The organism is Streptomyces sp. NBC_00996 (assembly GCF_045162675.1).
Taxonomy (GTDB): Bacteria; Actinomycetota; Actinomycetes; order Streptomycetales; family Streptomycetaceae; genus Streptomyces.
This window is the reverse complement of record NZ_CP108723.1, coordinates 8,882,502-8,940,172: the sequence shown is the minus strand read 5'-3', so window position 1 is coordinate 8,940,172 and position 57,671 is coordinate 8,882,502. Positions and strand designations below refer to the sequence as shown.

Here is a 57,671-nt window from a genome sequence, read left to right as displayed (position 1 = left end):
TGCCACCTGTGGATGGAATCCCGGGGAACCGACTGGTAGGATACTTTTCACTATGCAGTGAATTACCCGCTCACGGAACCCCCGAAGTGCAGTGATCCCATGACATCCACGCGTGCAGACGGTTCGCCCACTCCCGCCCGAAAGTCCGGCTCTCCTCGGCGGGCCGCCTCCCCCGCGGCAAAGAAACCGCGTCCGGTGCGTGCGCGCAGCGGACGTCGGCCCGGGGACAGCGGCACCAGAGAACAGATCCTGGAGTCGGCACTCCACCTCTTCGCCGAGCGCGGCTACGCCAGGACGACCATCCGCGCGATCGCGGAGGACGCCCAGGTGGACCCGGCGCTGGTGCACCACTTCTTCGACAACAAGGAGGGGGTGTTCGACGCCGCGGTCAACTCGCCGCTCAGCGTCGCCTCCATCTTCGACCAGCTGCCTCCGTCCATGGTCGGCGACGGCACGTCGGAGGCCTCCTGGCTCGCCCGCACCTATCTGGAGTTCTGGGAGAGCGAGGAGACCCGTTACGGCATGACCGCCATCTACCGGGCCGGCCTCGCGGACAGCGCCACTTCCGAGACGCTCCGCGCCCGTGTGGCGGAAAGCACCAAGAAGTGGGCGGCGACCTCTGGCTACAAGGACCGCCCGGACGCCGAGACCCGCGCCACCCTGGCGTCGAGCCATCTGATCGGTCTCGCTCTCATGCGCTATGTGCTCAGGGTGCACCCACTGGCCGAGATGGACTTCGAGGAGTTCCTCGCCTGGGTCGTCCCGTCACTGGAGATGCGCCTGTCGACCGACCTGGAACCCCGCAGGACGCAGGCGAAGGACTGACCCCGTCCGTCCGGCGGTCGCCGGGCGAGCGGGAGCGATGTGCCGGGCGGACCGCCGGGCATGCGAAAGCCGGTGGCTCCGGACCGGAGCCGCCGGCTCAATCATCATGCGGGCGTGGCCATTTCACCGCGCCGCACAGCTTCCTCCATCGCGCGAGCGTGGCCACTCCACCGCGCCGCACAGCTTCCTCCATCGCGCGAGCGTGGCCACTCCACCGCGCCGCACAGCTTCCTCATCAGTCCCACGGACACCAGACGGCTCGCACGGCGATCAGGGACACACCCGGACCCGCCGAGAACAGCAGGCCGTGATCGCCGTCGGCGGGCGACTTGGCGAAGGTCCGTTCCAGGACGTCGAGGACCGAGACCGACCCCACGTTGCCGACCTCCCGCAGCGAGTCCCGGGCGAGGTCCACCATCTCGGGAGCGCAGCCGAGGCCGCTGACTACGGCGTCCAGGATCCTGGGACCTCCGGTGTGCGAGACCACGAAGCGCGGCGCGGGATCCGTACCGGGCGGCGCGATGCCCTTCAGCCACTCCAGCAGACGCGACATCCCGCCCTCGATCGTGTGCCGCAGCCCCGGCGAGTTGTGGGCGTGCAGTCCGTCGCCGTCCAGATGAGTGCCCACCAAGTGACGGCTGTTGGGAAGGACGTACTCCCAGGAGTCGGTGAGCTCCATGTGGGGCCCGTGCGCTCCGGCGCGCACCACGCAGGCGCCGGCCGCGTCGCCGAACAGCCCCTTCAGGATCATGCCGTCCAGGGCGGCGTCACCCCGGTGCATGTAGTGGCTGAACACGTCGGAGCAGACCACGAGGATCGTGGAATCCGGGCGGGCCGCGGCCATCTCCATGGCACGGGCGAGGGCGAACACCCCGCCGGCGCAGCCCACTTGGCTGACCGGCACGCGGCGGACCGAGGGAGGCAGGCCGAGCCTCTCCATCAGGACCACGTCCAGCCCCGGCATCGTGTGCCCGGTCGCGCTGAGGACGACCAGACCGTCGATGTCGGCGGCGGCCAGCCCCGCTTCGAAGAGCGCCCCGAGTGCGGCTTTCTCCGCCAGTTCCAGGCTGTCCAGCAGATGCGTACGCGTCCGCTCCGCCAACGAGGGGGCGGGGAGGAACTGCTGCTCCAGCGGGCGGGTGTACCAACGCGTGCGCACGGTGGTGGACCGGATGACACGCAGAGCGTCGGGAAGACCAGGGTGATCCGGGTACAACTCCGTGATCCAGTCGAGCAGTTCATCGGTGGTCACCTGATGGCGAGGCAAGGCGACGACAGGGGCACTGACGACGGACATGGGACCTCCAAGAGCTCTCGGACAGGTGCGAACTGAGAACGAGCCCGCTTCGAACGGCGAAGCACCACCGCGGATCACCGGAGTCCGGTGACGACCGCCGGTACGTTCGACAGCCCTCGCCAAGGAAGTCTGCGCACGCGAAACACCCTCCAGGTGTCTGATCGTGCTCCCCCCGTTGGGAGCGCCGTACAGCGCGGAAGAAAGTACGTCGAGCTCGATGGCGCGTGACGATCAAGAGCGTGGTTCCTGGGCTCATCGCCGTGCGGGCGCGCCGCGAACGGTGGGGGTGTCCGGGCAGGGCCCTGGGCACGTCCGTCTGCGCTGCCCGAGGCCCCGTGCGGTGGGCCCGGCGGGTGAAGCCAACGTGACCGTACGCCAGCGGAGTTGGTGCCAGCAAGCCCCTATTTCAACAAGCGTGGAATCCACCGGAAGACCGTCGCACCTTCAACTTTTGCCCACATCCAGAGCCCTGGTGTGCACCCTTCGGGCGCGGATATCAACAGGCATTGAAATCATTACCTGTTGAGTTTATTCTCGGTCTGTGCGAACCGTCCACGCCCACACCGAGGAAAGGGCCGACCGCCATGCACGCACCGGCGCACCACCGTGCGGACACCGACCCCTGGGTGGAGCGCGCGGCCTGCCGTGATGCCGATCCCGAGACCTTCTTTCCGCCCTCCGGAGGCACGGACGACGAACGGGAGGCGGCCGCCAAGCGGTTGTGTGCCGGCTGCCCCGTGGTCGAGGACTGCCTGCGCGAAGCCCTGTTCAACGGGGAGAGCACCGGGATCTGGGGCGGTCTCAACGTCCGCGAACGCCGGGATCTGCTGCGGGTCGCCGCCACCCTCGGCGCGATCAGCCCCGAGCTCGCCGCGTTCTTGGCGAACGGAGGCCGGCGGATCGATCCGCACCCACGCCAGCGCCCGGCGTACGTGTGGTTCCTGCGCAGGCGCGGCTGGAGTCCGCAGCGGATCGCCGGCGCGCTGGGACTGACCTCCGGCCAGGTCCAACAGGCCTGGCGCACCGCCCAGTCGGCATACGCGTACGTCCGCACCCCCGAGCCGCGCGTTCAAAGGCCTCGTGTCCGAAGGCCCCGTACCCGCAGGACGGGAACACTCGCCGCCGACCGTGGCCGGGTGTCATGACCGCCCTCGCCCTCGCCGAACCCCGCCGCCTGGTGCGTTCGGTGGCCACGGACGACGGTGCCGAGATCGCCGTCTACGCCCATGGCGATCCCGACGCTCCGACCACCGTCCTGTTCTGCCACGGCTGGACGATGTCCGCCCAGGACTGGCGGCCGCACATCGACGCGCTCACCCGTCCGCGCCAGGGTTTCCCCGCGGTCCGCGCGGTCAGCTACGACCAGCGGGGCCACGGCCGCTCCACCCGGGGCGGCGCCCCGCTCGACATGGCGCTGCTCGGCCGTGACCTCGCCCGGGTACTCGCCGAGGCGACCCGGGACGACGCGCCCGTGGTCGTCCTCGGCCACTCCATGGGCGGCATGGCCATCCAGCAGCTGGCAGCCCGTCAACCCGCCCTGTTCGGGGCCCGGGTGATGGGCGTGGGCCTGATCTCGACCTGTCTGAACGAGGTGGCCGAAGGCCTGACCGTACCTGTCGCCCGGCCCGGCGCGGCCGTACGACGGCTCACCCGCGCCCGCGAGCGGATCGCCGACGGACTGCTGCGCTCGCCCCGTTCGGCCAGGACCGTGCACCGGCTGCTCACCGGGCCGCTGTCGCACCCGAACACCGCACCGCTGTGGCGCGCGGTGTTCGGGGCGGGACCCCACACCGATTCGGTCCGCGAGGGCGCCCGCGCCTTCCGGGACATTCCCGCGATGGCCATCGCCGAGTTCTACGCCGCCCTGACCACGCACGACTGCGCGGGCCGACTCGGTGCGCTGGGTCGGGTGCCCACACGAATCCTGGTCGGCGCGCTGGACTGCGTCACCCCGCCCGCGCAAGCCCGGCGGCTGGCCGACGACATACCCGGCGCGGTGCTGCAGACCGTGCCCGGCCAAGGCCACGACCTGCCTTCCGAACGCCCCGTCCTCGTCGTGGAAACCGTCCACGCGTTGCTGCGCGAGATGTCCCGGACTCCGCCGTCCGCAGACCTCGCCCTGTCCACCGCCGCAGCGCGGTGAACGGCACCGCGAGCACCGGCTCGACCGGTGAACAGCCCCTGCGCACCGATGTCCTGAATGCCCGTCGCATCGTGGTGAAGGTGGGCTCCTCGTCCCTCACCACGGCCGCCGGGGGCCTCGACTCGGACCGGGTGGACGCCCTCGTGGACGTCCTCGCGCGAACCCGGGCGGCGGGCACCGAGGTCGTGCTCGTCTCCTCGGGAGCCATCGCCGCCGGGCTCGCTCCGCTGGGCCTGACCGAGCGGCCGCGGGACCTGGCCAGGCAACAGGCGGCGGCCTGTGTGGGCCAGGGACTCCTGGTGGCCCGCTACACCGCCTCCTTCGCCCGCTACGGACTGCGGGTCGGCCAAGTCCTGCTCACCGCGGACGACATCAGCCGCCGCACCCACTACCGAAACGCCTATCGCGCTCTCGCCCAGGTCCTCACCATGGGCGCGGTGCCGGTGGTCAACGAGAACGACACCGTGGCCACCGCGGAGATCAAGTTCGGCGACAACGACCGGCTCGCCGCCCTGGTCGCGCATCTTGTCCGGGCCGACCTGCTGGTCCTGCTCTCGGACGTCGACGGCCTCTACGACGGCGACCCCGGCAGGCCGGAATCGCAGCGGCTGCGGGAGGTCCGCGGTCGCCAGGACCTGGCGGGCGTGCAGATCGGCAGCGCCGGCCGCTCGGGGGTCGGTACCGGAGGCATGGTCACCAAGGTGGAGGCGGCGCGCATCGCCACCGACGCCGGGATCCCCGTCGTGCTCACCGCCGCGCGGCACGCCACGGATGCCCTGGCCGGGCGCGAGACGGGTACGTTCTTCCACCGTACCGGGGAGCGGGCCGCCGACCATCTGCTCTGGCTGGAGCACGCCAGCAGCCCGCGCGGCGCGGTCCGGCTCACCGCGCACGCGGTCTCGACCGTCGCGCAGCGCCGGGGGCCGCTGCTCGCGGACGGGGTGACCCGCGTCGACGGGGACTTCGTCGCCGGTGACCCAGTGGAGCTGCAGGACGAGAGCGGGCGGGTGGTCGCGCGCGGGCTCGTCGGCCTCGATGCGCGCGAACTCCTCCGGCTGCAGGGCCATTCCACCCGGGAGGTGGTCCATCAGGACGACCTGGTGCCGCTGGTGACCACCGCGCTTCCCCCGGCCCCCGCCTCGCCGCCCCCGACCCGCGTCAGGATCCGCGTCCACTCCGCGGAGGAGTACGCCCGCTCATCACCGCAGGCCCAGGCCACGGCCCGGGGAGCGCGTGCCCAGGCACGGCCGTGACCGGAGCCGGGGCCGACGCGGGGGTGCGACGGCGAAGCCGCAGCGCTCCCCCGCCCCCGGGGAGCCTGTACCCAGGCACGCCCCCGACCGGCATCGGAGGCCGGTGCCCTGAGACGGCGAACCCGCGCCTAACGGTGTGCCGCTCTCCTAGGGGGTGGCGCCGCCCCAGCGGCACGACTACCCGCAGCCAAGTCGACTGCGCCGGTACGGCGGCACACCCCCACACAGCCGCACTCGCCCACACGCGAAAGAGGCCGTCCCCGTACACCGAACGTCCGGCGGCACACCCCCACACAGCCGCACTCGCCCACACGCGGAAGGGTCCGTGCCGGTGCATCGAATGCCCGTCGCTCACAGGAGGCAGGTTCAGCGGCCCAGCGGACTCCCACGTGGCGACGGGCGGATGCACCGGCACGGACCCGATCCCACCGCCACCGGTGGGCGAACCGCGGCCAGCGAACGTACCCCCGCGTGTCCGAGTGGGCGCTGCTGGAAGCTGGCCGCGGCCGTACAGGGCCGCGCCCCGAAGTGGCTGCTCGACAGCTATCACGACGAACGCCACCCGATCGGCGCGGAGGTGCTGCGCCGCACAGACCTGATGCTGCGGGCCATGTCCCTGCGGGCCGCCCGGCCCGCGTTCTGCGCAAGGTGGGCATGTCGGTCGCGCTCACCCTGCCCCTGCTGCACCGCAGGATCCGCGAGGGCATGGCCATGACCTCACTCGCCTATCCAGCCGTCACGCAGAACGCGCACCCCTGGACCGGCCGCCCGGTGCCCGACGACACGCTCACCCGGCCGCAGGCACGACCCACGCGTACGAACTGCTGCGTGACGGCCGCTTCCTGCTGCTCGCCACGGCCGCGCCGACCGCCGGGAGCGAACTCGCCGACGCCGTGCGCGGATGGCGGGACCAGGTGCGCGCGGTCCCGGTGACCGTGGCGCCGGGCGGCGCGCGGTGGCCGGCGGCCGTACTGGTCAGGCCGGACGGCTACGTCGCGGCCGCGGCGGACCGCGTCGACGACCGGACCATGACCGAACTGCCGGAGCCCTGGTGCGGCACGCCGAAGGCGACGGCCGCCACTCGGGGCTGACCGCCGCCTTCCACCGATGAGGGGTCCCGCCGAACGCGGGACCCCTCATCATCCAGTGGATCAATCGATCAGTCGATGCCACGGACGATGTGGAACTCGGCCGGGTCTTCGTCGACTCCGGCCAGCCCCGGCCAGTGTCGGGGCGCGACCGCGGTGTGCCGTTCCCGGCGCGGCTCCTCCTCGTACAGCAGCCGGCCGGACGGATCCGTCGCGGTGATGATGCGTACGTACATGACCGGACCTCCGATCTAAGGCAGCGGGGCGGCGGCTCCGCCCCGGATGTGCCCGTCGCCCACGAGGACGTACTTGGTGGTCGTCAGCGCGGTCAGCCCCATCGGACCGCGCGCGTGCAGCTTCTGGGTGGAGATACCGAGCTCGGTGCCGAGCCCGATCTCCCCGCCGTCGGCGAAACGGGTGGAGGCATTGACGGCGACGACCGCGGTGTCCAGGGCCGCGACGAACCGGCGCGCGGCGCTCTGCGAGTCGGTGACGATCGCCTCGGTGTGCCCGCTGCCGTACCGGCGGATGTGATCGACTGCCGACTCCAGCGAGCCGACGACGGCGCCGGCGAGGTCGAGGGAGAGGTACTCGCGTCCCCAGTCCTCCTCGGTGGCGGGCAGCACCGCGGGGTGGAAGGAGCGCACCCGCTCGTCCCCGTGCACGGTGACGCCGTGGGCCACCAGCGCGGCCAGGGCGCGGGGCAGGAAGGAGGGCGCGACGCTTTCGTGGACGAGCAGCGACTCGGCGGCGTTGCAGACGGACGGGCGCTGCGTTTTGGCGTTGAGCAGGATCGCCAACGCCTTCTCCAGGTCGGCGTGTTCGTCGACGTAGACATGGCAGTTGCCGACGCCGGTCTCGATGACGGGGATCGCGGAGTCGCGGACCGTGGCCTGGATGAGCTCGCGGCCGCCCCGCGGGACGAGAACGTCCACCAGGCCCCGCAGCGACATCAGTTCGTGGACGGAGGAGCGGGTCGTGCCGGGAGCGAGTTGCACGGCGTCGACCGGAACGGCGGTGTCCGCGAGGGCCTTGCGCATGACCGCGACGAGGGCGGCGTTGGTGTGCCGGGCGGTCGAAGAGCCGCGCAGGAGGGCCGCGTTGCCGCTCTTGAGGCAGAGCGCGGCGGCGTCGACGGTCACGTTCGGGCGTCCCTCGTAGATCAGGCCGACGACGCCGAGGGGCACCCTGATCCGGCGTACCTCCAGGCCGTTGGGCATGACGGAGCCGCTCGCGACCTCACCGACCGGATCGGCCTCGTCCGCCAGGGCGCGCGCCGTGCCCGCGAGCGCTTCGAGTTGCTGCTCGGAGACCGTGAGGCGGTCCAGCACGGTCGCCGACCGCCCGGTCTCCCGGGCCGCCTCCAGGTCCTGCCGGTTCGCCGCGAGGACCTCCCCCGAACTCCCGCTCAGCCGACGGGCCATGGCGATCAGCGCGGCATTCCGCTCACCACCGGTCGTGGTCGACAGCCGCGTGGCCGCGGCACGAGCGGCCAGCGCCGCGTCGCGCACGGTGCCGGCGCCGGTGGCTGCGACAGAACCAAGACCGGTACCAGTACTCGTGCCCGAACCGGAGCCCGGACCCGAACCCGACACAGAGCCCGAACCCGAACCCGACCCAAAGCCCGAACCCGAGCCCGAGCCCGACCCAGGACCAGAACCAGACCCAGACCCAGACCCGGTACGAGTACCCACAACCCGTGACGCCGCGCCGCTCACTGCTCGCCCCCGTCCGCCACGGAGTCCACGCCGTCCACCCCGTCCCCCGGCGCCGGTCCCCCCAGCGCCCAGATCACGTCCGCGCAGCCGGTCAGCTCCGCGAGCATGGCCCAGCCAAGAGCATCGGCGGAGGCGATTCGCTCGGAGTTCGTGCTCGTCATCTGCTTCCTCCTTGAGTCGGACGATCAGCCGTACACCCGGAATCCGGCGCCGGACTTGCGTCCCGCCCGGCCCGCGGCCACGAGGTGTCCCAGCAGAGGTGCGGGGACGGTACGGGGATGACGGTCCGCGTCGTGCAGCACACGCTGGATGCTCAGCGAGATGTCCAGGCCGATGATGTCGAGCAGCTCGAACGGGCCGAGCGGGTAGCCGCAGCCCAGCTTCATCACGTCGTCGATCTCGTCGGCGGTGGCGTAGTGACTCTCCGTCAGACGTACGGCGCCGTTCAGGTACGGGAAGAGCAGCGCGTTGACGATGAAGCCCGGCCGGTCCATGCACTGCACCGGATGCTTGCCGAGCCGTAGGCACAACTCACGTGCCACATCCACGTGTTGGGGCGCGGTCTCCAGCGAGGGGATCACCTCGACGAGCCGCATGAGCGGGGCCGGGTTGAAGAAGTGCAGCCCGATCACGTCCTCGGGGCGCCCGGAGGCCAGACCGCATTCGATCACCGGCAGGCTGGAGGTGGTGGTGGCCAGCAGAGCGCCCGGTCGGCAGAGCTCGCCCAGCGTGCGAAAGAGCCGCTTCTTCACGTCCAGGTCTTCCGCGATGGCCTCGATCACCAGGTCGCAGTCGGTGAGTTGAGCCAGCTCCCCGCTCGGAGTCAATCGCTCCAGGGTGGCGTCGCGCTCCGCCTCGGCCAGCTTGCCGCGGCGTACCGCCCGTGCCGTCGACGCGGCGACGGCCTCCCACGCGGCCTTGGCGCGTTCGTCGGTGCGGCCGACCAGCACGGTGGCGACGCCGCCCTTGGCGAAGACCTCCGCGATGCCGGTGGCCATGGTGCCGGTCCCGACGACGCCGACCGTACGGAACGGCGTTTGTGCGGGTGACCGCCGTTCGGTGGTGGGTGCGGTGCCGTCGGGCTCCCGGTGGTCGTAGAAGCCGCGCCCGGACTTGCGGCCGAGGAGGCCCGCGAGCGCCATGTGCCTCAGCCGGCGTGCGGGTTGGAGCGTCGGTTCGGCCCAGCGGGCGGCGAGGACGTCGAGGATGTCGCAGGCGGTGTCCGTGCCGATCAGGTCGAGGAGTTCTAGCGGCCCCAGGGGCAGTCCGCAGCCGTAGCGCATCGCGGCGTCGATGTCGTCGCGCCCGGCGAGCCGCTGGTCGTACATGGTGACGGCCTGGTTGAGGAAGCCGAAGAGGAGCGAGGTGGAGATCAGTCCCGCCCGGTCGCCCACGGTCACATGTCCGAGTCCGATGGCTTCGGCGAGGTCGCGGACCTGCGCCACCGCCGACTCCTCGGTCATCACCGTACGGCCGATCTCCGCGAGGCCTGCCGTCGGCAGGGGCAGGTGGAGGCCGACGAGCCGGCCCGGTCGCCCGGAGGCGGCCGCGAGGTCGGTGAGCGAGAGGGCTGCGGCGCTGCTGGCCAGGACGGTCTCGGGCGGGCAGGCCCGGTCGAGGGCGCGCAGCACCTCGACCTTGGTGTCACGGCGCTCGGGCACCGCCTCCAGCACGGTGGCGGCCGGGGCGAGTTCCTCGAAGCGCCGCACGAGACGGATGCGTCCCTGAGCCTCGGGTGTCCGCTCGAGGAGCTGCCGCAGCCGCTCCTCGACCCGCGCGTCGGGATCCAGTACGAGGACCGGGTGCCCGGCGGCCGCCGCCCGGCCGGCGAGTGCGCCGCCGTTGGTCCCGAGGCCGACGACGCCGACCGTGCCGTACCGGGCGCTCATGCCGCGACCTCGCTCAGGACGGGCGCCGCGTTCTCGGGCCGCGGGGTGCGGAAGCGGTTGATGGCGCTCTCGTGGAGGGCGCGGAACTCGGGGGCCGTGATGCCCAGTCCCTCGGTGGGTGCGAGGCAGCGCACCCCGACCTTGCCGTGGTGTTCGTTGCGGTGGATGGACTGGACGGCCTGGGCCACCTCGTCGAGAGCGTATGTCCGCGAGAGCGTCGGGTGAATGCGTCCCTTGGCGATCAGACGGTTGGCCTCCCAGGCCTCGCGGTAGTTGGCGCAGTGGGAGCCGACGATCCGCTTGAGGCTCATCCAGAGGTAGCGGTTGTCGTACTCGTGGGTGTAGCCGGCCGTGGAGGCGCAGGTCACGATGGTGCCGCCCTTGCGGGTGACGTACACGGAGGCGCCGAAGGTCTCGCGGCCCGGGTGCTCGAAGACGATGTCGACGTCCTCTCCTCCGGTCAACTCCCGTATGCGTGCGCCGAACCGGCGCCACTCCTTGGGGTCCTGGGTGTGCGGGTCCCGCCAGAAGCGGTAGCCCTCCTCCTTGCGGTCGATGATCAGCTCGGCGCCCAACTCACGGGCCAGCGCCGCCTTTTCGGGCGAGGAGACCACACAGATGGGGTTCGCTCCGCCGGCCAGCGCGAGCTGGGTGGCGTACGATCCGAGGCCGCCGACGGCGCCCCAGACGAGAACGTTGTCGCCCTGCTTCATTCCGGCGCCGTTACGGGTGACCAGCTGGCGGTACGCGGTGGAGTTGACCAGACCGGGCGAGGCGGCCTCCTCCCAGGTGAGGTGTTCGGCCTTGGGCAGCAGCTGGGTCGACTTGACGAGGGCGAGTTGGGCGAGTCCGCCGTAGTTGGTCTCGTATCCCCAGATGCGCTGCTCGGGGTCGAGCATCGGGTCGCCGTGGCCCTCCGCGTGCTCCAGTTCGACGGAGACGCAGTGTGCCACCACACGGTCGCCGATTCCCCAACGCCGCACGCCGGGCCCGCACCTGAGGACCACGCCCGCCAGGTCGGAGCCGATGACGTGGTACGGCTGATCGTGCCGGGCGGCGAGACCGCCGAGGCGGGCGTAGCGCTCCAGGGCCGCGAAGGTGGGAACGGGCGAGAACAGCGCGCTCCAGACGGTGTTGTAGTTCACCGCGCTCGCCATGACCGCCACCAGCACTTCGCCGGGTCCCGGGGTGGGGGTCGGCACCTCCTCGATGTGGAGGGAGTCGGCGGGCCGCCGGTCGCGCGGCTCCACCCCCTCGAACATCCCCGCATCCTCCTTGTGGAGGACGGCCGCCCGGAAGGACTCGGGGACTCCCAGGGCCGCCACATCGGCCGGCACCGAGTCCGGGGACTCGATCACCTCCACCAGTTCGCGCATGGTCAGGCACCACCTTCCGCGGTTCACACTCGACAAGAACTCAACAACCAGTGAACTCAACAAGGAAGGAGTTTTGCATGAACCCGAAACCCCGGCAAGCCCCGACCGCCTGTCCCGGCAAGCCCCTTGACGCCGGGGCGGACACCCCGCCGACGCCCCTTGTGTGCGCACCACCCCGCATGCAAAACTCATCATCAGTTGAGTTCAACGTGTAGTGAATTAAGTTCAACGTCCGACGAGTTTCGATGCCGGAGGAGATGCCGTGACGCATCCGCACGCAGCCGAAGCACTGCAGGCCACCGCCATCGCCGGCATCGCCGGCATCCTGATCGCGGGTACGGTCCTCGCGCAGCTCGCCCGACGCATACGCCAGCCCGCTGTCATCGGCGAGATCACGGCGGGAATCCTGCTGGGCCCCAGTCTGCTGGGACTGCTTCCCGGAAACCCGACACAGCGTCTGTTTCCGGACGAGGTGCGCCCCTTACTTTCCATGGTCGCCCAACTCGGCCTGCTGCTCTTCATGTTCACCGTGGGGTGGGAGCTCGATTGGACGACCATGCGGCGCAGGAAGAGCTCCGTCGCCGGAGTCACGGCGGGCAGCATCCTGGCCCCGATGGTGCTCGGCTTCGGGGTCGCCGCGGTGATCTACCACAGCCACTCGCACGTCAACGGGGAGAAGGTGCCGTTCAGTTCGTTCGGCCTGTATCTGGGCGTCAGCATGTCGATCACCGCGTTCCCGGTGCTGGCCCGGATCCTCAAGGACAACAACCTCAGCCGTACCAAGATCGGCGCGCTCGCGCTGACCAGCGCGGCCTTCGGCGACGTACTGGCCTGGTGTCTGCTGGCCGGAGTGGTGGCGATCGTGACCGCGTCCGGTCCCTCCGGTTTCACCGACACCCTGTGGATGTCGGCCGGTTACGGCGCCGCGGTGATCGTCGTCGTCCGCCCGCTGCTGGCCCGGGGTGTCGGCTGGATCTCCAAGCGCGGCACCGGCGTCCATCTGGCCACGCTGGTCACGGCCGGACTGCTGCTCTCCGCGTACACCACGTCGAAGATCGGCATCCACCCCATCTTCGGCGCCTTCGCCTTCGGCCTGGTCATGCCCCGCAAGCCGCAGGCCCTGCTGGAGGAGAAGATGCTGCGCCCGCTGCAGCACGCCGGTGAACTCATGCTGCCCGTCTACTTCATCGTCACCGGACTCTCGGTCGACGTCGCGGCCATGTCGCTCACCGCCTGGGGCGAGCTGGGCCTGATCCTCGCCGCGGCCATCCTCGGCAAGCTGCTCGGCGCCGGGCTGCCGGCCAAGTCCTTCGGGCTCGGCTGGCGGGAGTCGACGGGCGTCGGCGTCCTGATGAACACGCGGGGCCTGACCGAGCTGATCATCCTCGGCGTCGGCCTCAGTCTCGGGGTGCTCGACCAGACCCTGTTCACCGAGATGGTCCTCATGGCGCTGATCACCACGGCCATGACCGGCCCGCTCCTCCCGTTCCTCTTCCCCCGTTCCCGGATGGATCTGATCGCCACGCCCACGCGGTCCGACTCGGCCGCGTCGCTGGTCCGGATGCCCGAGCCGGCCGGCGGGCAGGCCTCGGACCTGGCCGGGTAGCCGGCTCCGGCCACACACGTGGTGCTTCGCTCAGTCGGTCAGGGCCACCACCCGGATCCGGCCGCGCCGACGGAACCGCCCGCACACGGGGACCGCGACGCCACACATCACCCCCCTTCGTCGCTCGGCACCCGCAGGAGAAGCGACGCTCAGACAAGGAGATGGCCCAGGTGCACCCCGTCATCAGCACTCTTTCCCGCGTCTTCGACATGCCGTCGGAGTTCATCGGCGACGAGATGCAGCTTCGCGCCGTGGCCAGCTGGGACAACCTCACCGCTGTGGAACTCCAGGTCCATCTGGAGCACGAGTTGGGCACCACCCTCGACGACCGTCTCATCGAACACATCGATTCGGTAGGGCAGTTGCGCGCCTTCTACGACGAACGGCTCGCCGAACTGTCCCACATCAAGGCTCCGCCGGACGCGTCGTCCATCGCCCCCGCGCTGCCCGGCCCGGTGCCGTCCGCCGTCGAGCAGGAGCTGACCGACATCTCGGAGGTGGTGGTCGGCGAGACGGGGATCTCCGAGGTGGACCCCGTGCGCGGACGGCTGGCCTACCGGGGTTATCCCCTCGAGGAGTTGATCGGCCGGGTGACCTTCGAGGAGGTCGTCCATCTGCTGATCCGCGGCTGGCTGCCGGACACCGAGGAGCTCAGCGCCTTCAAGGCCCGCCTCGTCGCGGCCCGTGAACTGCCACCCATGGTCGCGACGAACCTGGTGCTCAACGCCAACTCCAGCACCTCGTCCGTGCTGCGCACCGCGGTTCCCGCGCTCGGCGTCGCCGCGGAGGCGAACGCCGACCCGGCCGCCCACATCGACCTGCGTGAGCGCCTGGTCGCGCGGATCCCGACGATCTTCGCGACCCAGCAGGCGGCCCGCGCCGGGCGGCGGCTGCCGAGCCCGGCGCCCGAACTGTCGCACGCCGAGAACATCCTCTACATGCTGGGCCTGCCCCGCGATCCGGAGCGGGTACGCCTGGTCGACCTCTGCCTGGTCCTGCAGGCCGAACACGGCTGCAACGCTTCCGCGTTCGCGGCCCGGGTCGCGGCCGGCACCGGCGCCGACACCTTCGCCACCATCACCGTCGCGCTCGCCACGTTCACCGGGCCGCTGCACGGCGGCGCCGCCCACCAGGTGATCGACCTGGCACGCGAGGACGGCAACCCCGACACCACCGCCGCCTATCTGCGCGGACGGGCCGACCAGGCCTCCACCACCCGGGTCAGGCCCGGCTCGCACGCCGAGGAGGACCCCCGGGTCAGGCCGCTGCGCGAGGCGGCCCGCCGGTTCAACGCGGGCCCCGGCAGCGACCGCATCCTGCAGGTCCTGGACGCCGTACGGGCCGCGGCCCACCCGTCGAAGGGCCCCCGCCCCTATCTGACCGTGGACTGCTACGCCGCCGCGATCTACCACCTGCTCGGCATGCCCTCCGACCTCTTCGTCCCGATGTTCGCGGCAGCCCGGGTCCCCGGCTGGCTCGCCCACGTCGAGGAGCAGCGGGCCCAGCAGGGGCGCATCCATCCACGGCTGCGCTACGTCGGCCCGCGGAACCTGCGCCACTTCCCCGAGCACAACTGACCAGCGATCCGATGAGAGGCGGACTTCGAACGCGGGCGGCACGCCCGGCCGGGGTTCGAAGACCGCCTCTCGGGGAGGGCGCGCCCCCTTCCCCGTACCCCAGGAGCAGATGTGGAGTTCGGCTGGAACGAGGGCCAACAGGCCCGCTACGACGAGGTACTCGAGGCGACCCGGGCCGCCTTCCCCGCTCCGCCCGGCGCGGGCCACGGGTTCTACACCCGTAAGGAATGGCTGCGGCTCGGTGAGATCGGCATGCTCGGCTCCTGCCTTCCCCAGGAGTACGGCGGACAGGGACTCGGCGCGCTCGACACCGCGCGCGTCGTGGAGGCCGTGGGCCGCGGCTGCGCCGACACCGGGCTGGTGTTCGGCGCGGCCGCGCACACCTTCGCCTGCGCCGTGCCCGTCGCGCGGTTCGGCACCGATGCCGTACGCCGGAGGCTGCTGCCCGAACTGGCCTCGGGCCGGCTGATCGCGGGCAACGCGATGACGGAGCCGGAGGCCGGCTCGGACTCCTCACGGCTCGGCACGATCGCGACGCCCACCGACGGCGGGTTCGTGCTCAACGGCACGAAGAGCTTCGTCTCCAACGGACCGGCCGCCGATGTATACGTGACGTACGCGACCGTCAATCCCAAGATGGGCTTCCTCGGTGTCACCGGCCTGGTCGTCGACCGGGAGACGCCCGGCGTCGTCGTGGGCAAGCCCTACGAGAAGATGGGCATGCACTCCTGCCCGGCCGGCTCGGTCACCTTCGAGGACTGCTTCGTGCCCGAGGAGCAGGTGCTCGGCGGTGTCGGCGCGGGCGCGGCGATCTTCCAGCACTCCATGGGCTGGGAGCGCGCCTGCCTCTTCGCGCTCTACGTCGGGCTGCTCGACCGGCTCCTGGAACAGTGCGTGACGCACGCCCGGGAGCGGCGTCAATTCGGGCGCAGGATCGGCGAGTTCCAGTCGGTGTCCAACCGGATCGCCGACATGAAGCTGCGCCTGGAGAGCGCCCGGCTGCTGCTGTACCGCGCCTGCTGGTCGATGGACCAGGGCGATCCTTCCGTGCTCGAGATCGCCCTGTCGAAGCTGGCCGTGTCCGAGGGCGTGCTGGCGTCCGCCGCCGACGCGGTCCGGATCTTCGGCGGCCGCGGCTATCTGCGCGAGGACGGCATCGAGGCCGCGCTGCGCGATGCCGTGCCCAGCACGATCTTCTCGGGAACCTCGGACATCCAGCGTCAGTTGATAGTGAAGGAGATAGGCCTGTGAGGCTCCACCAGCTCGTCATCGACTCCGCCCGGCGCGCCCCGGACGCCCCGGCCGTGCGCTCGTCCCAGGGGGTGTTCAGCTACCGGGAGCTGGACGACCTCGCCGACCGGTACGCGGCCGCGCTGCACCGGCGCGGGGTGCGCCCCGGCGACCGGGTCGTGCTGTGGACCCACAAGACCCTGGACGCCATCGCCCTCATGCAGGGCGCGCTGCGCATCGGCGCGATCTACGCACCGGTCAGCGCCAACAACCCGGCCGCCCGGGTGCAGCGGATCGCCGCCAGCTGCACGCCCGCCCTGGTGGTCGCCGACGCCGACGGCATCCGGCGGGCCGCGGACGTCGACTGGGACGACGCCCTGCCGCTCGCCTCCTTCGCCGAGGTGCGCGAGGAGGCCCCGGCCACGGACGCCCCGGCGCCGTACGAGAACGAGCCGGACGAGCCGGCGTACATCCTCTACACCTCCGGCTCCACCGGCGAGCCCAAGGGCGTCTGCATCAGCCACCGGAACGCGCTGTCCTTCATCCGCTGGGCCGCCGAAGAAGTGGGTGTCACCGCGGACGACCGGCTGTCCAACCACGCGCCGTTCAACTTCGACCTCTCCGTCTTCGACCTGTACGCCACCTTCCTGGCCGGCGCCTCGGTCGTCCTGGTGCCCGAGGGCCTGGCGTACGACCCGGCGCAGCTGGGCGCGCTGCTGCTGCGCGAGCGGATCACCGTCTGGTATTCGGTGCCGTCCGCGCTGGTCCTGATGATGCAGCGCGGCGAACTGCTGACCGGCGAGCCGCCGGCCGATCTGCGGGTGTGCGTCTTCGCCGGGGAGCCGTTCCCCGTCCAGCAGGTCCACGAGCTGCGCAAGGCGTGGCCGGACGTGCGGATGCTCAACTGGTACGGGCCGACCGAGACCAATGTGTGCACCAGTTACGAGGTCACCGACCGCGATCTGGGCAGTACCCGTCCGCTGCCGATCGGCAGCGCCGTCAGCGGCGACCGGATCCGGATACACCCGCCGCGCGAGCGCGAGGGCGAGATCGTCGTCAGCGGTCCCACGGTGATGCTCGGCTACTGGGGCCAGGAGCCGCAGAAGGGCGCGTACTTCACCGGTGACATCGGCCGGATGGGGCCCGACGGAATGCTGGAGTACGTGGGCCGGCGCGACCACATGGTCAAGGTGCGCGGGCATCGCATCGAGCTCGGCGACATCGAGGCGGTGGTCGCCGCCAACCCCAAGGTGGCCGCCGCCGCGTGTGTCGTGGTGGGCAGCGGTCTGGACGCGAAGATCCACGCCGTGGTGGTCCCGGAAGGCGCCAAGGGGCCCGGGCTGCTCGAACTCAAGCGCGAGTGTGCCGACCGGCTGCCCCTCTACATGGTGGTCGACGCGGTCCATGTCGTCCCCGAACTGCCGCTGACCGGCAATGGGAAGACGGACCGTCAGGCCCTGCTGAACCAGATCACCGCCGTCGACGCGCGGTGAGCGCCGGTGCCAGACAGCCGGCGCATCCCCGTGACAGCCACCCGGTGAACCCCGATGACCTCCGCGGCCCTGATCCGCCTCGGCCTCAGAGACGAGGACCTGCCCATGCCTGAACGACTCAGCACCGCCGACGCCCTGTTGGACCAGGTGGACCTCCACACCTTCCGTTCGGTGATGGGCTCCCTGCCGACCGGGGTGAGCGTCGTCACCAGCCTCACGGCCGACGGCGAACCGCGCGGCCTCACCTGCAGCGCCGTGTGCAGCGTGTCGGCCTCACCGCCGCTGCTCCTGGTCTGTGTCAAGCAGCCCAGCGCGACACTCGAAGCCATCCACCAGAGCTCGGTCTTCGCGGTGAACTTCCTCTCCGCCGGCATGACCGAAACGGCGCGCACCTTCGCGTCGCCGGTGCCCGAGCGGTTCGAGGGCGTGCCCTGGTCCGCGGGCAAGCGCACCTCCGCGCCGCTGCTCGACAACACCGTGGCATTCGCGGAGTGCATCCTGACGAGCAGCCACCTGGCGGGCGACCACCAGGTGCTGATCGGCCGCCTGGTGCACGGCGACGTCGCGACCGGCCTTACGCCGCTTGCCTATTGGCGGGCGCAGTTCTCGGAGGTGCACGCACACCCTGCCGCCTGAGACAGTCCGTTGCGCCGTCGGCCCTCGCCCCTGTTCGACAGGGTGAGGGCCGACGGCTCCGACGACCAGTGTGTCTCGGCGTAGGCGAACACGTCAGCACCTCAACAACCTGCTCGGATACCAGCACGTCGCTGCCTGCCAACTGACACCGTCAGGCGGGCTGCCACAGCTCGAGCCGATTGCCCTCAGGATCGGTGACCCAGCCGAACCGACCGACACCCTCCATGTCCTGAGTCTCTTGGGCCACGTCCGCTGCCTTGGCGCGCAATTGCGCGAGCATCGCATCCAGGTCGCGGACTCGGAAGTTGAGCATGGTCTGCTGGGCGCGGGACCCGAAGTAGTCGGTCCCGGACTCGAACGTCGCGAACACCGTCGCCCCGGTCTCCTGACGCCACAGGCCGTTCTCATCGGCGTCCAGGCCCAGGCAGTCGCGATACCACGCACTCAGGGCCCCCGGGTCGGTGGCCCGCACGAAGTATCCGCCGATTCCAAGCACACGTTCCATGCCGCCATCTTGCCAGGACGGCGATCGGGCGGGTTGGCACCACACCACCGCCCGCTTCACACCGTTCCTGGGGACTGAGCGAAAGTGAGTCCTGTTTTCACCCTCTGATGCTCCGTCACATACTTCTGGGTGCCTGGGCGTCTGTCTCAGACGTTCGCCGTCCACGTACGGAGTTTCTCCGGATTGCGGACCGCCCAGATGCGCGTGATGCGGCCGGCGGTGAGGCTGAACGCCGCCACGGTCACGGTGACGCCGACGTGCTGGGCGACGAGGCCGGGCCGGCCGTTGACCGTCCGCTCCAGGAGTGTCAGCCCAGGGAGGCGAGGTACTGCACAGCGCCGGAGCGCGCGTGATGTACGGCGCATCGATGTTGTACGTGCTCGCCGCGATCCTGGCGTGGCGGCCGGGCGGCGGGGCGCCCCGTCCCATCCTGTACGCGTCGGGCTTCCTCGTACTCGCATCGGTGCAGGTGGTGCTGGGCATCGCGCACGTGCCGTCGCTCCATGTTCCCCTGGGCATCATGATGTTCGGTCTGAGCGTGCTGGCGTTGGGCCAGGTGCTGTCCGCCCGCTTGTCGGAGCGCTCCGGCACCCGGTCGTGACCGCCGCGCGAACTGGTGTCGCCACCGCCACCGCCACCGCCACCGCCACCGCCACCGCCACCGCCACCGCCACCGCCACCGCCACTACAGTCAACCATCCACAGAAAACGGACCGGAAGTTGCCGTGGTCGACCTCGTGGTCGGCCCAGACCACAGGCTCGACGGGTTCAGGCCGTGGTCCCGGGCTCGGGCAACGTCCGCAGCACCCCCGCCACGTATGCATGGAAGGCCGGGTCGTCGAGCAGGAAGTGGCCGCCCGGCAGCCACTCGATGGCGACGTCGCCGGCGCCGTGGTTCTCCCAGTCGCGCAGGCCCGGATCGTCCACCATGGGGTCCTCCACGCCCGCGCACACCCACAGGGGACAGGCCAGCGGCGGCCCGGGCAGCGGGGTGTACGTCTCGGAGATGGTGAAGTCGGCGCGCAGGACGGGGGTGAACAGCTTGACCAGTTCCGGGTGTTCGAAGAGCTGCGGCGGGGTGCCGCCGAGGCGGCGCACGGACTCCAGGAAGGCCGGGGCGGACAGGGTGTGCAGGTCCGGCAGGGTGCGCCGCGCGGTCGGGCCGTTGCGGCCGACCACGACGACACCGGCCGGTGGGCGGCCCAGGGCGCTCCAGTAGCGGCCTGTCTCGTACGCGAACGCCGCTCCCATGCTGTGCCCGAGCAGGACGTACTGCCCCGTGGTGTGCGGGGCGGAACCGCGGATCAGGTCCTCCATGACCGTGCCGAAGTCCTCGCGCAGCGGCTCGGCCATCCTGGTGCCGTGTCCCGGCAGTTCCAGCAGGGTCATGCGCGCGGCATCGGGCAACGCCGCCTCCAGGCTCGCGAAGGCCCGTGCGGCCCCGCCCGCGTGCGGCAGGCACAGCAGCGTGGGGCGGCCCTGCAGGGCGCGGCCGGGCGTGGACGTGGCGGTGGTCGGTCCGGGGGTGCTCAACTGCTGCATGACGGGTTCTCCTTCGTGAGGTGTCAGCTTGCGGTCGACGGCTCCGATGCGGCGGGGGTGCGGGGCGACGGCGGTGCGGGCCGCTCGCCGGGTTCGAGGGCGAAGACACGTACGACGTCGCCGCCGCCGGCGACCGCCACGGCAGCCCTGAACTCCGGTCCTACGTCGACGAGTCGGAGGTTCCACGTCCGCGCCGCCGAGCCGGGAGCCGACTGCACCCGTACCGGCCCCGAGCGTCGCGCACCGGGAGTGACCCTGACCGCGGTGAGATCGCCGGCCAGTCCGCTGCCGAGGGCCTTGAGGACCGCCTCCTTGCACGCCCAGTGGGTGAACAGCCCACTGTTCAGGGGTCCTTCGCGGTCCGTGGGCCAGTGCTCCGCCTCGATGTCGGAGAGCACCTGGCGGCGCAGCCCCACGGGATCGCTGAGCGGCCTGATCCGTTCGACGTCGACGCCGGTGGGTCCGTCGCGGCTCACGGCGACCAGGGACATCCCTTCGGTGTGCGCGAGGCTGACCCTGAGCCCGGGGTCACCGCACACATACGGCTTCCCCAACTTGCCTGCCGTGAAGGTAACTTGGGATGCCATCAGACCGGCGTACGCGGCCGTCACCGCTCGTAGTGCCGCATGCGCCGAGGCGTAGAGCGCGCGCTGCGAGGGCACCATGTGCCGCCACCGTCGCAGCTCGCCCGGCGAGAGCAGTTCCAGACAGCGCCACAGCGCCTGCCCGGAACCGGGGCCGGGCTCCCGCACCGCCCAGACATGCACTTCTCCGGCGGGCGGCCCGAGCCGGGCCGCGGTCACCGGTCGAGCCCTCGCTCGGGACACCGTCGGAGTCATCACGTGAGCCATCGCTTGGGGCATCGCATCTCCAACCACTCGGCCATCACTGCCCGTTGGCCTCTTGACGATGAACTCAACACTAGTAGAGTTCATCAGGAAATGACATCATCAGGTGTTGAAATCAACGGGCGTTGAACTCCATTGGGCCCCCCGTTGAACCCCGGCGGGAACACCCGCCCCTCAACGCATCTCCAGGAGGTACGGCGTGGCCAGTGACCGCGACGAACTGATCACCCAGCTCACCGAGTTCATCCAGGAACGGCTGCTCGCGGAGCCCGACGCCCAGGGCATCGCCCCGGACACCCCGTTGCTCGAGTGGGGGATCCTCACCTCGATCAACACCGCGCAGCTGCTCACCTTCATCCGGGACGAGCTGGGGACCAACATCCCGCCGACCGAGCTGACCGGCACCAACTTCCAGAACCTGGACAGCATCACCGACCTGCTGCTGTCCCTGCGTACGCCCGCTCACTGACCAGGGCCTGCGACCTGACCTGCCGCACCGGCCTCGCGGCCACGGCACAGCGCATCCACCCGAATTCGCGACAGGAGATCACGTTGTCCGAGACATCGGCGAACTACGACTACGACATCGGCATCATCGGCGGCGGGCCGGCCGGCTCCACCGCCGCCTCCTACCTCGCCAAGGAGGGGCTGTCCGTGGTGGTCTTCGAATCGGAGACCTTTCCGCGCGAGCACGTCGGCGAGTCGCTGGTCCCGGCCACGACGCCGGTGCTCATCGAGACCGGCGCCATGGAGAAGGTCGAGGCCGCGGGCTTCCCCAAGAAGTACGGCGCCGCCTGGACCTCCGCGGAGGACCGGGACATCGACCACATGGGCTTCCAGGGCCTGGACCATGACTTCCGCGCCGCCGAGGTGCTGTTCAGCGAGCGGGACCAGGCCGGCGTCGACCGGGACCACACCTTCCACGTCGACCGCGGCAAGTTCGACCAGATCCTGTTGCAGCACGCGGAGAGCCTGGGCGCGAAGGTCTACCACGGAGTCCGCGTCAACCGCGTCGACTTCACCGACCGGGACCGCCCGGTCATCCAGGCCAAGGTCGGCAACCAGTCGGTCGGCGTCCCCGTCCGCATGGTCATCGACGCGAGCGGCCGCCGCACCATGATGGGCAGCCAGCTCAAGGTCAAGGAGCCGGACCCGGTCTTCAACCAGTACGCGGTACACACCTGGTTCGACGACTTCGACCGCAAGGCGCTCGCGGTCAACAAGGACCAGGCCGACTACATCTTCATCCACTTCCTCCCGCTGGAGGACACCTGGGTCTGGCAGATCCCGATCACCGACACCATCACCTCCATAGGTGTCGTGACCCAGAAGGCCCGGTTCAAGGAGGCCAAGAACGACCTGGAGACCTTCTTCTGGGACACCATCGGCAGCCGCCCGGCCCTCCAGGACGCGCTGAAGAACGCCAAGCGGGTCAAGGAGTTCAAGGCCGAGGGCGACTACAGCTACGCGCTCACCAAGATTGCCGACGACTCGCTCGTGATGATCGGCGACGCGGCCCGGTTCGTGGACCCGATCTTCTCCAGCGGTGTCAGTGTCGCGCTCAACAGCGCGCGCCTGGCCGCCGCCGACATCATCGCGGCGCACAAGGCCGGGGACTTCCGCAAGGAGCGCTTCGACGGCTACGTCAACACGCTCCGCGGCGCGGTCAACAACTGGTACGAGTTCATCTCGATCTACTACCGCCTCAACATCCTCTTCACGGCGTTCGTCCAGGACCCGCGTTACCGCCTGGACGTCCTCAAGATGCTGCAGGGCGACGTGTACGACGGGGAGCCCAAGGCCCTCGCCGCGATGCGGGAGATCGTCGAGGCCGTGGAGAGCGACCCCAACCACCTCTGGCACAAGTACCTGGGGACACTCAAGGCACCCTCCGCGGCGGCCAAGTTCTAGGCCCCCGGGGTCCCAGGGGTCGCTTGGGCCCGCACCGGCGGACCAGGGCCTGCGAGGCCCAGTCCGGCCGGGCACAGGCCTTCGCCGGCCGGGCGTACCTGCCCCGCCCGGCCGGGAGGCACCACGGCAGCCGACCGCTGCCGGGCACGACCCGGGTGGCGTGGACGCCCCTCCCGCCACCCGGACCCGGAGGTCCGTCCGCACCATCCGTCTGTCGCACTCCTGGAGGGGGATCCATGCCCGCCCGCAACGGAATCACCACCGATCCGGCCATAGCCCTTGTCGGCATCGGGTGCCGTTATCCGGGCGGGGTGGTCGATCCCGCGTCCTTCTGGCACGTCCTGCGCGACGGCGTCGACGTGATCGGAGAGATCCCCCCGGAGCGCTGGGGCCCCGAGTACATCAGTGAGGACGGGGCCGCACCCGGCACCGGGTACTGCCGTTATGCGGGAGTGCTGCCCGGGCTGGACCGGTTCGACGCCGACTTCTTCGGCATCTCGTTCCGCGAGGCACGCGAGATGGATCCGCAACAGCGGCTCCTGCTCGAAGTCTCCTGGGAGGCCCTGGAGCACGCCGGGCTCACCAAGCCCCAGCTCGCGGGCTCCCGCACCGGCGTGTTCTTCGGCATGCTCGGCATGGACTACACGCTGCTGCACTCCAAGACGCGCGGGGTGAAGGGCATCGACCCGTACTACGCGAGCGGCAAGGAGTTCAGCTTCGCGCCCGGCCGGGTCGCCTACACTCTGGGGCTGCACGGGCCCGCACTCGCCGTGAACACCGCGTGCTCCTCGTCCCTGGTGGCCGTGCACCTGGCCTGCCGCGCGCTGGCCAGTGGCGAGGCCGACACCGCGCTCGCGGGCGGCGTCAACGTCCTCGCCGCACCCGAACTGTCCATCTTCATGAGCAAGGTGCAGGCCCTGTCGCCCACCGGGCGGTGCAAGCCGTTCGCCGCCGACGCGGACGGCATCGTGCGCGGCGAGGGCTGCGGTGTCGTCGTACTGAAGCGGCTCGACGACGCGCTCGCCGACGGCGACCAGGTGCTCGCGGTGATCCGGGGCAGCGCCTTCAACCACGACGGCCGCAGCGCGGGCCTGACCGTCCCCAACGCCTCGGCGCAGGAAGCCCTGTTGCGGGAGGCCCTGCAGCGCGCGGACGCCACCCCGGACGAGGTCGCGTTCGTCGAGACGCACGGCACCGGTACGCCGCTCGGCGACCCGATCGAGGCCTTCGCGCTGTCGGAGGTGTTCGGCCCCGGCCGTGACCCCGGGCGCAAGCTGCACATCGGCTCGCACAAGGCCAACTTCGGGCACACGGACGCGGCCGCCGGTGTCGCCGCTCTGATCAAGACCGTGCTGACCGCACGGCACCGGGTCGTCCCGCCGCAGCTGCACCTCGGTACGCCCAACCCCGCCATCCCCTGGACCGACGGACCGCTGAGCGTCTCGGCCGAGGCCAGGCCGCTGGAAGCGACCGCGGACACCCTCTTCGGCGTGAGCGCCTTCGGCCTCAGCGGTACCAACGCCCATCTGCTGCTGTCCGCGCCCCCCGAGCAGACGCCCGCAGCGCGTGCGCCCGAGGCGGACGCCCCGCGGGTGCTGCTGCTCTCCGGCTCCACGGAGGCCGCCCTCCAGGAACGCGCGCGCGACCTGGCCGGCACCCTCGACGGGGAGCGGCCGCTGGCCGACGTCCTGCACACCGCGGCGGTACGGCGCACCCACCACGAGGCGCGTGCCACCGTGATCGGCGCCGACGCCGAGGAACTGCGCGCCTCACTGCTCGAACTCGCCGAGGGCAACCCCGACGAGCGCACCGTCACCGGCACCGCCGAGCCCCGGCGGCGCCACCGGACCGTCTTCGTCTTCTCCGGGCAGGGCTCGCAGTGGCGTGGCATGGGCCTGGACCTGTGGGACCGCGAGCCGGTCGCCGCGGCCTGTCTGGAGGCCAGTGACGCGGTGCTGCGCGAGGCGGGCCTGCCCGGTCTGCGCGAGCTGCTCGCCGACAGTGATCTCGCCGCCACCGAGCTGGCTCAACCTGCCGTTGTCGCACTGCAGTTGGCAGTCGCCGAGGTGTGGCGCTCCCGTGGCGTGGAGCCCTCCAAGGTCGTCGGGCACAGCCTCGGGGAGATCTCCGCCGCCTGTTTCACCGGCGCCCTCGACCTGCCCGCGGCGCTCGACCTCGCCGTGCGGCGCGGGCGCATCATGGCCGCCGCCGCGGGCACTGGGCGGATGCTCGCGGTGGCACTCTCCGAGGAAGAGGCGGTCGAGGCCGCTGCCGGCACCGGGCGTGCCGTCACGGTCGCCACGGTCAACGGGCCCACCTCGACCGTGCTCGCCGGCTCCGAGGACGACCTGACCGCGATCGCCTCGCTGCTGCGCGAGCGGTCCGTCACCGCGCGGTTCGTACCCGGCGACTACGCGTTCCACAGCCCGGCGATGGCCCCCTTCGCCGAGGAACTCCGCGCGGAACTGCGCGACTTGGCGGCGGTGGCCCGGCCCGAGGCGTTCGTGTCGACCGTCTGGCCCGAGGAGCCGCCGGCCACGCTGGACGCGGCGTACTGGGCCGCCAACGTGCTGCGGCCCGTCGGCTTCTGGCCCGCCGTGCGAGGCCTGCTGCAGGACATGGGCGCCGACTTCATCGAGATCGGCCCGCACCCCACCCTCGTACGCCCGCTGACCGATGCCCTCAAGGCGCTGCGGCGCCAGGGCGTCGCGGTCGGATCGCTGCGCCGGGACACCGACGGGCCCGCGACGCTGCTCTCCTCGCTCGCCGAACTGCACTGCGCGGGCGCCGAGGTCCGCTGGGCCGATCTGGTCCCGGGCCGGCTCACGGAGCTGCCCCGGCACCCGTGGCAGCACGAGTCGTTCTGGCTGCCCGAGGTCACACCCGGTACGCAGTACGCCCCGGGCGCGGTGCCGGGCGCGCAGGTCGCGCCCGCCCGGCTCGCCGTGCAGCTGCTCGACCCGTCGGGCAAGCCCCTCGGGCCCGCCCAGCAGCTCGAACTGACCGGCACGCCCACCGGCGCGCCCACGACTCCGCCGGAGCCGCTCGGCTCCGGCGGTGCCGCCCCGGTCATGGCCCCACCCCCCCTGGGGGCCGGCCGGGAAGCCGACTCGTCCGCCACCGCCCCGTACCATCCCCCGGCGGGAGCGGTGGCGGACGGGACCGGAACCTCCGCGCATACGACGGAGCCCCCGGACACCTCCGGCACCACCGCCGCAGGTCCCAGCACCGCCGACGCGGCCGACGCGGCGAGCACCGACCGCGAGCGCCGGTCCCTGATGCGGCTGACGTCCGAGACGCTGGCGGAGATCCTCGGCCAGGATCCGGGGCGGCGCATCCCGCCCCGGCGCGGCTTCGCCGACCTCGGTCTGGACTCGCTGAGCATCGTGGAGTTCGTGGACCGCCTCGGACTGCGGCTCGGTCTCGACATCCCCCTGTCCACCCCCTTCGAACGCCCCTGCCTGGACGAACTGGTCGACCATCTGCTGCCGCAGCTGCTCGCGAAGAAGACACCGCAGGCGCCCACCGCGGAACCGGCTCCCGCGGTGGAAGCCGCCCCCGCGAAGGCCCACGCCGACGACCCGATCGTCGTGGTCGGCATGAGCTGTCGCTTCCCGGGCAGCCCCTCCGTGCGGGACTACTGGCAGCTTCTGCTCGACGGCCGCGAAGTCATCCGCGACGTGCCCTCGGACCGCTGGGACGGCCAGGCGTTCCTGTCCGACGGACCGTGGACGCCCGGCACGATGACCTCGCTACGGGGCGGCTACCTCGACGACGTACACGGATTCGACGCGGCGTTCTTCCGCATCTCGCCCCGTGAGGCCCGCAGCCTCGACCCGCAGCACCGGCTCTTCCTCGAAGTCGCCTACGAGGCCCTGGAGGACGCCGGGGCGACCCGGGACCGGCTGCGCGGCTCCGCGACCGGCGTCTTCGTCGGCATGAACAGCTCGGACCACGCCCAGCACATCGGCAGCCATCTCCAGGACGTGGACCTCTACTACGGCACCGGCAACTCCTTCGCCGGGGCGTCCGGACGGCTCTCCTACTTCCTGGGGCTGACCGGGCCCAGCATGGCCGTGGACACCGCCTGCTCGTCCTCGCTGACCGCCGTGCACCTGGCCCTGCAGAGCCTGCGCCAGGGCGAGAGCGACCTCGCGGTGGCCGGCGGTGTCAACGTGATCCTCAGCCCGGTGATCCCGGTCGCGGTCTCGGCCGGCGGCGCCCTCTCCCCCAGCGGCCACTGCCGTACGTTCGACGAGGCGGCCGACGGCTATCTGCGCGGCGAGGGCTCCGGAGCGGTCGTGCTGAAGCGGCTGTCGACCGCGCTCGCCGACGGTGACCGGATCTACGCGGTGCTGCCCGGCAGCGCGGTGAACCAGGACGGCGCCAGCAGCGGTCTCACCGTGCCGAACGGCACCGCGCAACGGGCACTGATCGAACAGGCCCTGGAGCAGGCCGGGTTGAGCGGCCGCGACGTGGGTTACGCCGAGGCGCACGGCACCGGCACCCCGCTCGGCGACCCCATCGAACTGCGCGCGCTCGCACAGGCGTTGCGCCCCCGAGGAGCCGACGGCGCACCGCTCCTGGTCGGCTCCGCCAAGCCCAACATCGGGCATCTGGAGGCCTCGGCCGGAATGGCCGGGCTCATCAAGGCGGTCCTGTCGGTGCATTACGGGCGGATCGCCCCGCACATCGGCGTGACCACCACGCCGACCCGCCAAGTCGCCTGGGAACAGCTGGGCTTGGAGATCGCGACGGGCGCGGAGCGATGGCCCGAGGGCGGGCGGCGCCGGATCGCGGGCGTCAGTTCCTTCGGCTTCACCGGCACCAACGCGCACATCCTGGTGGCCGAAGCCCCGGCTGCCGAGGAGACGGGCGGCGAGCCGCCGGCCCGCTTCGCGCTGCCGCTGTCCGCCGCGCAGGAGTCGGCGCTGCCCGATGCCGCCAGGCAGTACCTCGCGCTGCTGGAGTCGGGAGACGCGAGGACCCTGGCCGATCTGGCGTACACGGCGTCCGCGCGCCGCAGCCATCTCGACCACCGGGCCGTCGTGGTCGGCCGGGACGTCGTCGGCGTCCGCTCCGCCCTGCGCGCCCTGGCCAAGGGCGAGGAGCATTCCCAGGTCCTCACCGGGACGGCGGAGTTGGAGCGCTCCTGTGTCTTCGTCTTCTCCGGGTTCGGCTCCCAGTGGGCCGGCATGGGACGGCAACTCCTCGGGAGCGAGCCGGTGTTCCGGGACGCGGTGCTGGCCTGCGAGGAGGAGATGCGGAAGTGGATCGCCTGGTCCCCGCTGGCCTCGCTGCGCGGTGAGCCGGACAGCCGCCCGTTCGACGAGGGCATCCCGCAGGAACTGATCTTCATGGTGCAGGTCGGCCTGGTCGAGCTGTGGCGCAGCTGGGGTGTGGTACCCGAGGCGGTCGTCGGGCACAGCATGGGTGAGGTCGCCGCCGCCTGGGCCGCCGGGGCGCTGACCCTGGCGCAGGCCGCGGAGATCCTGTGCCTGCGCTCGCGGCTGCTCGACACGCTGGTCGGCACCGGCGGTTCGATCGTCGTCGGGCTGCCCCGCGAGGAGCTGGCGCCATATCTGGTCCTGTACGAGGACACGTTGGGCATCGCCACGATCAACGGCCCGCGCACGACGGTCGTCGCCGGTGACGTGGACGCCCTGGAGGAGCTCGCCGAGGAGCTGACCGAGGCGAATGTGTTCGTCCGCCGGGTCAAGGTGCCGGTGGCGCCGCACTCGCCACTGATGGAACCGCTGCGGGAGCGGCTGGTGTCCGGCCTGGCGCACCTGGTGCCGTCCGAGGCCCGGATCCCGCTGTACTCCTCCGTGGAGGGCGGCGAGGTGGCGGGCTCCGCGCTCACCGCCGCGTACTGGGGCCGCAATCTGCGCAACACCGTGCTCTTCCAGGACGCGGTGAGCGCGGTCGAGGACCCGCAGGACCGGGTGTTCGTCGAAGTGTCCCCGCATCCGGTGCTGGTCTCCGGCACCGAGGAGTCCCTGCAGGCCACCGGCGTGGAACGCCCCGTGGTGCTCCCCTCCCTGGTCCGCGACGAGGACGAGGTGAGCACGCTGCTCGCGAGCCTCGGCACGCTGCACGCACAGGGCGCCCCGGTCGACTGGGCGGCCTTCGCCGGCCCCGGCCGCGCGGTGGTCGATCTGCCCGGCTATCCGTGGCAGCGCAAGGAGCACTGGCTGCCGGACACGCCCGTGGACCGCGCCACCGGATCGGGCGCCCTCGTCGGCGCGCCGGTGCGGCCGACGACCGCGGCGTGGACGGCGCTGCTTCCGGTGACGGTCGACGGCACCCGCAGCCCCTGGCAGATCAGCCGCCACGGATCCCGGACGACGGTGTCGGCGCCCGCGCTGCTGGAGGCGGCCCTCGCCGGCGCCGCGGCGACGGGCTCCCCGGCGCCGGCGCTCGACGACGTACGGTTCGGCACTGCGCCCCGAGCGGACGCGGAGGGCCGGGCCGACCTGCAGGCCGTGGTCGACACCCGGCAGGGCACGGTCGTACTGCGCCCGCTGTCCGGGGACGGGGACGGTCACGGACCCGCGCTGAGCGCGTCGACCGATGCCTCGGCCCGGCCTGCCTCGGACGCTCCCGGCCTCGGTCTGCCGGCCGACGACGAGCCCCTCCGGGCCACGCTGGCCGACCGCTTCCCTGGGCTCGGGGTGCGGTCGGCCGGCAGTGGCCGGGGTGGTGCGGACGCCACCGTGGTCCTGCCGGACGGAGCCTCCCGCCACCGGCTGCCGGCCGATCTGCTGCGGCTGGCACTGCACTTGGTCGCGGACGGCGCCGCGGAACCGTCCGACGCGGAGCCCCTGCCCGCGGCCATCGCCTCGGTCCGGGTCAGGGCCGCGGTCGAGGGCACCGTACGGGTGTCCCGGGGGCCGGTCCGCGCGGGTGCGGACGGGCAGCCCGAGGCGGACGTGACCGTGCTCGACGCGGCGCATCGTGCCGTGGTGGAGCTGACCGGGCTGCGCCTGGCCGCCGGCCCCGAAACGGCCGCGGCGGACGCGGACCGGGACCGGATGGCGAACCTGCTGTACCGGATGGAGTGGAACGCCGCGGGCCAGCGCCCGGCCGGCCGGGACGGTGCGCAGGTCGCGCCCGCGACGCGCTGGCTGGTGTGCGGTGACACGGAACACCTGGCGGGCACGGTGGCCGACGGACTGCGGGCCGCGGGCTGCGAGGTGCGCCGGGTGCGCTCGGTGGACGTACCGGGCGGCGAGGGTCTCGTCCTGAACCCGGCGGACCGGGCGGAGTGGGAGACGCTGCTCGCGGTGCACGCGAACGAGGGCACCACCGGGATCTGCGACCTGTGGCCCCTGGAGGACCTCGACTCGCGCCCCGACGGCCGGCGCGTCACCACCGCGCTCACCGCGGCCCTGGCCAACGCCGAGGGGACTCCGCCCCGGCTCTGGCTGGTCACCCGGCACGCCCTGCTGCCGGCCGGCCACGAGGGCTTCCCCGACGGCAACCAGGGGGCCCACGCCGGGCTCGGCCGCACCCTGGCGATGACCCGACCCGAGGCCTGGGGTGGCCATGTCGACCTGAGCCGGGGCAGCGCCGAGGAGCTGCGCACGCTGGTGACGCGGCTGTTGTGCGCACCGGGCGACGAGCACATCCGGGTGGAGCACTCCTCGGTCCAGGTCGGCTCGCTGGTGCGCGCCGCCGCGCCGGACCGGGCCGAGAAGCGGCCGCTGTCGGCCGAGCGCTGGCATCTGGTGACCGGCGCGGGCGGCGCCCTGGTGCCGCCCGTGGTGGACTGGCTGGTCGGCGCGGGCGCCCGGCGGATCCTGCTCGCCGACACGGAACCCGAGCAGGCCGAGCGGCTGTCCGTCGAGGACCGGGTCGCACAGTGGCGTGCCGCGGGGGCCGAGGTCCGCACCGTACGCACCCAGGGCTCGCGGGACGAACTGACCGCGCTGGTGGAGGAGTTGCGGGCCGACACCGGGATCGCGGGCGTGGTGTGCGCGGCGGCTCCGGAGCTGGCGACCCCGTTGGAGGAGACGACCGAGGCCGCGCTGCGGGCCGAGTGGAACCGCGCAGAGACGGCCGAGCTGCTGCACCGGCTGACCGCCAAGGATCCGGTGCGCCTCTTCGTCCTGCTGGGTTCGGTGCCGGGCACCTGGGGCGGTGCCGTCACGGGTGCGGCGGCGCCGTCCGACTGGTCGCTGCGGGCGCTGGCGGCGCGGCGCAGGGCGGGCGGGCTGCCGGTGACGCACATCGAGCTGATGCCGCTCGAAGGCAGTCAACTCCTCGACGAACGGACGACTTTACTGCTGAAGTCGAGCGGGGTCGCCCCGCTGCGGGAGCGGGACCTGGTCACCGCCCTCGACCTGCTGGCCTGGGACCACACGGTGCACGCGTGCGTGGCCGACGTGGACTGGGAGCTGTTCGGGAGCGCGCTCGCCGACGCCCCGCACCGGGAGCTGTTCCGTGCGGTCCTGGGGGCGGCGCGGCAGACCGGCGGTACCGATTTCGTGGCCGGGCTGCGCTCGCTGGACCCGGTGCAGCGCCGGGACCGGATGCTCGACTGGGTGTGCGCCCAGGTCGCCGGGGTGCTCGGCCTGTCGGAGGAGGAGCTCCGCGCCGACCAGGGCTTCTTCGAGCTCGGCATGGACTCGGTCATGTCGCTGACGCTGCGGCTGCGGCTGGCCCGCGAGCTGGAGACCGAGCTGTCCTCGACGGTGGCCTTCGAGCACCCGACCGCGCTGGCGCTGACCGCGCATCTGCTGGAGCAGCTCGGCCATCCGGGCGCCGGTTCCGAGGGCGGCGGCGCGGATCCGGTCGAACTCGACGAGGCCGGGGCCGAGCCCGCCGACGACCTGGACGACCTCGACGACGACGAACTGCTACGCCAGTTGGAGGCGGAGATCTCCGACTCACGGGCGCTGGGATTTGAGGAGAACTGATGACGAAGAGCCAAGCCGGGCAGCCGAGCCAGGAGGTCCTCCGCGGCCGGCTCAAAGACTCCCTCGGCACGATCCGCAGTCTGCGCGCCCGGGTCCAGGAGCTCCAACAGCCACAGCCCCTGGCAGTGATCGGTCTCTCCTGCCGGCTGCCGGGCGGCGCCACGCCCGAGGAGTTCTGGCAGTCACTGGCCGACGGCCGCGACTCGACTTCGCAGTTCCCCGAGGAGCGGCACTCCATCGCCGGTTTCTACAACCCGGACCCGGACCATCCGGGCACCGCGTACACGCTGTCGGGGAACTTCCTCGAAGGCCCGGTGGACACCTTCGATCCGACCGTCTTCGGGATCTCGCCGCGTGAGGCCGCGGGGATGGACCCGCAGCAGCGCCTGGTGCTCGAACTGGCCTGGGAGGCCATGGAGAACGCCTGTCTGCCGCCGAGCGAGCTGGAGGGCAGCCGGGTCGGCGTCTTCCTCGGTGCCAGTACGAGCGACTACGTACGGATGCGCCAGCAGAAGGGCTCGATGGCAGACGTCGACGCCTATCAGCTGATCGGTGAGCCGAGTTTCCTGGCCGGCCGGATCTCGTACACGTTCGGGTTCCAGGGCCCCAGCATGGTGATCGACACGGCGTGCTCCTCCTCGCTGGTGGCGCTGGAGCAGGCCGTTCTGTCGCTGCGTTCCGGTGCCTGCGACATGGCGCTGGTCGGCGGGGTGAACCTGATGCTCTCTCCGTACGGCTTCGTCCTGGTCAGCAAGTTGCGGGCGCTGTCGCCCGACGGACGCTGCAAGACGTTCGACGCCTCGGCGGACGGCTACGCCCGCGGTGAGGGCGGCGCGCTGTTCGTGCTGAAGCGGCTCGGCGAGGCCGAGGCCGCCGGGGACCGGGTCCTCGCGGTGGTCCGGGGTGTCGCGACGGAGCACGACGGGCGCAGCAGCGGGCTGACGGTCCCGAACCCCGCCGCGCAGCAGAACGTCATCACCTCCGCGCTCAAGGATGCCGGGGTCTCCCCCGCCGAACTCACCTATGTCGAGGCGCACGGCACCGGCACCCAGCTGGGCGACCCGATCGAGCTGAAGGCCCTGAACGCGGTCACCAGCACCGGGCGACCGGCCGGACGACCGCTGCTCGTCGGCTCGGTGAAGACCAACATCGGTCATCTGGAGCCGGCCGCCGGGGCGGCGGGCCTGCTGAAGGTCGTCCTGGCCCTCCAGCACGACTCGCTCCCGAAGCATCTGCACCTGAACAGCCCGAACCCCCAAGTCCCTTGGGACGCCATCAACTTGAAGGTCACCACCGAGGAGACCGTCTGGCCGGACGGACCCCGGATTGCCGGGGTCAGCAGCTTCGGCGCCAGTGGCACCAACGCGCACACCGTGCTCGCCGAGGCGCCGCAGCCCGCGCCCCGCGAGGGCACCCCGCGCGAGGTGGGCCTGCTCACCCTCAGCGCCAACAGCCCCGAGGCGCTGCGTGCGATGGCCGGCACGTACGAGAGCCGGGTGCGGGCGGCGGACGCACGCACCCTGTCGGACATCTGCTACTCGTCGCACATCGGGCGGGCCCGGATGAAGCACGGGCTCAGTGTGACCGGCGACCGCGAGCAACTCGCCGCCGGGCTGGCCGCGTTCGCCGCCGGTGAGCGCGCCGACCAGGTCACCACGCACGGCCCGTCGGGCGCGAAGGCGCGCCGGCTCGGCTGGCTGTTCACCGGCCAGGGCTCGCAGTACGCCGGGATGGCCGCCTCGCTCGCGGCCGCCGAGCCGGTCTTCGCGGACGCGCTCGCCCAGGTGGCCGAGGCGCTCGACCGCTATCTGGAGGAGCCGCTCGGCCCCGTCCTGTCCGACGGCGAACGCATCAACCGTACGGGCTTCACCCAGCCCGCCCTGTTCGCCGTGGAGTACGCGCTGGCGAAGATGTGGGAGTCCTGGGGCATCCGGCCGACCGCGCTGATCGGGCACAGCCTGGGCGAGATCACCGCCGCCTGCGTCGCCGGTGTGCATTCCCTCGACGACGCCGCCAAGCTGGTCACGGCGCGTGCCCGGCTGATGGAGGCGCTGCCGGCGGGCGGTGTCATGGAGACCCTGGTCTGCGACGAGGAGACCGTCCGGGCGGCGATCGCCGAGGCCGGTCCGGTGCCGCGGGTGGCGGTCGCGGCGGTCAACGGGCCGACGGACGTGGTCCTTTCGGGTCCCGAGGACGAGGTCGCGAAGGTCGTCGACGTACTGGCCGGACGCGGCGTCAAGCACCGCGGGCTCGTCGTCTCGCACGCCTTCCACTCACCGCTGATGGCCCCGATGATCGACGAATTCCGCGAGGTCACCGAGACTCTGACGTTCCATCAGCCCAGGTACCCGATCATCTCCAACGTCACCGGCCGCGAGTGGGGGCCCGAACAGCTGCGTCCCGCCTACTGGTCCGAGCACGTGCTCGCGCCGGTGCGCTTCTACGCCGGCGTCACCACGCTGTACGAGACGGGGTGCCGCACCTTCCTGGAGCTCGGCCCGGCTCCGGTGCTCCTCGGGCTCGGCGCCCGCTGCCTTCCCGAGGACGGCGTCGGCTGGATCCCGTCGCTGCGCCGCGACCGCGAGGACACCCACATCGTGGGCCAGGCCCTGGGCGCGCTGCACCACCGCGGCGTACCGGTCGACTGGACCGCGGTGCACCGCGACGAGAAGCCGCGGCCGACCTCGCTGCCCAGCTACCCCTGGCAGCGCGAGCGGTACTGGTTCAACGACGACGCGCAGGGCGGCACCCCCGAGTACGCGGCCGACGATGCCCCAGGGGCGCTCTTCGAGGGCCATCTGCTGTCCGGCGCGCCCACCTTCTCGCCCGGGCTCGACGAGCTGTCCGAGGTGTTCATGCAGACGGGCCCGGACGGCCGCCGGTCCGTGTCGGCGGGCGGCTTCTGCAACTGGGCGCTGGCGGGCGCCGCGAAACTGCCCGGCGCGCAGCCCCGGCTCGTGGACCGCTTCGTGGTGGGCGAGCCGCTGCTCCTCGATCCCGAGCACCGGCCCGCGCAGATACGGGTCTATGTACTGCCCCAGGACGACGAGGGCCGATCGCTGTTCCTCTGCTTCTCCCGGCACGGAGTCGACTCCGCCGAGAGCGGCAGCTGGCGGCTGCACGCGCGTGGTGTCCTGGTGCGCCGCCCCACGGACACCCGGCGCGCCGACGGCGACCTCGATGCCGTACGTGCCCGGTGCGTGCCGGTCGACCCGGCCGACATCGTGGTGCCCGGCTGGGCCGAGCCGGTCCTCAACGAGGTCTACCAGGGGCCGGGCGAGGTGCTTGCCGAGGTCAACCGCGCCGCGGAGGAGCTGCCCCGGGGCGCCCTGCTGGACCTGACGCTCGGACTGCTGCGCCAGTCGGAGAAGGCCCCGCGGGCCGGTGGGGCACCCGTGCCCACGGCGGTGCCCGAGGGCACCCGCCGCTACATCCACGGGTGGCTGGACCCGGCCGAGGAGGACGGCGAACTCCGGGGCGGCCTGGAGATCCTCGGCTCCGACGGCAGCGTGCTGATCATGATGCGGGACGTCCATCTGCGGTCGTCGACCCAGCCCGCACAGGAGATCCCGCGCAGCGCGCGGGCGGAGACCGTGTGGGAGCAGGTCTGGCGTCCGGCCGACCCGGATGCGTTCGGCGAGCGGAGCCTGCGCGACGAGCGGGTGCTGCTGGTCGGCTCGGGCGGCGCGGACACGGGGCTCCTGGAGGCCGTGTCCAAGCAACTGACGCTGCGCGGTGCGGTGGTGACGCAGGCCGAGCCGTCCTCGGAGGCGGTCCTGCGCGCCCTCGACGCGGACCGGCCGTACGGACATCTCGTGCTGCTGAGCGGCCTGGACCTGCCGGTGGCCGGGTACGACGCCGAGTCCGTGGGGCAGGCCAGGGCCGAGGCGGAGCACGTCTTCCTGGCCGCCACCCGGCAGCTGGCCGTCGAGGAGGCCGCCACCCAGCTGTGGGTGGTGACCCGCGGCGCCCAGTGGACCGGGCCCGAGCAGAGCGAGATCTGCCTGCCCGCCGCGCCGTTGTGGGGCCTGGGCAAGGTGGCCGCCCTCGAGCACCCCGAGCTGTGGGGCGGCCTCCTCGACCTGGATCCGGCGGGCGAGCCGGACGAGGCGGAGCGGATCGCCGACCTGCTCGCGGCCCCGAGCGCCGAGGACCTGACGGCCCGGCGCGGCGGCACCGTCCTGGTGCCCCGGCTGGTGGCGGCCGGTTCCGGCGACGAGTCCGCGGAGCGTCCGGCACCGCACCTGAGCGACCTCGGAAGCTACCTCGTCACCGGTGGTCTCGGCAGCCTCGGCCTCTTGATCGGCGAGTGGCTCGCCCGCAACGGCGCGGGCACCGTCGTCCTGGCCGGCCGTACGGGGCTGCCCGACCGCTCCGTCTGGGACGAGCCGCACGACGACACCACCGCCGCCAGGATCGCCGGGGTGCGCCGGATCGAGGCCCAGGGCGCCGACGTACGGGTGGTGGCGCTGGACACCGCCGACGAGACGGCGCTGCGTTCGCTGACCGACCAACTGGGGCTGTCCGGGCGGCCGTTGCGCGGTGTGGTGCACGCGGCGGGCCTCTCGGAGCCACAGTTCCTGCGGGAGAGCGACCCTCAGACGTACGACCGCTGCCTGCACGCGAAGGTGGACGGCACCTGGGCACTGCACAACGCCACCGTCGACCAGGACCTGGACCTGTTCGTCTCCTTCTCCTCGATCGCCTCGGTCTGGGGCTCGCAGCACTTGGCGGGCTACTCGGCGGCCAACGCCTTCCTGGACTCCTTCGCGTACCACCGGCAGTTGAAGGGCCTGGCGGCCACGACGGTCAGCTGGGGACCGTGGGCGGCCCGGTCGGGGCTGGCGGACGACTCGGTGATGGCGTTCCTGCGCTCCATCGGGCTGCACCAGCTCAACCCCGACCACGCCCTGGAGCTGCTCGGCGAGGCCGTGGTCGACTCGGTCGCCCACCGTACGGTGTGCTCGGCGGACTGGGCCCTGTTCCGCGACCTGATGGAGGCGCGGCGGGAGCGACCCATCCTCAGCGAGATCCGTAGCGCGCCTGCCGCGGACCAGCCGCAGAGCGCCGAACTGGGGGCGCTGACGGCCCGGTTGCTCGGCCTGAGCCGCACCGAACGCCTTGCCGAGCTCAACGAGTACATCCGCGTCCAGCTCTCCGAGATCCTGCGCCTGGAGCTGGACACCCTCACGGAGGACACCCGGCTCGCGGACATGGGCCTGGACAGCCTCATGGTGATGGAGCTGATCAGCCGCTGCCGGGACGATCTGGGCCTGGAGATCAACAGCCGTGACTTCTTCGCGTGCCCCGGCATCCACTGGGGCTCCTTCCTCCACGAGCTGATCGAGGAGAGGTACCCGGCCACCACCGTCGCGTCCGGCCCCGAGCGGCCGACGGACCAGGCATGACCGCCCGGGGGACCGGGCCGCGCGGCCCGGTCCCCCGGCACCACAACTCCGCCCCGACCTCTGGAGGAACGAGCATCATGCAACCGCTGCCCGCGTCCGGCTCGCCCGACAAGGCCGTCCATGACGTCGCCATCCTGGGCGCCGGAATCGCCGGCTCCATCCTCGCGGCCATCCTGAGCCGCAACGGGGTGAAGACGGTCCTGATCGACGCCGGCACCCACCCGCGCTTCGCGGTGGGCGAGTCCACCATCCCGTACACCTCCGTGATGCTGCGGATCCTCGCCGCGCGTTACGGAGTGCCGGAGATCGCGCATCTGAGCCACTTCTCCACGATGCGCTCCAAGGTGTCCTCGAACTCCGGTCAGAAGCGCAACTTCGGCTTCGTCTACCACCGCGAGGGCGAGGCCCAGGTCCCCAGTGAGATCAACCAGTTCGTGATTCCGGTGGCGCTGTCCACCGAGTCCCACATGTTCCGCCAGGACGTCGACGCCTACATGTTCAACGTCGCGGTGCGCTACGGTGCCGTGCCGCGCCTGGACACCCGGGTGTCGGATGTCGAGGTGGACGGCTCGGGGGTCACCCTCGCGGTGGAGAACGGTCCCGCGATCCGTGCCCGGTACGTCGTCGACGCGGGCGGTCACAGCTCGCCGCTGGCCAAGAAGTTCGCGCTGCGCGACGAGGTGCCCCAGCAGCGCACGCACTCGCGGACCCTCTTCACCCACATGATCGGGGTGCGCCCGTACGACGACTGCCCCGCCGGGCGCAAGCACGACAACCCGAGCCCCTGGCACCAGGGCACCCTGCACCACGTCTTCGACGGCGGCTGGGTGTGGGTCATCCCGTTCGACAACCACCGGAGCGCCACCAACCGGCTGTGCAGCGTCGGTCTGACCCTGGACCCGCGCAGGCACCCGAAGACGGGTCTGCCGCCGGAGCAGGAGTTCGCGCAGTTCCTCGAACGGTTCCCGGACGTGGCCCCGCAGTTCAAGCACGCGAAGGCGGCCCGCCCCTGGGTGTCCACCGGGCGGCTGCAGTACTCCTCGCACCAGGTCGTCGGCGACCGCTTCTGCCTGACCTCGCACGCCGCGGGCTTCGTGGACGCGCTGTACTCGCGCGGTCTGACCAACACCACCGACGTGGTGAACTCGCTGGCCTGGCGGCTGATCGAGGCGGCCAAGGACGACGACTTCTCCGCCGAGCGGTTCGGGCACATCGAGACGCTCCAGCAGGGCCTCGTGCGCGCCCACGACGAGGTGGTGGCGTCGTCCTTCACCTCGTTCCGCGACTACGGGATGTGGAACGGCACGTTTCGCATGTGGGCGCTCGGCACGGTGCTCGGCACGCTGAACGCCCAGGACGCCCTCGTACGGTTCCAGCGGTCCAAGGACCCCCTCATCTGGCGGGAGTTGGAGGCGCAGCCGCACCCCGGCGCCCTCTTCCCGGCGAGCGTCGGCTTCAACAAGATCACCGATGCCGCCTGGGCCGCCTGCCGGGACGTCGAGGCCGGTCTGATGACGCCCGACCGGGCCACGGGCGAGCTGTTCGACCTGTTGCAGGACGACGGCTACGCGCCGCCGCCGTTCGGTCTGCACGACCCGGCGAACCGCTTCTACAACCCCAACCCGGCCCGCATGATCCGCACCATGCACTGGGCCAAGCGCGGATCGGCGGCCGCGGACACCGGCCCCGTGGTGGCCGGCGCGCTCGGCGGCTTCCTGCGCTCCCGCTTCCGCAGGCACTCATGAGGGAGGACGGGCCCATGCCCCGGAACGAACACACGGAACGACCACCCGCCCCGCTCCCCGCCCGACCGGCGGACCACAGCTGGGCGGAGGGCGCCGATACGGTGGGGGCCGCCGAGTCGGCGTTGCCGTACGAGCCGGCGACGGAGACCGCCCCGGCGGCCGACCGCCCGCGCGGGACGAACAGGCCCGCCAAGCCGACGCCCGCACCGAGCCGGCTCGCCGAGCCGAGTGCCGTGCCTGCTCCTGCTTCTGCTCCTGCTCCTGCTCCTGCTCCTGCTGTGAGCAGCCGTGCCGCAGGGCGGGCGCAGCCTGCGACTCCGGGTGCCGGGGCAACGCCCAAGGCCGCCGGGCCGGCCGCACCGGCCCCGAAGACCGCTCGGCCCGCGGTACCGACGGCCAAGACCGCCCAGCCCACCGCGCCGACGGCCAAGACCGCCCAGCCCACCGCGCCGACGCCGAAGACCATCCGGCGCGGCGAACAGACGCGCGCGGCTGTCCCTGCCGTCGACGCCGCGGCCACGCCCGTCGCGCAGGCTGCATCAACTTCCGCCGCTCCTGCCCCTGAACCGGTGGCCGAGTCCGGTCCGGTTCCCGACACGAGGGCCGAGTCCCGCGCGTCCATCACCCCGGAGGCCGGCCTCGCGCCGGCGTCCGGCCGTCCCGGGAACCCGGCACGGCACACCGTCGCCGTCCTCGGCGCCCACCTCGGCGGCGGCATGCTCGCCGCGATCCTGGCTCGCGCCGGGATCGACGTGGTCCTGGTGGACTCGCCGCACGACGCCACCACCCCGTCGGGCGAGACCACCGTCCCGTACACCGCCGAGGTCTTCGAACTGCTCGCGCGCCGTTACGGCGTGCCCGAGCTGTCCGCGCTCGGACACTTCGGAGAGCTGCCCGCCGAGGTGCGCAGGACCTCGGGGATCAAGTCGAGCATCGGCTTCGTGTACGCGCGCCCGGGCGCCCCCGTACGGCCGCACCACGTGGTGCAGTTCAACGTGCCCAGCGAGCACGGCGAGTCGCATCTGTACCGGCCCGACGTCGACGCCTGGGTGCACCGGCTCGCCGCGGGCTACGGCGCCAAGGTGCCGCAGGGGCGCGCGCCGTTCACCGAAGTGAGCGGTGAGGCGGGCGACTTCACCGTCGAGCTGGCCGACGGCAGCAGTGTCGGGGCGGCGTTCGTGGTCGACATGTCCGGGCCCGACGCGCCGATGCTGCGGCGCCTCGGTCCCGATCCGGCGCTGCGCCCGCTGGGGCACTCCTCACGGGTACTGACCGCGCACCTGCGGGGCGTACGGCCGCTGGAGCGGCGAGTGGACCCGGGCAGGGGCGGCACCCCCTGGACGGGCGGCACGACCCAGGTCGTCTTCCCGGGCGGCTGGATCCAGCTCGTCCCGTTCGGCGACGAGCGCACCGGCGAGACCTCGCTGACCAGCGTGGCGGTGAGTGTCGACGCCAAGCTGTGGCCGCAGCGATCTGCCTCGCCGGAGGACGACTTCCAGCAGCTGATACGCCAGTTCCCGGACTTGGCATGGCAGTTCGGTGAAGCCACCCCGGTCCGCCCGTGGACGGACTCGGAACCGTGGCAGTACGGCGCCAACGCCGCCGCCGGCGACGGCTTCGTCGTCCTCGAACGCTCCGCCGTACGCTGCGACTTCACGCTCTCCAGGGATGTCACCCTGACGGCCGAACTGGTCCACGAGGCGGCCGCGCACCTCATCTCCGCGGCGCACAGCGGCGATTGGTCGGTGGAGCGTTTCCGCCCCCTCGAATCGTTCCAGGCGTCGCTGATCGAGCACGGGGACCGCCTGCTGCGTACGGCGCTGACGGCCACCACCGACTTCCGGCTCTGGAACGCCTTCTGCCGGGTCTGGCTACTGCACTCCATGTTCGCCGCCCTGTCCCTCAAGCGGGCCCGCAACGACGCACTGGCCCGCCCGGGACGGCCCGACCAGTGGCGGGAGTTGGAGCGCTACCGGGGCGCGGGGTTCTGGTTCCCCGTCTACCCTGGCTTCGTCGCCCTGTTCGACGACATGGTCGCAGCCGCACGGCAGGTGGCTGACAACCGGCTGGCACCGGGCGCGGCGGCCGAGCGGATTTTCGGCCAGATGGGCAGCGCGTCGTTCGTCCCGCCGCTCTTCGCCTTCGGCGATCCCACCGACCGCTACTACAACTTCACGCCGCTGAAACGGGTCAAAGTACTGCTGTGGGCCAAGCGCAGGGCGCCGTACATGGTTCAACGGGTGCTCACCCGTGGGGTCACCGTCCTCCCCGACGTCGAACGGTAGACGGCAACCTCACAGGCAACTGAAAGAATTCGGGCAAAGGAACCGCCGCCCCGCAGAAGCTCGCCCGCGCGGGCCGGGGACGGCGGTTCCTTGTCGCGTCGGCGCGCGCGGGGCCCGCGACGGCGCGGTCCGCTGATCGAATCCGGCCAGCTCCCGCACCGGTTCACGAGGGGGACTCGACACCGCAACGGACTGCCGGAATGCTCCCTACCGGGGAGTCTTCCCATGTGGGATGCTGATATCGTCGATTTCCTGCACTCATGAATTAGTACCCGAAGGGGGACTGGTGAGCACCGGAAACGGGATCCCCTGTGCCACGCAGGCCGACGCACAGCCGGGCATTGCCGCCCGCCGCGGCCGGTCGCCTTCGCGCGGCGGCGGCCGACGCCCGGGACAGAGCAGCACCAAGGAGCAGATCCTCAACGCCGCGCTCGAACTCTTCGCGGCCAAGGGCTACTCGGGCACCACCATGCGGGGCATAGCCCAGCAGGCACAGGTCGACCCGGCCCTCATCCACCACTTCTTCAGCAACAAGGAAGGCGTGTTCCAGGACGCGGTCTCGTCCCGGCTCGATGTGTCGGCCCTCTTCGACTCCCTGACGGACACGGACGCCGAGCCGGTCCTGGAGCGCCGCGGTGAGCGGGTCGCGCGGACGTTCCTGTCCTTCTGGGAGGACGAGTCGACCCGGCCGGCGCTGATCGCCATCTACCGGACCGGGCTGTCGGACGAGGCGACCTCGAAGACCTTCCGGGACCAGATCGAGGACAGCTTCGCGGCCTGCGTCCGGCGCATCGCGCCCGAGGACAGCGACCGCACCCCCGCCTTCGCCTCACTGGTGTCCGCGCAGCTCGCCGGCCTGGTGATGCTGCGGTACGTCCTCCGGACGGAGCCGCTGGCCTCACTCGACTTCGAGGAACTCATCGAGTGGTTCGTGCCCGCCATCGAGGTCCACTTCGACCGGCTGTCCCAGGGATAGCCGCCGCTCCGGGACGGTCGCCGCGGAGTGCGTCCGGGCCTCGGGGTGCGCGTAGACCTCGGGACGCACCGGTGCCTCCGGGCGGGTGCGGGCCTCGGGATGCACAGGTGCCTCCGGGCGGGTGCGGGCCTCGGAACGTGTGTGGGCCAGTACGAAGACGCCGCGCCCCGCCGCGGCCGCCGCGGCGAGTCCCGCCAGCACGCCGGGGATTCCGGTGGCATACCGGTCCCCGAGGACCACGGCACCGATGACGGCCGCGAACACGGGATTGACCAGGGTCATGATGGCCAGCGGGGCCTCCAGCCCGCCCCGGTAGGCCAGTTGGCACAGGACGAAGCCTCCGACCGCCAGGCAGATCACGCCGATCGTGAGAACGGCGGCCGAGACCGGCAGCCGTAGCGCGCCGTCGTCCGTCAGCTCCAGCACCGCGGTCTGCGTCAGCGCCGACGCGGCACCAAAGGCGACGCCGGCGGCGACGGCATACCACAGGCTGGTGGTCATCATCCGACGGCTCACCGCGGCGGCCACCGTGGAGATCGCGAGCACCGCGACGGTCAGACCGACGACGCCCGCCGTCTCCGACGGCGCGAGCGTCCGGCTCGACTGCGCGGACCGCGTGAGGAAGAGCAGTCCGGCCACACCGGCCACGGTGAAGGCGATGCCGGAGCACTGGGCTCTGGTCATACGTCGCCGCAGTACGGCCGCGGACAACAGCGGAGCCGCCACCAGGGTGAGCACACCGAGCATCTGCACGGCGACGAGCGAGCCGAAGCGCAGCGCCGCCGTGTGCAGCGCCGCGCCCAGCGAGTTGAGCAGCAGCGACACCCACCAGGCCGCGCCGCGCAGCACTCCGCGGCGTCCCCGCTCACTCACGTACGAGGCCACCGCCCGCTGTGCGACGGCCGCACCGGCGTACGCCAGGGCCGAGGCCACGCCGAGCGTGAGAACCGAGAACACGGTTCGTCCTTTCACCGCGGGGGGCACGGGTGTCGGGGGTGGGGAGGCCAGGGCGAAGTCGGAGGCGCGGCCGCGCCGGGACAACGCGGCGGCCGGCGCCGGGAAGGGAGGACCGGGGCGCACCTCCCCCGGCCGCCGGTCCTCGGCCGTTCCTCAACGATGTACGTGTGTCGTGCCTCAACGATGTACGCGTGCCGTTTCTCAACGATGTACGCGGTGTTGTCAGCGGATCCCGGCCAGGGCGAGCGATGCGTCGACATCGCTCGCGAGGCCGGCGCGGGCGCGGTGCCCGTACGTCGATGCGTCCAGACGTCCATGGATGCCGACGTACGGGCGAGGCAGGCGCCGTGCAGGGCGACCCCGCCGCCCGCGTACGGGCGGACGGAGATACGGGCCCGGTCAGGCGCCCCCGGGAACGTCCTGGACGTCCTCGGGGCGGATCTTCGGCAGGGCGAGGACCAGCAGGCAGGACAGGCCGAAGCAGCCGATCTGCCAGAACACGACTTGCTCGAAGCTGTCGCCGAAGTTGGACTTGCGCGCCTCGGGCACGGCCTTGCCGAGCACCGCGGCCTGCACCTTCGCCTTGGTCTGTGCCGGCACGGGCGCATTCGCCATCTGCTTCTCGATGGCCGCGCAGCTCGCCGGTGTCCCGGTCAGGTCCTTCTGGTTCATCTTGTCGTGGAAGCAGGTCTGGAAACCGGCGGTGACCTGCGCCTGCTGTGCCTGGGAAAGACCGGCCGCCGCCAGGTCGCTGCGCAGCTCCGGCAGCGCCGTTCGGCTGGCGCCGTCGGCGTTCGAGCCGAGCAGCCCGTAGAAGAGGATACCGGCGACCGCGATGCCGATCGCGATGCCGACCTGCTGCACGGTGGCGAGCATGCCGGACGCCGAACCGGCCTCACGGGAGCGGATGCCGGCCAGGATGATCCCGGTGCACGGAGCGAGGAAGAAACCACCACCGAGCCCGGCGATCATCAGTGAGGGAACCAACTGGTAGCCGTGCAGGTCCGATCCGGCCCAGTGCAGCGTGCCGATCACACCGGACATGCCGACGAGCAGCAGCCCGGTGCCGACCGCGAGGGTCTTGGTGCCGAGCCGCTTGACCACGGCCGCCGAGCGCGCGGAACCGACCGCGATGAGCGCGGCGAAGCCGAGGCTGACCAGGCCCGCAGAGATCGGGGTGTAGCCGAAGCCGATCTGCAGGCTCATGAAGAAGACCATGAAGAACGACGGGATGCCGGCGAAGAACACCACACTGATCACGAGCCCGACGGTGAACGACCGCTCCTTGAAGAGCCCGCTCGGCACCAGTGGCGACCTGTCGGCCAGCTTCGACAGCTTGTTCTCGTACACGAAGAACTCGGCGAGCACGAGCGGGCTCAGCACCAGGAGCACCAAACTCCAGCCCGGCCAGTCGTGTTCACGGCCGATGACCAACGGCAGGATCAGACTGAAGAGTCCGGCGCTGAGGATGACCGCACCGGTGACGTCGAGCCGTCGTGCGCCGTCTCCCGAGGACTCCGGGATCTTGGCCAGGCCGAGCAGCAGGGCGATCAGACCGACCGGCAGGTTGACGTAGAAGATCGCCCGCCAGTCGGTGTTCATGAGGTTCAGTTCGATGAGCCAGCCGCCGAGCACCGGCCCGAGCACCGTGCCGAGTCCCACCGAAGCCCCGTACATGGCAAGGGCCTTGGGCCGTTCCTTCGCCGAGAACGTGACCTGGATGATCGACAGCACCTGGGGGAACATCAGGCCGGAGCACATGCCCTGGAGCACCCGGGACGCGATCAGGAAGGTCGAACTGGGTGCCGCGCCGCACAGCGCCGAGGCGAGGGTGAAGCCCAGCATGCCGATCAGGAAGATCTTGCGGCGGCCGTAGATGTCGCCGAGGCGACCGCCCGTCACCAGCACACAGGCGAACGCGAGCGAGTAGACCGCGACGACCAGCTGGATCTCGGCGAAGGTCGAGCCGAGGTCGCTCTGCAGCGACGGCAGGGCAACCATCGTGATCGTGGTGTCCAGCATCTGCATGAAGATGGCGGACAGCGTGACGGCGAGGATCACCCAGCGCGCCGGGTTCGCGACGGACCCCGGGCCGGGCGAAGTACCTGGCGGGGCCGCCGCCTTCACGCCCGTGTCGATCGATTCCATGTTTCCTCCTTGGGTACGCCGTCCGCTGACAGCACCCCGCGAGTTATTTCATTCTCCAATGAAGTCTACGAGTACTGAATTCCAAACCGCAAGCGCGATGACCGTGTTCCGGACAGGACGATCCCCCCCAACGTCCGTGCGGACGCGACCTGTTGACGTGCAGTGACACCTGAGGGATGGTCGGAGGCAGCTGCGCCCTGAGCAGTTCCGGATCACGCGCGAGCGGCCGAGTCCGACACCTCGGCAACCACGTGCGGCTCGTGCGGTCATCGACTGATGAACAGGAGGACACCGGGAGCCGTTCGCCGTTCGGGAGCGCGAAGGGAATGCGGAAGGACATACGGATGGGGTACGGCGACGGCGGCGCCGTCAGCCGACTTGGCGACGGCGATACGAGGCGGGGCGGCGGGGCGGCGGGGCGGCGGGGCGGCGGGGCGGCGGGGCGGCGGGGCGGCGGGGCGGCGGGGCGGCGGGGCGGCGGGGCGGCGGGGCGGCGGGGCAAGCGCAGCACCCGGGAGCACCAAGCAAGCCTGAAACAAGGCACGTTGATGCACACGCAGCCCGACAGGACCTCAAACGCCCGTCATCACGAGCGGCGTTCACTCACTCCGGTCGGAACCAGCGCCCCCTGCCGGCTCGGCGACCAGAAGCGCGGCCACCGCCGGGGCCAGCGCACGCACCAGTTCTGCGGAGTCGCCATCCTTGGCCAACTCTGGTGACAGCAGGCCCATATGACGTGACGTCATCACGCCCACGAGCAGGCTGCTGATCAGTGCGAGCCTGATCTCGTCCGCCCCGGCGATTCCCTCCGGGACCAGGGACTGAGTGAATCGCTCCCGAGCCGCGGGCAGATCGAGCGCGGAGCGCAGCACACCCAGGATGCGCCGTCGCTGCACAGGGTCGCCCCAGTCGGTCACCGCGTGACGCAGCAGCCACTCCGCCGCGCCGGGATCCCGTCGCCCGATCGCCTCCCGGAACAACTCGGCCGGCCTGACGGTCTCCGCGACGACGGCGTCGTAGAGCGCTTCCTTGGAGGCGAAGTAGTGCCCGATCAGGGCGGGGTCACAGCCCGCGTCCGCGGCGACGGCGCGCAGCGAGGTGTTGCGGTAGCCGAGTTCGGCGAAGAGATCCGCAGCAGAGCGCATGATGGTCTGGCGGGTACCGGGTATGCCTCTAGTTTCGGCCACGGCGGCACTTCCTCTCGATCACGAGTCCCCCCGAAGGACGTGCTTCCCGCCCGGCCTCGACACGGGTGTCCGCTACGACGGGACAGCGTGACGCCGAGCCCCACAATAATTCATTCGGCCATGAAGTCTACACTCAGTGACTTCTTGGGTCAAAGCTTTCCGTACATCTACGTTGTTCCTCAACCCCCTTACCCCATCAGGCTTTTGGCACCGTACCAGCACAGGTGAGCGACACCCCGGGGGTTCGCCGATCCATGTCCTCGCCGACCCGTCCGCACAATTCAACGCCCATTGAAATTAGTCCCCGATCCCCCTACGCTCGCAGCGGGCGCCCAACCCTCGTTCAGTGCGACGGCTCTGCGGGTGCATGCCCGCGCACGCGCATTTCCGCCCCAGGGAGAGGCACTTGCAGGTGACGAAACAGACGGATCAGCTCGACCGGGTCATCATCCGTTTCTCGGGTGACTCCGGCGACGGCATGCAACTCACTGGTGATCTGTTCACCTCACAGACGGCGTCCTTCGGAAACGACCTGGCGACGCTGCCCAACTTCCCGGCCGAGATCCGCGCCCCTGCAGGCACCCTGCCGGGCGTGTCCAGCTTCCAGCTGCACTTCGCCGACCACGACATCCTCACGCCCGGCGACGCGCCCGACGTCCTCGTCGCCATGAACCCGGCCGCGCTGAAGGCGAACATCGGCGATGTGCCGCGCGGCGGTGAACTCATCGTCAACACCGATGAGTTCACCAAGCGGGCGATGCAGAAGGTCGGCTACGAGAGGAGCCCGCTGGAGGACGGTTCGCTGGACGGCTACCACGTCCATCCCGTCCCCCTGAACACCCTCACCGTGGAGGCGCTCGCCGGCTTCGGGCTGACACGCAAGGTCGCGGACCGCTGCAAGAACATGTTCGCGCTGGGCCTGCTGAGCTGGATGTACCACCGGCCCACCGAGGGCACCGAGAAGTTCCTGCAGAGCAAGTTCGCGAAGAAGCCCGACATCGCCGCGGCCAACATCGCGGCGTTCCGCGCGGGCTGGAACTTCGGCGAGACGACGGAGGACTTCGCCGTCTCCTACCAGGTCGCGCCCGCTGCGGATACGTTTCCAACGGGGACCTATCGGAACATCTCCGGGAACCTGGCCCTGTCGTACGGCCTGATCGCGGCCTCGACCCAGGCGGACCTGCCGCTGTATCTCGGCTCGTACCCGATCACCCCGGCCTCCGACATCCTGCACGAGCTCAGCAAGCACAAGAACTTCGGTGTACGGACCTTCCAGGCCGAGGACGAGATCGCCGCCGTCGGCGCGGCACTGGGCGCCGCGTTCGGCGGCTCACTGGCCGTCACCACCACCTCCGGCCCCGGTGTCACACTCAAGGCGGAGGCCGTCGGCCTGGCCGTCTCGCTCGAACTGCCGCTGCTGGTCATCGACATCCAGCGCGGCGGCCCGTCCACCGGCCTGCCGACCAAGACCGAACAGGCCGACCTGCTGCAGGCCATGTACGGCCGCAACGGCGAGGCGCCGGTCCCGGTCGTCGCACCGCGCACCCCCGCCGACTGCTTCGACGCCGCCCTCGAAGCCGCCCGCATCGCGCTGACCTACCGCACGCCGGTGTTCCTCCTGAGCGACGGATACCTGGCCAACGGCAGCGAGCCCTGGCACATCCCCGACGTCGACGAACTTCCTGATCTGCGCGTGCAGTTCGCCCAGGGCCCCAACCACACCCTGGACGACGGCACCGAGGTCTTCTGGCCGTACAAGCGTGACCCGCAGACCCTCGCCCGTCCGTGGGCCATCCCGGGCACACCCGGCCTGGAGCACCGCATCGGCGGCATCGAGAAACAGGACGGCACCGGCAACATCTCCTACGACCCCGCCAACCACGACTTCATGGTCCGCACCCGTCAGGCCAAGATCGACGGCATCGACGTCCCGGACATCGAGGTCGACGACCCGCACCAGGCCAAGACCCTCGTGCTGGGCTGGGGTTCCACCTACGGACCCATCACGGCGGCGGTACGCCGGCTGCGCACGGCCGGGGAGAACATCGCACAGGCCCATCTGCGCCACCTCAACCCCTTCCCGCGGAATCTGGGCACCGTGTTGAGGAGCTACGACCAGATCGTGATTCCGGAGATGAACCTCGGTCAGCTGGCCAAGCTCATCCGGGCCAGGTATGCGATCGATGCCCACAGCCACACGCAGATCAACGGCATGCCGTTCAAGGCCGAACAGCTCGCGCAGGCTCTCTCGGAGGCCCTCCATGCCCATTGAGGAACTGAACCTGATACCGAGGAGCGAAGTCGCCCTCACCACCCGGGACTTCAAGTCCGATCAGGAAGTGCGCTGGTGCCCCGGCTGCGGTGACTACGCGATCCTCGCGGCGGTCCAGGGCTTCATGCCGGAACTGGGCCTCGCCAAGGAGAACATCGTCTTCGTCTCCGGCATCGGCTGCTCGTCCCGCTTCCCGTACTACATGAACACCTACGGCATGCACTCCATCCACGGCCGTGCCCCCGCCATCGCCACCGGACTCGCCTCCAGCAGGCGGGACCTGAGCGTCTGGGTCGTCACCGGCGACGGCGACGCCCTCTCCATCGGCGGCAACCACCTCATCCACGCCCTGCGCCGCAACGTCAACCTCAAGATCCTGCTCTTCAACAACCGGATCTACGGCCTCACCAAAGGCCAGTACTCACCCACATCAGAGGTCGGCAAAATCACCAAGTCGACGCCGATGGGCTCCCTCGACGCACCCTTCAACCCGGTCTCCCTCGCCCTCGGCGCGGAAGCCTCCTTCGTCGCCCGCACCATCGACTCCGACCGCAAACACCTCACCGACGTACTGCGCCAGGCCGCCGCACACCCCGGCACCGCACTCGTCGAGATCTACCAGAACTGCAACATCTTCAACGACGGCGCCTTCGACGCCCTCAAGGACAAACAGCAGTCCCAGGAAACCGTCATCCGCCTCGAACACGGACAGCCCATCCGCTTCGGCGCCGACGGCACCCGCGGCGTCGTACGCGACCCACAGACCGGCGACCTCAAGGTCGTCACCGTCACCGCCGACAACGAAGCGCACATCCTGGTCCACGACGCCCACGCCACGTCCCCCACCACCGCCTTCGCACTCAGCAGGCTCGCCGACCCCCACACCCTCCACCACACCCCCATCGGCGTGCTCCGCTCCGTGGACCGCCCGGTCTACGACACCCAGATGGCCGACCAACTCGACACCGCCATCGAGCAGAACGGCAAGGGCGACCTCGCAGCCCTCCTGACCGGTAACGACACCTGGACCGTGGAGAACACCCATGACGTACGTCATCGCGCAGCCCTGCGTTGACCTCAAGGACAAGGCCTGCGTCGACGAATGCCCTGTCGACTGCATCTATGAAGGCCCCCGCAAGATGTACATCAACCCGGACGAGTGCGTGGACTGCGGAGCCTGCGAACCCGTGTGTCCCGTCGAGGCCATCTTCTTCGAGGACGACACCCCGGAGGAGTGGGCGGACTTCCGCAAGGCGGACATCGAGTTCTTCGCGGAGCTCGGTTCGCCGGGCGGCGCGTCCCATCTGGGTCCGGTCGAGCGTGATCACCCCGTGGTCGCCGGGGCACCGCTGCCGACGGCGTGACGTCGCCGGTCGCCTGGACGTCCGGGGTCACCAGGACCGGTTGGACGTCCAGGTCCGTCACCACCGGTTGGACGTCCAAGTCCACCACTACGGGCTGGACGTCCAAGTCCACTACTGCCGGCTGGTCGTCCGAGTCCCCCGCTACCGGCTAGACGTCCAGGTCCACCACGACCGGTGCATGGTCCGACGCGGCCTTGCCCTTGCGCTCCTCGCGATCCACGTATGCGTCCTTGACCGCTTTCGAGAACGCCTCGTTCCCATAGACGAGGTCGATCCGCATGCCGCGGTTCTTGGGGAAACCGAGCTGGCGGTAGTCCCAGTACGTGAACGGGTGGTCGTACTTGAGGGGACGCGGGACCACGTCCGCCAGGCCCACCTCGCGCAGGGCGGTGAGAGCGGCGCGCTCGGCCGGGGTGACGTGTGTGGCGCCGTCGAAGAGGGAGATGTCCCAGACGTCGTCGTCCGTCGGCGCCACGTTGTAGTCCCCCATCACCGCGAACGGACGGCTGCCCTTCGCGTCGCCCGCGACCGCGGCCCTGAGGGCCTCGAACCACTGGAGCTTGTACGCGTAGTGGGGGTGGTCCACCTCGCGTCCGTTCGGCACGTACACCGACCAGACGCGGACGGGGCCGCAGGTCGCGGAGATGGCGCGGGGCTCCTCGACACCTTCGTAGCCGGGGTCGCCGGGCAGGCCCTTGACGACGTCTTCCAGTCCTACTCGGGAGATCACCGCGACGCCGTTCCACCGCCCCGTCGCGTGCACGGCCGCCTCGTAGCCCAGCTCGCGCAGTTGGTCGGACGGGAACAGCTCGGCCGCGACCTTCGCCTCCTGGAGGCACAGCACATCGGTTCCGCTGCTCTCCAGCCAGGCCAGCAGCCTCGGGAGACGGGCGGTGATCGAGTTCACGTTCCAGGTGGCAATGCGCATGACTCACAACCTACCGGGCGGGTACGACATCGGGCCCGGCAGTGCCACAGGACCGGCCGATTTCGACAGGCAAACTTGTAAGTCCGCCTGTTTGACAGTTAGCCTGTCGATATGACGTCGCCCGAGGACCGCGCCCCGCCGAGCCACGAGGAACTGGCGCGCGCCGCGCAGGAACTGCGGTCCGCGCTGGACCGCCTGCTGCGCAGAATCCGCATCGAGGCCGCCGACCACGGTCTCTCCCTCTCGCAGTCCTCGCTGCTGAAGCGGCTCGACCGGGAGGGCCCGGCGGCTCCCGCGGCCCTGGCCCGCGCCGAGCTGGTCCGCCCGCAGTCGATGCTCGCCACGGTGAACGCCCTGCAGACCGAGGGCCTGGTGGTGCGCCGACCGCATCCCACGGACGGCCGGCAGGTGCTCATCGCGCTCACCGAAAAGGGCCGGACCCGCCTACGGCAGCGCGGAGAGCTCCGCGAGGACGCGATGGTCCGCCTCATGGCCGAGCGGCTGACCCCGGCCGAGCAGCACGCACTGTCCGAGTCCGTCGAGCTCCTCAGACGGCTGGGCGAGGACTGACTGCCTTCCCTTCCCCCAAGCGGCCGCCCCTTGCTTCCCCAAGGACCGCCCTTGCCTTTCCCCACGCGCCACAAGGAGTACGACCATGCCAGCCACCACCCTCGACGAGCGCTCCGCCCTCGTTCTCATCGACCTCCAGAAGGGCATCCTCGCCCTGCCGACCGTCCACCCGTCCGACGCGGTCCTCAAGAACGGCGCCCGGCTGGCCGAGGCGTTCCGTGCGCATGGCCTGCCCGTCGTACGGGCGCGGGTCGCCTGGTCCCCGGACGGCGGCGACCTGCCGGTGGGGCGGGCGGACCACCCCGGTCCGGCCGCCGCGCCGCCCGCGGAGTTCGCCGAGTTCCCGGACGAGCTCGGTCCGCTCGGCGACGACATCGTGATCACCAAGCGGCACTGGGGCGCCTTCACCGGCACCGAACTGGACCTCCAGCTGCGCCGCCGTGGCGTCACCCAGATCGTGCTCGCCGGGATCTCGACGTCCATCGGTGTGGAGTCCACGGCCCGTTCGGCCTTCGAGCACAGCTACCACCTCACGGTGGTGGAGGACGCGACCACCGACCTGGACGCCGACTCGCACGCGCACAGCTTCGGCAAGATCTTCCCACGGATCGCGGAGACGGCACCGACTGACCAGGTGCTCACGCTGTTGAAGGCCTGACGCTGTCGAAGGTCTGACGCCGCTGAGGAACTGACGCCGCTGAGGGCCTTACGCCGCCGGAGATGCTGCCGAAGGGCCGGCGCTCAGACCTCGGCCGACGCCCCCGGCGCGAGCCGCAGGTGTTCGGAGCCACCCAGGGCGCCGATCTGGTTGTCGTAGATCGGCCGGGCGAGATCGGTGAGCAGGGCGTCGTGGATGTCGTACGCACGCTGGGGTTTGACCTCGCGGACGTAATCGATGACTTCGGCGATCTTGTTCCACGGGGCCATGACCGGGAGCATCAGCGTCTCGACGGGCTGGTCGGGGACCGTGAGGGCGTCACCGGGATGGAAGACGCGGCCGCCGTCGACGAGATAGCCGACGTTCGTGATGCGCGGAATGTCCGGGTGGATCACGGCATGCAGTTCGCCGTGCACCTGGACATCGAAGCCCGCAGCGGTGAACGTGTCGCCATGGCCGACGATGTGCACACGGCCCGGGAAGGCGGCGGAGATCTTCTCCGCGACTGACTTCAGGGTCCAGATCTCGGCCGCCGGGTTGGACTCCAGACCGGCCCGCAGCCGCTCCTCGTTGAAGTGGTCGAGATGCTCGTGCGTCACCAGGATCGCGTCCGCGCCGACGGCGGCGTCCTCCTCGCTGAAGGTGCCCGGGTCGATGACGAGCGTCTGGCCGTCCTTCTCCAGGCGAATACACGCGTGCGACTTCTTCGTGAGCTTCATGGTTCCATCCTGCCCCCCGGCTGCGCCGCGAAGGGCTGCTGAGGCTGGTGCTCCCACTGCCAGGCTGAAGATCACTCCTGCGGCGTGGTCTCCTCGCTGATGACCTGCTGCGCCACCTTGAACGCACTGTTGGCGGCCGGTACGCCGCAGTAGACGGCCGCCTGCAGGAGCACCTCCTTGATCTCCACCGGAGTGAGGCCGTTACGGAGGGCGGCGCGGGTGTGGAAGGCGAGCTCGTCGAGGTGGCCGCCCGCGACCAGCGCGGTCAGCGTGACGCAGCTGCGCGCGCGCCGGTCGAGCCCGGGACGGTCCCAGATCTCGCCCCACGCATACCGGGTGATGAACTCCTGGAAGTCCCCGGAGAACTCGTCCGCCGAGGCCAGCGCCCGGTCGACGTGCGCGTCCCCGAGCACCTCGCGGCGGACCTTGATCCCGGCGTCGTACGGATCGGGGCGCCCCATCCCCATGACCTCGGGCTGCAGGGCGGGCGGGGCGATCTCGGCGAGGGGCGCGACCGACGGGGGCGCGGCCAGGACCGGCTTCACCGGGGCCGCCTGGATCGCCATCTGGCCGGTGGTCGAGTCGAAGGCGGGCTGCCAGGCGGTGGAGAAGTGTCGTACGAGCAGGTCCGTGACCGCGGCGGGCTGCTCCACGGGGACCAGGTGCGAGGCTCCTGGCACGACCGCGAGCCGGGCGTCCGGTATCCCGGCGACCAGCGTGCGTGCCTCGGCGGGCCCGGTGACCTGATCGTCGGAGCCGACGAGGACGAGCGTCGGGACGCCGATCCGGCCCAGCTCGGCGCGCACGTCGAAGGCGGCGAGCGCCTCACAGGCCGCGATGTAACAGCCGGGGTCGGTGGTACGCACCATCTGCACGGCCCACTCGGTGATCGCGGGCTGGGCCGCGGCGAACCCGCCCGTGAACCAGCGCTCGGGCGACGTACGCGCCACCGGCTCGAGGCCGTTCGTCCGCACGATCACACCGCGCTGCCGGAACTCGTCGGCCGTACCGAAGCGCGGCGAGGCCGCGATCAGCGCGAGCGAGGCCAGCCGCTCCGGGTGGCGCCGCGCCAGTTCGATCCCGATGGCACCCCCGAACGCGCAGCCCGCGTAACCGAAGCGCTGCACACCGAGCCCGTCGAGCGTGGCGAGCAGCCGGTCGGCGAGTTCGGCGACCGAACCCGCCGGATACGCGGGCGCTCCGCCGTGCCCCGGCAGGTCGAACCGGAAGACCCGCCAGTGCTTCGAGAGCTCCGGGACCTGCCTGTCCCACATGTGCCATGTGGTACCCAGTGAGGGACCCAAGATCAGGACCGGAGCGTCTTCTGGCCCGTCAAAGCGGTATTGCAGGGGGTTCGGTGGTGTCTCACTCACGCCCCAGACCCTCTCACGTCTCACGACTGCCCCTATGAGCGGGGGTCTGGCTGCAGCTGTCTGACCAGGTGGAAGACCTCCCGGGCCACATAGCGTTTGAGGCACCGGACGATTTCGCGGCGGGTCTTGCCCTCCTTGATCCGGCGCTCGTAGTAGTCCTGAGTGCGCGGGTCGACCCGCAGGCGGGTGAACACGATGCGATGGAGCGCCGCGTTGGCCTGACGGTCACCGCCGCGGTTGAGACGACGGACCTGCCGACGCCCCGAGGAGCGCTCGACCGGACTGACCCCGCACAGTGCGGCGAATGGCGCCTCGCTGTCCAGCCGTTCCGGATTGTCCCCCACCGTGACCAGCAACGTGACCGCCGTGTCCGGACCGATCCCCACCACGTCGAGCAGCTGCGGGGCATGGCATTCCACGAGCCGGGCAAGACGAGCCTCCACGTCCCGGATCTCCTCGGAGAGCTGGCCGATCCGGTGAGCCGGCAGGCCCAGCGTGATCCGGGTGGCCTGCAACACCGACTCCTCGCCGACCTCCTCGCGACCACGCGCATCGGTGAACTGCGCGCAGGTACGGAAGAGTTCGGCATTGCCCAGCCCGGCCAGTTCCTCCCGCAAGACGGGGTCCGCAGTGACGAGTACGGCCTTGAGCTGGTTGATGGCCTGGGTGCGGGCTTTGACGGCCGACACAACCACTCGACAACTGACGCCCCCTGACGACAGGAAGTGTTCGCACCGACACTCCACACGCTCACCGGTCTCGATGGCCAGGTGGTCGGCGACGGCACGGGCCAGGGTCTCGCGGTAGAGGTCCCATCCCAATTCCCGATTGAGGTGCGCGGCCAACGACTCCTGATCGATCGGGTCCGGGCCGGTCGCCCCGTCGCGCACGTTGCCGATGAAATGGGCATCAGCGATCGGTAAGACGTCCCTTAGGACGACCGGATACAGTGCGCCGGCAGTCCGGTTACTTGAGGAGGGGAAGCGTGACCGCTACCAGCGAGGCCCGATCTGCGGACGGTGCAGCGCATGCGACCCAGCAGAGCCGCCTGCGCCGCCTGATGCGCTACATCCCTTTGATCGCCCCCGTCCTGCTGTGGACCGTGCCCTGCTGGGTGCTGCTGCACGCCGGCCAGCACTGGCCGCTCCCCGTGGCGCTGGGCGGCACCGCCCTGTTCGCCCTCGGCCTGATCGCTATGCCGCTCGCGATGGTGCGCGGCCACGGCCGGCGGCAGCAGGACTGGGCGGCCATCGTCGGGGACACCCTCCTCGGGGCCGGCTGGGTACTGTTCACTTGGTCCGTCCTGCTCGGCGTCCTGCTGCGCCTCGCCCTGACCGTGGTCGGCGTCGGAGACGGTCAGGACCGGGCCCGAATCGTCACTTGGGCGGTCCTCGGCGTATCCGCCGTGCTGCTCGCCTGGGGGTACGCCGAGGCCCGCCGGGTGCCACGGGTGCGCCAGCTCGACGTACAACTCCCGCGCCTGGGCGCCGGATTGGACGGCACCCGCGTCGTCCTCATCACCGACACTCATTACGGCCCGCTCGACCGCGCCCGCTGGTCCGCGCGGGTCTGCGCGAAGGTCAACACCCTGGACGCCGACCTGGTCTGCCACACCGGCGACATCGCGGACGGCACGGCCGAACGCCGCCGCGCCCAGGCCACCCCACTCGGCACCGTGCAAGCCACCCGCGCCCGGGTCTACGTCACCGGAAACCACGAGTACTACAGCGAGGCCCAGGGCTGGGTCGACCTGATGGACGAGCTGGGTTGGGAGCCGCTGCGCAACCGTCATCTGCTGATCGAACGCGGCGGCGACACCCTTGTGGTTGCCGGCGTGGATGACGTCACCGCCGAATCCTCCGGCCTGGCCGGCCACCGCGCCCACCTCGCCGGAGCCCTGAACGGCGCCGACCCCGACCTGCCCGTCCTGCTCCTGGCCCACCAGCCCAAGTTCGTCGACCGGGCCGCAGCAGGCGGCATCGACCTCCAACTCTCGGGCCACACCCACGGCGGCCAGATCTGGCCCTTCCACCACCTGGTCCGCATCGACCAGCCCGCCCTCGCCGGCCTCAGCCGCCACGGCACCCGCACCCTCCTCTACACCAGCCGCGGCACCGGTTTCTGGGGCCCGCCGTTCCGCGTCTTCGCCCCCAGCGAGATCACCCTGCTCATACTCCGCTCCCCGCAGCGGCCTCCCACGCGATAACACGGAGCGGGCCGACAATCCCTCATGGACCGGTTCACCGAGTCAGATCCTGCCTCGTCCTCCCTCGCGCGGAGCCGCCGGTCGGCCATTTCAACCCAGAACGCATCCCTGACCTTGCGCCGCCATCCGACGCGCACCGCCGTTGAAAACGCTGGACAACACAGACTGCGGCCAACCTTCCCGGTCACCCCCAACGCAAGACTTGTCATGCACTTGACATAACTTCCCCGCCGTCGTCGTGGAGCCGCCCATCCCCCCCACGGAGGGCAGTTCATTGCGTTCTCACCGCAGAAGGAACTCGATGCGCCGCGGCGCGCCCGCGCTTCTGTCAGCAGCGGCTCTGATAACCGGCGGCCTGGCCGTCGCCTCACAGTCGGCGGCCTTCGCGACGACGGCCGCCGCATCGCCCACGACCTCCACGGTGCAGTCGCGTTCCCCGTTCGAGGCGGGGCCCGCGATACGGGAACGCGGCGCACGCAGCCGGCCCGGCTGCCGCTAGGCTCGGTGAAGCCGCCGATGACGAACTCCTGCCCGGCGACGCACTTGAGCTTGAGCCAGTCGGACGACCGTCTGGCGACGTAGACCGAGTCGGGGCGCTTGGCGATCAGTCCCTCCCAGCCCCGGGCACGCGCCTGGTCCAGCAGATCCTGCCCGCCGTGGTTGCGGTGCGGCGTGAAGCGCAGCGGTCCGCGGAATTCGATGGCGCCGCGCAGCAGCGTCTTCCGGGTGCGCAGCGGCAGCCGAGTGGTGTCGCAGCCGTCCAGCCGGAGCAGGTCGAACAGGAAGTAGACGACCGGGACCCCGCGGGCCAGGGCCGCGCGCGGGTCGGTGAGCTGCATCCGTCGTTGCAGGAGGGAGAAGTCGGTGCGGCCGTCACGGAGTGCGACGATCTCGCCGTCCAACTGCCGCTGGCACCGCTCGTGCGACAGTTCCAGCGGGCCATCAGCCGGGTTCGCCCAGCACGATCTTCCACACTCGGGTCGCCACCTGGAGGTTGAGCCGGTCCTCGACGTTCGC

The 57,671-nt window shown here is 71.2% G+C and carries 40 protein-coding genes and 4 pseudogenes (1 of these 44 only partly in view); 25 read left to right on the top strand and 19 right to left on the bottom strand.

From position 1 onward, the window contains the following. Window positions 1-195 precede the first annotated feature (195 nt). A complete protein-coding gene (locus OG390_RS41400; RefSeq protein ID WP_406175150.1) occupies window positions 196-825 on the top strand; it encodes a TetR family transcriptional regulator in 630 nt (209 codons plus the stop codon). 235 nt (window positions 826-1,060) lie between these two features. On the opposite strand, the gene OG390_RS41395 is transcribed toward OG390_RS41400, so the two are convergent. Further along, window positions 1,061-2,122, bottom strand: a complete 1,062-nt coding sequence (locus tag OG390_RS41395) for a PhlD (protein ID WP_406175148.1) — start codon at window positions 2,120-2,122, stop codon at window positions 1,061-1,063. A gap of 584 nt (window positions 2,123-2,706) precedes the next feature. On the opposite strand from OG390_RS41395, the pseudogene OG390_RS41390 reads away from it, so the two are divergent. The 5 genes and pseudogenes from OG390_RS41390 to OG390_RS41370 all read left to right on the top strand — a co-directional run. After that, window positions 2,707-2,961 (top strand): annotated as a pseudogene (locus OG390_RS41390) (WhiB family transcriptional regulator); the annotation flags it as partial. 302 nt (window positions 2,962-3,263) lie between these two features. After that, the gene (locus tag OG390_RS41385; protein WP_406175146.1) at window positions 3,264-4,265 is read left to right on the top strand and encodes an alpha/beta fold hydrolase; all 1,002 of its coding nucleotides are present in this window, start codon (window positions 3,264-3,266) and stop codon (window positions 4,263-4,265) included. After that, window positions 4,262-5,518 (top strand): glutamate 5-kinase, encoded by a 1,257-nt coding sequence (gene proB / locus OG390_RS41380; RefSeq protein WP_406175144.1) that lies wholly within the window; start codon window positions 4,262-4,264, stop codon window positions 5,516-5,518. The genes OG390_RS41385 and proB overlap by 4 nt, the downstream gene beginning before the upstream one ends. A 340-nt stretch (window positions 5,519-5,858) precedes the next feature. Beyond that, window positions 5,859-6,233, top strand: coding sequence for an FAD-dependent monooxygenase (locus OG390_RS41375; protein ID WP_406175142.1), 375 nt, complete (start codon window positions 5,859-5,861; stop codon window positions 6,231-6,233). Between the two features lie 40 nt (window positions 6,234-6,273). Beyond that, window positions 6,274-6,609 carry a hypothetical protein gene (locus tag OG390_RS41370; protein ID WP_406178178.1) on the top strand — a complete coding sequence of 112 codons (336 nt, stop codon included), beginning with the start codon at window positions 6,274-6,276 and terminating at the stop codon, window positions 6,607-6,609. 68 nt (window positions 6,610-6,677) lie between these two features. Here the strand turns inward: OG390_RS41370 and OG390_RS41365 are convergent, their stop codons facing one another. The 5 genes from OG390_RS41365 to ccrA all read right to left on the bottom strand — a co-directional run bounded on the left by OG390_RS41365 (window position 6,678) and on the right by ccrA (window position 11,595). After that, complete coding sequence (locus OG390_RS41365; protein WP_406175141.1) at window positions 6,678-6,842, bottom strand: hypothetical protein; 165 nt, start codon at window positions 6,840-6,842, stop codon at window positions 6,678-6,680. Between the two features lie 15 nt (window positions 6,843-6,857). Then, window positions 6,858-8,201: a glutamate-5-semialdehyde dehydrogenase gene (locus OG390_RS41360; RefSeq protein WP_406175139.1), complete on the bottom strand. Its 1,344-nt coding sequence runs from the start codon at window positions 8,199-8,201 to the stop codon at window positions 6,858-6,860. Window positions 8,202-8,320: 119 nt separating this feature from the next. Further along, the gene (locus tag OG390_RS41355; protein WP_406175138.1) at window positions 8,321-8,485 is read right to left on the bottom strand and encodes a hypothetical protein; all 165 of its coding nucleotides are present in this window, start codon (window positions 8,483-8,485) and stop codon (window positions 8,321-8,323) included. Window positions 8,486-8,509: 24 nt separating this feature from the next. After that, entirely contained in the window at window positions 8,510-10,213 is a 1,704-nt protein-coding gene (locus OG390_RS41350; protein ID WP_406175137.1) for a 3-hydroxyacyl-CoA dehydrogenase family protein, read from the bottom strand. Further along, window positions 10,210-11,595, bottom strand: coding sequence for a crotonyl-CoA carboxylase/reductase (gene ccrA, locus OG390_RS41345; RefSeq protein WP_406178176.1), 1,386 nt, complete (start codon window positions 11,593-11,595; stop codon window positions 10,210-10,212). Before ccrA ends, OG390_RS41350 begins: the two co-directional genes overlap by 4 nt. Window positions 11,596-11,851: 256 nt before the next feature. Here ccrA and OG390_RS41340 point away from each other — a divergent pair, with 256 nt between their 5' ends. The 5 genes from OG390_RS41340 (at window position 11,852) to OG390_RS41320 (ending at window position 18,131) form a co-directional block, all read left to right on the top strand. After that, window positions 11,852-13,195 (top strand): cation:proton antiporter, encoded by a 1,344-nt coding sequence (locus OG390_RS41340; RefSeq protein ID WP_406175135.1) that lies wholly within the window; start codon window positions 11,852-11,854, stop codon window positions 13,193-13,195. A 161-nt stretch (window positions 13,196-13,356) separates the two neighbouring features. Further along, on the top strand, window positions 13,357-14,772 hold the full coding sequence (locus OG390_RS41335) for a citrate/2-methylcitrate synthase (RefSeq protein WP_406175133.1): 1,416 nt from the start codon (window positions 13,357-13,359) through the stop codon (window positions 14,770-14,772). A gap of 111 nt (window positions 14,773-14,883) precedes the next feature. Next, window positions 14,884-16,023, top strand: a complete 1,140-nt coding sequence (locus OG390_RS41330) for an acyl-CoA dehydrogenase family protein (protein ID WP_406175131.1) — start codon at window positions 14,884-14,886, stop codon at window positions 16,021-16,023. Continuing rightward, window positions 16,020-17,495, top strand: coding sequence for an amino acid adenylation domain-containing protein (locus OG390_RS41325; protein WP_406175129.1), 1,476 nt, complete (start codon window positions 16,020-16,022; stop codon window positions 17,493-17,495). The genes OG390_RS41330 and OG390_RS41325 overlap by 4 nt, the downstream gene beginning before the upstream one ends. Before the next feature lie 105 nt (window positions 17,496-17,600). Further along, window positions 17,601-18,131 carry a flavin reductase family protein gene (locus tag OG390_RS41320; protein WP_406175127.1) on the top strand — a complete coding sequence of 177 codons (531 nt, stop codon included), beginning with the start codon at window positions 17,601-17,603 and terminating at the stop codon, window positions 18,129-18,131. A gap of 151 nt (window positions 18,132-18,282) precedes the next feature. Here the strand turns inward: OG390_RS41320 and OG390_RS41315 are convergent, their stop codons facing one another. Both OG390_RS41315 and OG390_RS41310 read right to left on the bottom strand, forming a co-directional pair. After that, window positions 18,283-18,636: a VOC family protein gene (locus OG390_RS41315; RefSeq protein ID WP_406175125.1), complete on the bottom strand. Its 354-nt coding sequence runs from the start codon at window positions 18,634-18,636 to the stop codon at window positions 18,283-18,285. Window positions 18,637-18,782: 146 nt separating this feature from the next. Beyond that, a pseudogene (locus tag OG390_RS41310) lies at window positions 18,783-18,959 on the bottom strand (RNA polymerase subunit sigma-24); the annotation flags it as partial. On the opposite strand from OG390_RS41310, the pseudogene OG390_RS41305 reads away from it, so the two are divergent. After that, window positions 18,956-19,237 (top strand): annotated as a pseudogene (locus OG390_RS41305) (hypothetical protein); the annotation flags it as partial. The pseudogenes OG390_RS41310 and OG390_RS41305 overlap by 4 nt on opposite strands. A gap of 167 nt (window positions 19,238-19,404) precedes the next feature. Here the strand turns inward: OG390_RS41305 and OG390_RS41300 are convergent. Both OG390_RS41300 and OG390_RS41295 read right to left on the bottom strand, forming a co-directional pair. Beyond that, entirely contained in the window at window positions 19,405-20,178 is a 774-nt protein-coding gene (locus tag OG390_RS41300; RefSeq protein WP_406175123.1) for a thioesterase II family protein, read from the bottom strand. A gap of 23 nt (window positions 20,179-20,201) precedes the next feature. Next, window positions 20,202-20,981, bottom strand: coding sequence for a 4'-phosphopantetheinyl transferase family protein (locus OG390_RS41295; RefSeq protein ID WP_406175122.1), 780 nt, complete (start codon window positions 20,979-20,981; stop codon window positions 20,202-20,204). Between the two features lie 244 nt (window positions 20,982-21,225). Here OG390_RS41295 and OG390_RS41290 point away from each other — a divergent pair, with 244 nt between their 5' ends. From OG390_RS41290 to OG390_RS41260, 7 genes are all read left to right on the top strand, one after another. Further along, window positions 21,226-21,495, top strand: coding sequence for an acyl carrier protein (locus OG390_RS41290; protein ID WP_189192031.1), 270 nt, complete (start codon window positions 21,226-21,228; stop codon window positions 21,493-21,495). An 83-nt stretch (window positions 21,496-21,578) separates the two neighbouring features. Then, entirely contained in the window at window positions 21,579-22,937 is a 1,359-nt protein-coding gene (locus tag OG390_RS41285; protein ID WP_399079249.1) for an NAD(P)/FAD-dependent oxidoreductase, read from the top strand. Between the two features lie 236 nt (window positions 22,938-23,173). Further along, entirely contained in the window at window positions 23,174-31,858 is an 8,685-nt protein-coding gene (locus tag OG390_RS41280; protein WP_406175120.1) for a beta-ketoacyl synthase N-terminal-like domain-containing protein, read from the top strand. Continuing rightward, window positions 31,858-37,266 carry an SDR family NAD(P)-dependent oxidoreductase gene (locus tag OG390_RS41275; RefSeq protein WP_406175118.1) on the top strand — a complete coding sequence of 1,803 codons (5,409 nt, stop codon included), beginning with the start codon at window positions 31,858-31,860 and terminating at the stop codon, window positions 37,264-37,266. Before OG390_RS41280 ends, OG390_RS41275 begins: the two co-directional genes overlap by 1 nt. Before the next feature lie 77 nt (window positions 37,267-37,343). Then, window positions 37,344-39,011, top strand: a complete 1,668-nt coding sequence (locus tag OG390_RS41270) for an NAD(P)/FAD-dependent oxidoreductase (RefSeq protein WP_406175116.1) — start codon at window positions 37,344-37,346, stop codon at window positions 39,009-39,011. A 278-nt stretch (window positions 39,012-39,289) separates the two neighbouring features. Further along, window positions 39,290-41,296: an NAD(P)/FAD-dependent oxidoreductase gene (locus OG390_RS41265; RefSeq protein WP_406175114.1), complete on the top strand. Its 2,007-nt coding sequence runs from the start codon at window positions 39,290-39,292 to the stop codon at window positions 41,294-41,296. A gap of 286 nt (window positions 41,297-41,582) precedes the next feature. Further along, window positions 41,583-42,272 (top strand): TetR family transcriptional regulator, encoded by a 690-nt coding sequence (locus OG390_RS41260; RefSeq protein WP_406175112.1) that lies wholly within the window; start codon window positions 41,583-41,585, stop codon window positions 42,270-42,272. Here the strand turns inward: OG390_RS41260 and OG390_RS41255 are convergent. The 3 genes from OG390_RS41255 to OG390_RS41245 all read right to left on the bottom strand — a co-directional run bounded on the left by OG390_RS41255 (window position 42,195) and on the right by OG390_RS41245 (window position 46,564). Beyond that, a complete protein-coding gene (locus tag OG390_RS41255) occupies window positions 42,195-43,229 on the bottom strand; it encodes a DMT family transporter (protein WP_406175110.1) in 1,035 nt (344 codons plus the stop codon). The genes OG390_RS41260 and OG390_RS41255 overlap by 78 nt on opposite strands. Before the next feature lie 399 nt (window positions 43,230-43,628). Beyond that, window positions 43,629-45,377: an MFS transporter gene (locus OG390_RS41250; protein WP_406175109.1), complete on the bottom strand. Its 1,749-nt coding sequence runs from the start codon at window positions 45,375-45,377 to the stop codon at window positions 43,629-43,631. 599 nt (window positions 45,378-45,976) lie between these two features. Beyond that, window positions 45,977-46,564, bottom strand: coding sequence for a TetR/AcrR family transcriptional regulator (locus OG390_RS41245; RefSeq protein WP_406175108.1), 588 nt, complete (start codon window positions 46,562-46,564; stop codon window positions 45,977-45,979). A 412-nt stretch (window positions 46,565-46,976) separates the two neighbouring features. Between OG390_RS41245 and OG390_RS41240 the strand changes: the two genes are divergently transcribed. The 3 genes from OG390_RS41240 to fdxA are packed head-to-tail and all read left to right on the top strand — an operon-like array spanning window position 46,977 to window position 50,200. Beyond that, window positions 46,977-48,836: a 2-oxoacid:acceptor oxidoreductase subunit alpha gene (locus OG390_RS41240; protein WP_406175107.1), complete on the top strand. Its 1,860-nt coding sequence runs from the start codon at window positions 46,977-46,979 to the stop codon at window positions 48,834-48,836. After that, window positions 48,826-49,911, top strand: coding sequence for a 2-oxoacid:ferredoxin oxidoreductase subunit beta (locus tag OG390_RS41235; protein WP_406175106.1), 1,086 nt, complete (start codon window positions 48,826-48,828; stop codon window positions 49,909-49,911). Before OG390_RS41240 ends, OG390_RS41235 begins: the two co-directional genes overlap by 11 nt. After that, entirely contained in the window at window positions 49,880-50,200 is a 321-nt protein-coding gene (fdxA, locus tag OG390_RS41230) for a ferredoxin (RefSeq protein ID WP_406175105.1), read from the top strand. Before OG390_RS41235 ends, fdxA begins: the two co-directional genes overlap by 32 nt. Before the next feature lie 148 nt (window positions 50,201-50,348). Here fdxA and OG390_RS41225 read toward each other — a convergent pair whose 3' ends face one another. Continuing rightward, a complete protein-coding gene (locus OG390_RS41225) occupies window positions 50,349-51,128 on the bottom strand; it encodes an exodeoxyribonuclease III (protein ID WP_399097469.1) in 780 nt (259 codons plus the stop codon). A gap of 111 nt (window positions 51,129-51,239) precedes the next feature. Between OG390_RS41225 and OG390_RS41220 the strand changes: the two genes are divergently transcribed. After that, on the top strand, window positions 51,240-51,698 hold the full coding sequence (locus tag OG390_RS41220; RefSeq protein WP_406175104.1) for a MarR family winged helix-turn-helix transcriptional regulator: 459 nt from the start codon (window positions 51,240-51,242) through the stop codon (window positions 51,696-51,698). 85 nt (window positions 51,699-51,783) lie between these two features. Next, complete coding sequence (locus OG390_RS41215) at window positions 51,784-52,356, top strand: isochorismatase family protein (RefSeq protein WP_406175103.1); 573 nt, start codon at window positions 51,784-51,786, stop codon at window positions 52,354-52,356. Between the two features lie 83 nt (window positions 52,357-52,439). Here the strand turns inward: OG390_RS41215 and OG390_RS41210 are convergent, their stop codons facing one another. The 3 genes from OG390_RS41210 to OG390_RS41200 all read right to left on the bottom strand — a co-directional run bounded on the left by OG390_RS41210 (window position 52,440) and on the right by OG390_RS41200 (window position 54,792). After that, window positions 52,440-53,075, bottom strand: a complete 636-nt coding sequence (locus OG390_RS41210) for an MBL fold metallo-hydrolase (RefSeq protein ID WP_406175102.1) — start codon at window positions 53,073-53,075, stop codon at window positions 52,440-52,442. A gap of 71 nt (window positions 53,076-53,146) precedes the next feature. Next, a complete protein-coding gene (gene pcaC, locus OG390_RS41205) occupies window positions 53,147-54,448 on the bottom strand; it encodes a 4-carboxymuconolactone decarboxylase (RefSeq protein ID WP_406175101.1) in 1,302 nt (433 codons plus the stop codon). 32 nt (window positions 54,449-54,480) lie between these two features. Beyond that, on the bottom strand, window positions 54,481-54,792 hold the full coding sequence (locus OG390_RS41200; RefSeq protein WP_406178174.1) for a transposase: 312 nt from the start codon (window positions 54,790-54,792) through the stop codon (window positions 54,481-54,483). A 641-nt stretch (window positions 54,793-55,433) separates the two neighbouring features. Here OG390_RS41200 and OG390_RS41195 point away from each other — a divergent pair. Further along, window positions 55,434-56,654 carry a metallophosphoesterase gene (locus OG390_RS41195; protein WP_406175100.1) on the top strand — a complete coding sequence of 407 codons (1,221 nt, stop codon included), beginning with the start codon at window positions 55,434-55,436 and terminating at the stop codon, window positions 56,652-56,654. A gap of 479 nt (window positions 56,655-57,133) precedes the next feature. Here the strand turns inward: OG390_RS41195 and OG390_RS41190 are convergent. Together OG390_RS41190 and OG390_RS41185 are read right to left on the bottom strand one after the other, a co-directional pair. Continuing rightward, window positions 57,134-57,556, bottom strand: a pseudogene (locus OG390_RS41190) (ATP-dependent DNA ligase); the annotation flags it as partial. A 40-nt stretch (window positions 57,557-57,596) separates the two neighbouring features. Further along, window positions 57,597-57,671, bottom strand: the end of a protein-coding gene (locus OG390_RS41185) for a PucR family transcriptional regulator (RefSeq protein ID WP_406175099.1). Its footprint extends 1,707 nt past the window's final position; the window shows 75 of its 1,782 coding nt (coding positions 1,708-1,782); its start codon lies beyond the right edge, outside the window — the gene reads right to left on this strand; the stop codon is at window positions 57,597-57,599.

Excerpts from the sequence above, each read along its gene's own strand:
- OG390_RS41395 (WP_406175148.1), bottom strand. The coding sequence starts at position 2,122 with ATGTCCGTCGTCAGTGCCCCTGTCGTCGCCTTGCCTCGCCATCAGGTG.
- OG390_RS41385 (WP_406175146.1), top strand. The coding sequence starts at position 3,264 with ATGACCGCCCTCGCCCTCGCCGAACCCCGCCGCCTGGTGCGTTCGGTG.
- OG390_RS41375 (WP_406175142.1), top strand. The coding sequence starts at position 5,859 with ATGCCCGTCGCTCACAGGAGGCAGGTTCAGCGGCCCAGCGGACTCCCA.
- OG390_RS41365 (WP_406175141.1), bottom strand. The coding sequence starts at position 6,842 with ATGTACGTACGCATCATCACCGCGACGGATCCGTCCGGCCGGCTGCTG.
- OG390_RS41355 (WP_406175138.1), bottom strand. The coding sequence starts at position 8,485 with ATGACGAGCACGAACTCCGAGCGAATCGCCTCCGCCGATGCTCTTGGC.
- OG390_RS41350 (WP_406175137.1), bottom strand. The coding sequence starts at position 10,213 with ATGAGCGCCCGGTACGGCACGGTCGGCGTCGTCGGCCTCGGGACCAAC.
- OG390_RS41335 (WP_406175133.1), top strand. The coding sequence starts at position 13,357 with ATGGCCCAGGTGCACCCCGTCATCAGCACTCTTTCCCGCGTCTTCGAC.
- OG390_RS41320 (WP_406175127.1), top strand. The coding sequence starts at position 17,601 with ATGCCTGAACGACTCAGCACCGCCGACGCCCTGTTGGACCAGGTGGAC.
- OG390_RS41315 (WP_406175125.1), bottom strand. The coding sequence starts at position 18,636 with ATGGAACGTGTGCTTGGAATCGGCGGATACTTCGTGCGGGCCACCGAC.
- OG390_RS41300 (WP_406175123.1), bottom strand. The coding sequence starts at position 20,178 with ATGCAGCAGTTGAGCACCCCCGGACCGACCACCGCCACGTCCACGCCC.
- OG390_RS41280 (WP_406175120.1), top strand. The coding sequence starts at position 23,174 with ATGCCCGCCCGCAACGGAATCACCACCGATCCGGCCATAGCCCTTGTC.
- OG390_RS41275 (WP_406175118.1), top strand. The coding sequence starts at position 31,858 with ATGACGAAGAGCCAAGCCGGGCAGCCGAGCCAGGAGGTCCTCCGCGGC.
- OG390_RS41270 (WP_406175116.1), top strand. The coding sequence starts at position 37,344 with ATGCAACCGCTGCCCGCGTCCGGCTCGCCCGACAAGGCCGTCCATGAC.
- OG390_RS41250 (WP_406175109.1), bottom strand. The coding sequence starts at position 45,377 with ATGGAATCGATCGACACGGGCGTGAAGGCGGCGGCCCCGCCAGGTACT.
- OG390_RS41235 (WP_406175106.1), top strand. The coding sequence starts at position 48,826 with ATGCCCATTGAGGAACTGAACCTGATACCGAGGAGCGAAGTCGCCCTC.
- fdxA (WP_406175105.1), top strand. The coding sequence starts at position 49,880 with ATGACGTACGTCATCGCGCAGCCCTGCGTTGACCTCAAGGACAAGGCC.
- OG390_RS41225 (WP_399097469.1), bottom strand. The coding sequence starts at position 51,128 with ATGCGCATTGCCACCTGGAACGTGAACTCGATCACCGCCCGTCTCCCG.
- OG390_RS41220 (WP_406175104.1), top strand. The coding sequence starts at position 51,240 with ATGACGTCGCCCGAGGACCGCGCCCCGCCGAGCCACGAGGAACTGGCG.
- OG390_RS41215 (WP_406175103.1), top strand. The coding sequence starts at position 51,784 with ATGCCAGCCACCACCCTCGACGAGCGCTCCGCCCTCGTTCTCATCGAC.
- OG390_RS41210 (WP_406175102.1), bottom strand. The coding sequence starts at position 53,075 with ATGAAGCTCACGAAGAAGTCGCACGCGTGTATTCGCCTGGAGAAGGAC.